The organism is Dysgonomonas sp. GY75 (assembly GCF_015234155.1).
Taxonomy (GTDB): domain Bacteria; phylum Bacteroidota; class Bacteroidia; order Bacteroidales; family Dysgonomonadaceae; genus Dysgonomonas; species Dysgonomonas gadei.
This window is the reverse complement of the sequence record NZ_JADCLQ010000009.1, coordinates 57672-98861: the sequence shown is the minus strand read 5'-3', so window position 1 is coordinate 98861 and position 41190 is coordinate 57672. Positions and strand designations below refer to the sequence as shown.

26 protein-coding genes and 2 riboswitches (1 of these 28 cut by a window edge) are annotated in these 41190 nt (G+C 40.0%); of the genes, 14 read left to right on the top strand and 12 right to left on the bottom strand.

Going from position 1 to position 41190, the window contains the following annotated elements; translation table 11 throughout:
- Nucleotides 1-463: 463 nt before the first annotated feature.
- On the bottom strand, nt 464-2962 hold the full coding sequence (locus IR083_RS04720) for a hypothetical protein (protein ID WP_194223446.1): 2499 nt from the start codon (nt 2960-2962) through the stop codon (nt 464-466).
- A gap of 505 nt (nt 2963-3467) precedes the next feature.
- Here IR083_RS04720 and IR083_RS04715 point away from each other — a divergent pair.
- Both IR083_RS04715 and IR083_RS04710 read left to right on the top strand, forming a co-directional pair.
- Nucleotides 3468-5759 carry a cation:proton antiporter gene (locus IR083_RS04715; protein ID WP_194223445.1) on the top strand — a complete coding sequence of 764 codons (2292 nt, stop codon included), beginning with the start codon at nt 3468-3470 and terminating at the stop codon, nt 5757-5759.
- A gap of 47 nt (nt 5760-5806) precedes the next feature.
- Nucleotides 5807-8023, top strand: coding sequence for a tetratricopeptide repeat protein (locus IR083_RS04710; protein WP_194223444.1), 2217 nt, complete (start codon nt 5807-5809; stop codon nt 8021-8023).
- Between the two features lie 117 nt (nt 8024-8140).
- Here the strand turns inward: IR083_RS04710 and IR083_RS04705 are convergent, their stop codons facing one another.
- From IR083_RS04705 to IR083_RS04695, 3 genes are all read right to left on the bottom strand, one after another.
- A complete protein-coding gene (locus IR083_RS04705; RefSeq protein ID WP_194223443.1) occupies nt 8141-10540 on the bottom strand; it encodes a family 20 glycosylhydrolase in 2400 nt (799 codons plus the stop codon).
- A 148-nt stretch (nt 10541-10688) separates the two neighbouring features.
- Entirely contained in the window at nt 10689-11183 is a 495-nt protein-coding gene (locus IR083_RS04700) for a DUF456 domain-containing protein (RefSeq protein WP_194223442.1), read from the bottom strand.
- Nucleotides 11184-11242: 59 nt separating this feature from the next.
- Nucleotides 11243-12541, bottom strand: coding sequence for a cobyrinate a,c-diamide synthase (locus IR083_RS04695; RefSeq protein WP_194223441.1), 1299 nt, complete (start codon nt 12539-12541; stop codon nt 11243-11245).
- A 121-nt stretch (nt 12542-12662) separates the two neighbouring features.
- A riboswitch (cobalamin riboswitch) is annotated at nt 12663-12980 on the top strand.
- Nucleotides 12981-13030: 50 nt separating this feature from the next.
- Between IR083_RS04695 and IR083_RS04690 the strand changes: the two genes are divergently transcribed.
- The 7 genes from IR083_RS04690 (at nt 13031) to cobM (ending at nt 24591) form a co-directional block, all read left to right on the top strand.
- Nucleotides 13031-15208, top strand: coding sequence for a TonB-dependent receptor (locus IR083_RS04690; protein WP_242052365.1), 2178 nt, complete (start codon nt 13031-13033; stop codon nt 15206-15208).
- 9 nt (nt 15209-15217) lie between these two features.
- Nucleotides 15218-16144 carry a sirohydrochlorin cobaltochelatase gene (locus tag IR083_RS04685; protein WP_194223440.1) on the top strand — a complete coding sequence of 309 codons (927 nt, stop codon included), beginning with the start codon at nt 15218-15220 and terminating at the stop codon, nt 16142-16144.
- Nucleotides 16145-16161: 17 nt separating this feature from the next.
- The gene (locus tag IR083_RS04680; protein ID WP_194223439.1) at nt 16162-18525 is read left to right on the top strand and encodes a TonB-dependent receptor; all 2364 of its coding nucleotides are present in this window, start codon (nt 16162-16164) and stop codon (nt 18523-18525) included.
- 3 nt (nt 18526-18528) lie between these two features.
- Nucleotides 18529-20031: a PepSY domain-containing protein gene (locus tag IR083_RS04675; RefSeq protein ID WP_194223438.1), complete on the top strand. Its 1503-nt coding sequence runs from the start codon at nt 18529-18531 to the stop codon at nt 20029-20031.
- Nucleotides 20022-21431 carry a precorrin-3B C(17)-methyltransferase gene (gene cobJ, locus IR083_RS04670; RefSeq protein ID WP_194223437.1) on the top strand — a complete coding sequence of 470 codons (1410 nt, stop codon included), beginning with the start codon at nt 20022-20024 and terminating at the stop codon, nt 21429-21431. Before IR083_RS04675 ends, cobJ begins: the two co-directional genes overlap by 10 nt.
- A 74-nt stretch (nt 21432-21505) precedes the next feature.
- Nucleotides 21506-22696 carry a precorrin-6y C5,15-methyltransferase (decarboxylating) subunit CbiE gene (gene cbiE / locus IR083_RS04665; RefSeq protein ID WP_194223436.1) on the top strand — a complete coding sequence of 397 codons (1191 nt, stop codon included), beginning with the start codon at nt 21506-21508 and terminating at the stop codon, nt 22694-22696.
- 77 nt (nt 22697-22773) lie between these two features.
- Nucleotides 22774-24591: a precorrin-4 C(11)-methyltransferase gene (cobM, locus tag IR083_RS04660; protein WP_194223435.1), complete on the top strand. Its 1818-nt coding sequence runs from the start codon at nt 22774-22776 to the stop codon at nt 24589-24591.
- On the opposite strand, the gene cbiD is transcribed toward cobM, so the two are convergent.
- Genes cbiD through IR083_RS04635 form a run of 5 tightly spaced genes read right to left on the bottom strand, consistent with a single transcriptional unit; the run spans nt 24581 to nt 30279 of the window.
- A complete protein-coding gene (gene cbiD, locus IR083_RS04655; RefSeq protein ID WP_194223434.1) occupies nt 24581-26404 on the bottom strand; it encodes a cobalt-precorrin-5B (C(1))-methyltransferase CbiD in 1824 nt (607 codons plus the stop codon). The two genes, cobM and cbiD, sit on opposite strands and share 11 nt — an antisense overlap.
- Nucleotides 26401-27399, bottom strand: coding sequence for an ABC transporter ATP-binding protein (locus IR083_RS04650; protein WP_194223433.1), 999 nt, complete (start codon nt 27397-27399; stop codon nt 26401-26403). The genes cbiD and IR083_RS04650 overlap by 4 nt, the downstream gene beginning before the upstream one ends.
- Nucleotides 27400-27403: 4 nt before the next feature.
- On the bottom strand, nt 27404-28438 hold the full coding sequence (locus tag IR083_RS04645) for an iron ABC transporter permease (protein WP_194223432.1): 1035 nt from the start codon (nt 28436-28438) through the stop codon (nt 27404-27406).
- On the bottom strand, nt 28438-29568 hold the full coding sequence (locus tag IR083_RS04640) for an ABC transporter substrate-binding protein (protein ID WP_194223431.1): 1131 nt from the start codon (nt 29566-29568) through the stop codon (nt 28438-28440). Before IR083_RS04640 ends, IR083_RS04645 begins: the two co-directional genes overlap by 1 nt.
- A gap of 6 nt (nt 29569-29574) precedes the next feature.
- Nucleotides 29575-30279: a precorrin-2 C(20)-methyltransferase gene (locus tag IR083_RS04635; RefSeq protein WP_194223430.1), complete on the bottom strand. Its 705-nt coding sequence runs from the start codon at nt 30277-30279 to the stop codon at nt 29575-29577.
- A gap of 114 nt (nt 30280-30393) precedes the next feature.
- A riboswitch (cobalamin riboswitch) is annotated at nt 30394-30703 on the bottom strand.
- A gap of 862 nt (nt 30704-31565) precedes the next feature.
- On the opposite strand from IR083_RS04635, the gene IR083_RS04630 reads away from it, so the two are divergent.
- Entirely contained in the window at nt 31566-32033 is a 468-nt protein-coding gene (locus tag IR083_RS04630) for a MaoC family dehydratase (RefSeq protein WP_006799418.1), read from the top strand.
- Between the two features lie 101 nt (nt 32034-32134).
- Here IR083_RS04630 and IR083_RS04625 read toward each other — a convergent pair whose 3' ends face one another.
- On the bottom strand, nt 32135-32848 hold the full coding sequence (locus tag IR083_RS04625; protein WP_194223429.1) for a helix-turn-helix transcriptional regulator: 714 nt from the start codon (nt 32846-32848) through the stop codon (nt 32135-32137).
- 367 nt (nt 32849-33215) lie between these two features.
- Between IR083_RS04625 and IR083_RS04620 the strand changes: the two genes are divergently transcribed.
- The gene (locus IR083_RS04620) at nt 33216-34673 is read left to right on the top strand and encodes a hypothetical protein (protein WP_194223428.1); all 1458 of its coding nucleotides are present in this window, start codon (nt 33216-33218) and stop codon (nt 34671-34673) included.
- 395 nt (nt 34674-35068) lie between these two features.
- Here the strand turns inward: IR083_RS04620 and IR083_RS04615 are convergent, their stop codons facing one another.
- Both IR083_RS04615 and IR083_RS04610 read right to left on the bottom strand, forming a co-directional pair.
- Nucleotides 35069-36031, bottom strand: coding sequence for a helix-turn-helix domain-containing protein (locus tag IR083_RS04615; protein WP_194223427.1), 963 nt, complete (start codon nt 36029-36031; stop codon nt 35069-35071).
- A gap of 357 nt (nt 36032-36388) precedes the next feature.
- Nucleotides 36389-38485 (bottom strand): alpha/beta hydrolase family protein, encoded by a 2097-nt coding sequence (locus IR083_RS04610; RefSeq protein WP_199343187.1) that lies wholly within the window; start codon nt 38483-38485, stop codon nt 36389-36391.
- A gap of 566 nt (nt 38486-39051) precedes the next feature.
- Between IR083_RS04610 and IR083_RS04605 the strand changes: the two genes are divergently transcribed.
- From IR083_RS04605 to IR083_RS04595, 3 genes are all read left to right on the top strand, one after another.
- On the top strand, nt 39052-39657 hold the full coding sequence (locus IR083_RS04605) for a TetR/AcrR family transcriptional regulator (RefSeq protein ID WP_194223426.1): 606 nt from the start codon (nt 39052-39054) through the stop codon (nt 39655-39657).
- 74 nt (nt 39658-39731) lie between these two features.
- Nucleotides 39732-40058, top strand: a complete 327-nt coding sequence (locus tag IR083_RS04600; RefSeq protein ID WP_194223425.1) for a DMT family transporter — start codon at nt 39732-39734, stop codon at nt 40056-40058.
- Nucleotides 40059-40322: 264 nt separating this feature from the next.
- On the top strand, nt 40323-41190 hold the 5' portion of the coding sequence (locus IR083_RS04595; RefSeq protein ID WP_194223424.1) for a DUF3943 domain-containing protein. Its footprint extends 611 nt past the window's final position; the window shows 868 of its 1479 coding nt (coding positions 1-868); its start codon is at nt 40323-40325; its stop codon lies off the right edge, out of view.

Genomic DNA, 41190 nt, shown 5'->3' with positions numbered 1-41190 from the left:
AAATGCCGTCAAAATTCAAATATTTTCTGCTATAATAACCTATTGTCTTGTTACAATCATGAAACATGAATTAAAAATAAAAGTGTCCACTTATGAAATATTACGAATACTTAGTTTATCATTATTTGAAAGAATGCCAATAGAAAATCTTTTTAATAATAATGATACGCAGATAAACTATCAAAATGATACTCAATTATGTCTTAATTTTTTTTAGTGGACACTAGTGTATGCAATACGCCCCTACATGAGGCTGAAAAACAGCTTTATGAATTTTGATGCGTTTGCCCTAAATATAAAGTAGTTATAGATATATTCCGGTAGGTTGGGGGAAGGGTAGATTGGTATGGCTATTGGGGGAGGTATATACTTGCATATTAAAGCGTATTTCAATATTCAGCACAAAAAAGCCTCAGCTATCTATTTAGCTGAGGCTTTTTCAATTTTCTTTATCTCGATTACGTTATTCCTGATCGGGTAAACTTACAGGAGTATTGGCACTGCTGTTCAACCGGTCTTGCAGATTATATTTGCGTACCAATCCTGCAATTTCCGGATCGAGTGGTGCACGATATGCTTTTGTAGGATCTAATTCGCAGGCCTTTATTAAATGTTCGATAGCTTCATTATCATTACCGGCACGGATAGAGAGTATTGCTCTCAGGTATTCCGTATTTCCTGTCTGCTTCAAATCATTTAATAAATCTAAAGCCTTCGCATTGTAGCCCATGCATACGAGGCATAGTGCTGTATTATAATCCGGATAAGCCTGTAATATATCCAATGCCTTCCAGTATTCCCTGTCTTGTAAGAAACGGAGTGCCTGTGCATAATCCGGGCGTACTTCGGTATTCACTGAAATTTCTTCTGCCATACCCGGACGAGTCATATTGAAGATAATGTCAGCTTTGTTTAACAATGGATATATTGAATCCTGAATAATTTTGAAATCAGCCGGATAGTTTTTCTTTATTTCCTGCTCACATTGATCAGGATTTACCGCTTGTGTCAACATATCCAATATTTCAGACTTGTTAGGCATGTCGGTTCTCTTGACAATCAAACGGGCCATTGTATTCCAGTCTTCTCCACTATAACGTGTTTTGAATATCATTGCCATATCGGCTTTATTACCTCCTAACGACTTGATAAAGTAATCCTTCAGTGCATTTGCACGCTTCATTGACAATTCGATATTATCATCATACGAACCATCCAGGGCTGTGGATACCCGTATGATCACACTGTCCATCAATAATTTGCCTTCTCCGCTAAATGTGCGGTAAGTGTTTAATACTTTATCAGCCTGTTCTTTGTTATCCCTGTAATTTATATTGAAGGTGGATTTACCTGTTGCAAATTTGGGATAAATAACCATTGTATTATATACATCCCTGTGAATTGTAGTAGTCTTGGATATGAGTGTAGAATCTACCAGCTGAGACAAGGATGAAATAAAATAAGACAATGTATCGGACAGAGGGGTAACAAAACTACTGCGGTCTATCGCATCTATTTTAGTATTCATCGCCAAGCGAAGTCTTCTCATCCCCGGTGTTACAGGATAATCCTGTTTGTATACAAAGAAGAAATCACGATCGGTTTGAATAACGGTATCGAGGCGGGTATTTTCTTCATAAGGAAAAACGATTAATTCACGCCTTTTTTCTTCACGCCTTTCTTTCTTCATCTCGTTAAGCGCTATATCTTCAAACTTATAGCGGCTTTGAGCGATTTCTATAGAGTCCTGATTGGTCAGATATTGGTTCTTGATCTGGTTCATAGCCCGACCCTCCCTGTATATATCACGGAACCTCTCAGGAATACGGGTAAGATCTTCTCCTTCCAGCATTAAAGTTTTCAGGTTCTTGTCGAAGTTTTTCATATAACGGGCGTAAGCTCCGATTGTATCCTTACCTGTTGCCCAATCGCGTAAAACCTGTTCTTTGGCACGATTCGAATATTCTTTATAAAAATCGAGACGATAATCATTTTTCTGCTCCACAACGGTTCTGCCTTTTTTCAGATCATCCGGCTTAGGAACATTTTTCATATATTTTGCGAAAAAGCCTGTGGTATCTTTACCTTTTGCTACCTCTTTCATTGCTTTCTCTCTTGCTTTACGCACATTCTCATAATAGAGCTTTTTGTCGAAGCCGGTCTGTTTAGCGGCCATTAACGCTTCAGCATCTTCCTTGCTGGTTTTCCATTCTTCGAAATCAGCCTGCCTGCTCCATTCTTTATGGTACTGGTTGTAATAGAAGTTTTGCTGGAAAGCGATATCTTCCTCTACTCCTTTATAGTCCACAAACACGCTGTCGTATTGCGACTCATCTACTATGGAATTTACATAATCCTCATAATCTTTATAGGATTGTTTCTGTTTGTTTGAAAACTCCTGTCCTTTTAGCACAATTGTTTTAAGAGGTACCACAGAGTCATTATGCAACAACTTAGGTGACATTGTTACCCGGAAGTTAGTAGAAAGTAGTTCTTTAGGCACTCTTACTACAAAGTCCACGTTTACCCGTCCGTTTTGCTCCGGTGTAAAACGGGATTTAGCTATAACTACCACCTCGCTCAGATGCTGTACTTGGCTAAGATCGAGTACTTTATTTGCATCAGGCTTAGGTTCGTTTATTGTCTCTGCATTGGTATATGTGACCTGCTCGGCAACTACAACCTGTCCTTTATCTTGTCCTTCTATATAGGGTAACTCTATATTAGGTCGTTTAGATTGGGATTGCATAAATAAATCTTTTGTCAAAGCATCATCCTTTGTAACAGGGACTTTGACTTTTATAGGCGGTACGTAATTTGCGTATGGGTCGCGGGAAGCCCGTATCTCACGTACTGAATTGGATGTGGAACACGACAACATCAAAGTCAGTGTTACAATAGGGATGGACAACATACTAGTAAACGATAACCCGGATAATAGTTTGTAAGTTTTTTTCTCCATAAAGTTTATTTTTGGCTCGAAAAATCGAAATCGTAAAGTTTTGTAATATTTATAGTTATAGAAAAACGCTGCAAAGATAATTATATATAATAAATATCTGATAACTTCGGGTTTAAATTTTGGATTAATACATACTTTTAAAGCTATTTTTTAACAAATATGCAGCTATTTAACACTTTGTCAAGTGTTTTAAATACTAGGTAAAGTATCTCTTATATCACTTCTTAATTATCACTTGTTTAAGACTCTACAGGTTTCTCAGCTAATCTTCTCTATTAACTGTTAAGCATATACACACATCTTCTATAGTATAGAAACGAAATAACCATACGAATATTGTATGAATAGGCTATCAGATCACAAATTATTTATATAGAGATAAATATAGTGCAGAAACAATATTTGCCGATTTTTCGTTCCGGATTGAAATACCGGATTATCATTTAAAAATTGTATCTTTGCATCTGAAAGAAAAAAGTAAGCTCATAAACAGCATATTAAGTTTATGAAAAAATATAGAAACCTTGTATTTTACACATCTATCATAGGCCTGTTTTCGGCACTGATATATTTTATCGTCAGGGTTGGAAGACATAATCTCGAAGCTAAACAAAATGTATACGGGTTGGCATCAACCACCTCCGCATGGAACGATTTTATACATCATCTGACCGAGGATTTCGGCGCGCCTGTAGCTATATTATTATTACAAATAGTTGTTATTTTGCTGGCTGTAAGAATATTCGGGTGGATTTGCCAAAAGATAGGACAGCCTACCGTCGTGGGCGAGATTTTTGCAGGAGTAGTACTCGGTCCCTCCCTACTTGGACATTATTTCCCTCAGGTATCCGAATTCCTTTTTCCGGTATCCTCCTTGGAAAATATACGGTTTCTCAGTCAGATAGGTCTTATCCTGTTTATGTTTATCGTGGGTATGGAACTGAATTTGAAAACCTTGAAAAATAGGGCTAATAATGCTCTTATTATCAGCCATACCAGTATTGCGGTTTGCTTTACATTAGGTGTTCTTGTTGCCTATTATTTGTTTGGAAATTTTACACACCAGAGCACAATTTTTCTGCCGTTTGCTTTATTTATGGGAATTGCTATGAGCATTGCAGCATTTCCGGTCATGGCACGTATTATACATGAAAGAGGGATTAATAAAACACCCTTGGGTGCTACCATAATTACATGTGCTGCAATAGACGATATTACTGCCTGGTGCTTGTTGGCTGCCGTTATTGCCGTTGTTAAGGCAGGCTCATTTGCCAGTTCATTATTTATCATCCTTTTGGCGCTACTATATGTACTAGCCATGTTCAAGATTGTGCGTCCTTTTCTGAAACGGATAGCTGATTTGCAATCTTCTAATAGAACTATAAGCAAGTCGGTTATAGGAGTGTTTTTCTTGATATTGTTTCTCTCGGCTTACGCTACCGAAGTAATAGGAATACACGCGCTGTTCGGGGCATTTTTGGCGGGTGTGATTATGCCTCCCAATCTTAACTTCAGGAATCTGTTTACCGAAAAAATAGAAGACGTATCACTGGTACTATTACTGCCTTTATTCTTTGTCTTTACCGGTTTACGCACTGAAATAGGACTGCTCAACGAACCGGGTTTATGGATGATCTGCGGAGGGATTGTTTTCCTTGCCATTTTTGGAAAGACAATGGGTAGCGCAATTGCCGCACGATTTGTCGGGAATAACTGGAAAGACAGCCTTACCATCGGCGCATTGATGAATACAAGGGGACTGATGGAATTGGTTGTGCTTAATATAGGACTTGACCTTGGTATTCTTACGCCCGAAGTCTTTGCAATGATGGTTGTGATGGCACTTACCACTACTTTTATGACATCTCCTTTACTAAGTATTATAGATAAAGTATTCAAGAAAAAGCAAGCGGATACCGATCTCGTTCAGGAGGATAAATACAAAATATTAGTTTGGTTTCAGAGCCCTGAAATGGGGCGTAAACTGATGTTTGTCGCTAATAGTTTCATAAGGAAGAAACAGGCGGGTTCTGAACTGACAATGCTTCATCTTTCAGAAGGAAACCTACTGTATCAATACGGTATAGAGGAAGAAGAAGAGGAGATGTTCAAGCCGGTAGAAGAGGAAGCGCACAGTCTGCAACAAAGTTTCATTCCGGTATTCAAGGTGGTGGGTGATACCAATAATAGTGTTGCCAAGATAGCAAATAAAGGGGATTATGACTTCCTGCTGATAGGCTATCAGGGCTCTGTTTTATCAGATAATGTTCTGGGACGCTTCCTTGGCTTCTCTAACAGGATACTTCATTTACCTAATTATTTACTTACAAAATTAGGAAATCAGAAAAAATGGAGCCGCATGCTGCTGGCCCCCCTCGACGAAGGGCAACGTACCATTGTTTCCAAGAGCGATATGCCGGTTGGCATATTTGTTGATAGAGGTATAGATAAAGGACTGGTAAGTATGAGGAATATTTTTGTTCCTATACTGGACGAGGACGACATCTTTGTAGGGGATTTCATGGAACGACTGGCCGAAAATTCGTATGTGCGGATTACCCTTTGGGATGCTATCGGACTGATGGATACCTCGATGGATTTCATAAAATCCGTTCGCGCGATTAAGGCGATAAACCCTTATCTGTTCCAGCTTTGGAATAATAATATCCCTATCGATAGTGATATTCTGAAAAAGCAGGATTTGATAATGATAAGCCTCAATAGCTGGAAGGAACTGGATAGCAGAAATCCTAAACTGATGAAAGATGCACCCTCTACTTTAGTCCTTACTAATTAATTGCCGGGACTCTGGTAAATTTGTAACTTATAACTCGTAACTAAAGTATGAACAGCCGCGACATAATTTCATTAAAGAAAGATATTCTTCAAAACCTGTCAAAAAGACAGTTGAAAGATGCCTTTGAGTCATTAATGAAACTGACAATAAATACACAGGACTGGAAAATTTCTGAAACTCTTAGCGAACTGGAAACAAATTATAAATTCATGCTCCATTATCTCTTCGAAGGGGTTGAAGACCCGGAGCGGGAGAGTGTGTACAATAATCTATTACGTTCATTATATGAATTGGCAGATGACTCGGCTGATGAGTTGCTAAGAATAGAGTCATCGAATGTCTTTTATGAAAAGTATCGTATTAATTCACTGAAAAACGGGACAATATCCGGCTATGCTTCGCAACTAAAAGATGTGGCAGACTCTATTGCACTGATCGATTTACTCGAGGATGGCGAAGAAAAAACAAATAAGAAGCGGGAACTAGCAGTAAAACGTGAGCGTATAGCTTCCGATATCTTCAATATGGTATTTGTTTCACCACGTGCCGATGAGAATGATTTTAACGATTATATTTCGTTTGTTACCAATTTTAGTTTGCCTGTTCGCGAAAAAAGCCTGTTCTTGTCAGCTATCACTTTGAGCCTGTTTCATCGTTTCGATTTTCGAAAAATACAGGTGTTGATGCAGGCATCAGCCTTAGATAATATACAGCTGAGGGCCAGGGCAATTGTGGGATTGGTTGTCGTGATGCAAATGTATGACGTCCGTTGGGCATTATATCCTGAATTACAAAATCAACTGGATACACTTTCCGAAAAACCGGAGTTTCGCAAAGCTATATTAAGAACTATCATACAGCTTATTCGTTCCCGCGAAACGGAACAGATAACTAAAAAGATCAAGGAAGAGATACTGCCCGAGATGATGAAGTTCAATAATCTGGCAGGAAGAAAACTCAATATGGATGAACTAATGGGTGGTGATTCCGATTTTTCGGAGAAGAATCCTGAATGGCAAAAAGAACTGGAAGAATCCGGCCTGGGTAAGAAGTTACAGGAGTATTCCAATTTGCAAATGGAAGGAGCGGATGTATTCCATTCTACTTTCTCCGGATTAAAGAACTTTTCATTTTTCTCCGATATGGGTAACTGGTTCTTACCGTTCGATCCTTCATATTCCGAATTTTCGACTCTGTTCCCCGAAGAGAAGAAGAGTGCTTTGCTGCAGGCTGCAGTTGTAGATTCAGGACATATGTGTAACTCCGATAAATATTCATTCTGCCTGAGTCTTTTGCAGATCCCCGCTACCCAGCGCGAAATGATGCTCGGACGTATGGGCGCTGAATCGGAAGAGATTAAACAGCTGCAAAAGGAGGCTAAAGAAATGAATCCGGCTATAGATGAAGAGGTGGTGTCGAATCAGTATATTCAGGATTTGTACCGCTTCTTCAAACTGAATCCTTACCGAAACAGTTTCTATGATATATTCAGGCTAAGCCTCAATTTCTATGACAAGAAATCGATAGCTCCGCTTATCTCAAACATAGAAGATATGAAGAAAATAGCACTGTATTGTTTTGATAAAAATAATTTCGGTGAAGCCCTGAATATCTTCAACAGGCTTATAGCTATAGATGATCAAAGCGACGATATATGGCAGAAGGTTGGTTATTGCAGGCAGATGATTAATGATCTGGAGGGTGCTCTCAATGCCTATTTGCAAGCAGATTTACTGAAGCCTAACGACTCGTGGATAATTAAGCGTATCGCACAATTGTACCGTTCGCAGAAACAACCTGAATTATCTTTGGAATATTATAAGAAAGCAGCCAAACTGACTCCTGATAATATAAATATAGAATTGAATATAGGTCATTGCTATCTGGAACTGAATGATTATGAACAAGCATTGAACACTTATTTCAAAGTAGAATTGCTCGACAGCAAAGGGGCGAAGGCTCTGCGGCCGATTGCATGGACCGCTTTCTTACAAAAGAAATACGATCTTGCTCAAAAATATTACAGCCGGATACTGACGGGCAAGCCAACTGTGCATGATTATCTGAATGCCGGTCATGTGGAGCTATGCATGGGAAACAAAAAGGAAGCTGTCGAATATTATAAACAAGCATTGTATCAGGACAATGATTTTGAATTATTTCAAATGCTTTTCGATGCCGATAGAGTTACTCTCATTAACCATGGTGTAGATGAGAGGATATTTCCTTACTTATTCGATCAGATAAAATACAAAATGGGATAAGGCCGATATTGAATTGGTTAAGCGGTCTTTCAGCCGGTTACTTTTAATATTGAAAGAAAAGAAAAGCCCTTGAAGAAATATTTCTTCAAGGGCTTTCAAAAATCTAACCAAAAGCTTTTATTTAAAATAAGAAGCATCCATAAGAGTAAACTCCGCTTGATCGGCTTTGCGTATCGATAGCATTACCGGGTCCCATTGTGTAGGCCAGCCTCCGAATATAGCACCTAGCCTTACTATTTTAATAGCATGAGGGCCTTTTGCCAGAGCGATGGACTTGTCGCTGCGGGAGAATCGTCGGGCTGTGCCGCTATTATCTTTTTCATTAGAGATTAAGTATGTGCCGTCCAACCATAATTCACTATCCGTATTGAAATAATATATTCCATCTTCAGGAATATTTATATATCCCGTCAGAATATAAGAATAGAAATCGTCGGCATATACTTCCATATAGTCTTTGACTCTGTATTTGGTATCCTGAGGTGTTGCTACCTGTTCGGTTTCAGTTGGATTCTTACCATTCAGTTCGGCAACTGTTCTTACATAACCTTTGTAATACTCCGCTGTTAGTCCGGGTTTAGCATTTTTTTCTTTTTCTACAGCCGGCGCATATGTTTGTTTTTCTATTGTAATTGTGCGTACAGGACTCATTTTATCAGAAAGCAGTACCGAGCGTATTTTCAGTGTTGTGTTTTCTGTAAATGTCAATGGTTTTGTAAATACCTCCGATTTCAGTGTAGGTTCGCTTCCGTCTGTTGTATAAACCATTCTGGCAGGCTCGGTTGTTTTGAAATCAAGTGTTGCCTGATCTGTAAACACTACAAAATTACAGGAGAATGGTGCGCTGACAGAATCACCCCAATATTTTATCATATGAGGTCCCTTATCTTCAGGCATAGGGATATAGTAATTGATACCGTGCATATCGAGACGTACACGTTGGTTATCGATACGTCGTTCGAAATCTTCATAACTCTTGTTTTCTTTTGCAGACCAGGTTAATTCAGATAAGGCTATTATGCGTGGATATATATCATACTCCATTTCTTCTCCTGTATAATTATATTCATTCCACATATTCGCCTGAGCTCCCAGTATGTGGTGCTTCTTATCGTCATCTATTAGTCCGGGAACAGGTTCGTAATTATAGACTTTGCTTAATGTCAGATATCCGCCTATGGTTACTGTCTGGAGATTGGGATCTCCTTGGTATTTGTCCACATACAGCCATGCTCCCGGGGTCATAATTACATCATGTCCCATATTTGCAGAGGCAATGCCGCCTTCTTCTCCCCGCCAACTCATAACGGTTGCAGATGGCGCTAGTCCACCTTCGAGTATTTCGTCCCAGCCGATCATTTTCTTGTTATGCTTCAGCAGTACTTTTTCTATCCGCTGAACGAAGTAACTTTGGAGCTTCTCCTCTGCGCTGTGCTCTTTATTGCCTTTCAGCCCCAGTTCTTTGATACGCGCCTGACATTTCGGGCATTTCTCCCAACGTAGTTTAGGACACTCGTCCCCGCCTATGTGAAAATATTCGCTCTCGAACAGAGGGACTACTTCAGCGATCACATCTTCAAGAAACAGAAATACAGAATCGTTCCCCGCACAGAAAACATCCGTTGCAACACCCCAGATATTACGTACTTCGATTGGTTTTCCTGTGCATGATAATTCCGGATAGGCATGCAGTGCCGCCACAGCATGGCCCGGAAGTTCAATTTCGGGTATCACCTCTATGAATCGTTCTTTGGCATAGGCTACTACTTCTTTCACCTGTTCCTGTGTATAGAAGAATGGCCCATAGGTGTTTCCTTCACCTTCGGTGCGTACAGCACCCATCTCTGTCAGTTTAGGGTATTTCTTTATCTCGATGCGCCAGGCCTGATCTTCTGTCAGATGCCAGTGGAACTTATTGATTTTGAACATGGCTAATACATCCAGTTGCTTCTTGATAAAGTCCACATCAACAAAATGGCGGCATACATCGAGATGCAATCCACGGTATTTGAAACGAGGTTCATCTTTGACTGTTACTGCCGGAATATTCCATGCTATATTTTTAATAAGGGTAGGACTTTCTATTTCGGCAGGCAGTAACTGCATAACTGTTTGCATACCATAGAATAATCCTTGGGCCGTTTTCGCCTGTATATCTATACCTTGATGTGTTATGTCTAATGTATATCCTTCATCATTGAGAGTGAGGTCGGGTACAATATTCAGGCTTATGTAATCAGAAGCCGGTTTGTCTTTTACTGTTTTAAGGTCATATCCGGTTGAGGCCTTTATCTTTGCGGAAAAATAAGCAGCAACCTTTTCTATATCTGTATTGCCTGCGACGAAAACAATCCTCTTAGAAAGCTTGAAAGTGTCTTGCTTTTGTATCAGTTCGAGCGGGATAGGAGTAATGTTTATACTTTGGTTGTAAGGCTTCTCTACAGTTGGTTCCGGACCGTTGCACGACGTTATCAGTACCATAGCTGTCAGAGAAAACAAAGGAACTAGTTTTTTCATTAGCATAACGATTTAATTTTAATTAAGGGCTCTCTATAATATACAAATATAGGGATCGTTTAGCTTAGTTGTATTTTAAATCTGTTAATTAACATTTAGGTGATATGTGGATGTAAATGTTAAAAAGAGAGTGCCGTCTATAAAAGCTTCAGAAAAAGATACCAATTACCTCTTTGAAGAAGTAAAAAGCAAGAATGAAAGCTACAGCCAGTTTCATTACAGTTCCGGTCATAAATCCGATAAAAGCTCCAAACCCGGCCTTAAGAGCGGGCTTTGGTTCTTTGCCGTCTATCAGTTCTCCAATAAAGGCTCCTAGAAACGGGAAAAGGATAATACCGAAGGGTTGAAGAAAGAACAGACCGAAGATAATCCCTACCGCACTACCCCAAATACCCTTCTTCCCTCCGCCGAATTTCTGGGTACCCCATACCGGGATATAGAAATCGAGTATTTGTACAATGATGACAACAATGGCCCATATGATTAAGAACTGAGTGGAAAATTCAACTTTCGACGTCAGATGTAAAAGAAAGATACCTGCATAGCTGAGAGGAATACCCGGTAGTACGGGCATGATACAACCCACTATGCCCGTGATAATGAGAATTGCTCCTATTATGGTAAGAATGATATCGATAGCCATTTGTTATATATTTCTACAAATATAATAACTAAATAATAGATGCATAGGAGTTTCTTTTCTTAAAATAGATCCATCAGATCATCCATATCTGCCCAGTAAAGATGTGTATAGCCTGCGATAACATTCTTGTAACGCAACAGTTTGGTATCTGTAACTTGCCCTTTGGCTGTGTATTGTTGTACAACGCTTTGTTGTTCGCTTTTTATGGAGGAATAGTGGAATTCGTGTCCTTTCAGCGACAGACCATTATACTTGAATTGTCTGTAACCCAGTTTGAGCTTCATATTCTCCATTGTGGCTTTTTGGTCGAAAATGTTTACCATCGGGTATTCAGTACCATTTTCATCGGAGATAGATGAAGACAGGTACATCATGCCTCCACATTCGGCGAGGACTTTTCCTTCGGCTTCAATGTAATGACGGATACTGTCCTGCATTGTCCGGTTATTACTTAATTCGCTAAGATATAACTCCGGGTATCCTCCGGGGAGATAGACAAAATCAGATTCAGGCAGATGCTTGTCGTGCAGCGGGCTGAAATAAGACACTGTGCCTAATCTTTTCAGGTATTCGATATTTTCATGGTACATGAAATTGAATGCCGCATCTTTCGCAACACTGATTCTTAAATCCTGTGAGGATACGCGCTCCTCTTTTGCAGCCTCTATATCCGATTGATTTCTGCGAGTAATGACCAAGAGCTTATCTATATCTATATGCTTTTCTATCAGGTCAGCAGCCTTGTCCGCGAAATCATCGAAGCGGTATTGTTCGTCGATATTCAATCCCAGATGGCGGGATGGAATTTCTATATCAGTATTCTTGGGCAGATAGCCTAATGGTTCAAGTCCTACATCGTGACAGGCATCTTTTAGGAAATTATAGTGGCTTTCGGAAGCTACAAAATTGAAAATGACACCTGCGATATTCACCCTATCAGAGAAATTCTTGAAACCATAAAGCAGGGCCGCCGCCGAATAAGCCATCGACTTCGCATTCAGGACTAAAATGACAGGGATATCCAGTTTCTCCGCTATTTGCGCACTGCTTCCATTCATGCGGTCGTATCCGTCGAATAGTCCCATGACACCTTCGGTAATGCAAACATCTTTACCCGATGAATATTTACGATACAAATACTTCATATGGCTTTCTGACGATAAGAACAGGTCGAGATTGACTGATTCGGTTCCTGCTGCCAGGACATGATATTTGGTGTCTATATAGTCCGGTCCACATTTAAAAGGTTGTACACTCAGACCTCTGTTTCGGAGTGCCCTCAATAAACCTAAAGTAATTGTAGTTTTACCGGAGCCGGATGCTATTGCCGAGATAAGGAGATGGGATGTATATGCCATGATTTTTCTTTTTCTTCAGCAAAAGTATAAAATATGGGATATGAAACTCGTATCGGTGTATAGAAAATAATATACTTGCAAATTATTTCCTTAAATACTTTTTTCTGATATTTAAAAAAATTAACTTTGCCGCCGCTAAGGTGATGTAAAAAGGCATCCGTCTTTTTACATGAAAAGGGAATCCGGTTAAAGTCCGGAACAGTGCCCGCTACTGTAAGCTCTATTCAGTTAACAGTTAACAGTCATCAGTTAACAATGTTTCTGAAAAAAGTCTTTGAACAAGACCAAATACCACTGTTTCACAGTAATCAGTGATACAGTAATCAGTTAACAGTTTTTTTTGACTGTTTACTGATAACTGCTAACTGTTTACTGAAAATGGGAAGGCCGTTCAAAGATGGAGTAAGTCAGGAAACCTGCCTAGCATACAATAAATTAAATATTCTCGGGGCCAAGAATATAATTACTAACATTATACTTCGCATTTTAATGAGAAAAAAAGTATTGGTTACAGCCATCTTGTGCTGTATTGTAAACATGGCATTTGCTCAAATGACCTTAAAGGGAAAAGTCGTGGATGAAAATGAGAAACCTGTTGCGGGTGCCAGTGTATGGATCGAATATACCACACTGGGAACTTCGACGGACGAGAACGGAGAGTTTAGTTTGCAGAGAGTACCCGAAGGCAAACACAGATTAAGAGCATCGACACTCGACTACAATGGAGCTAAGATTGATATTGCATCTTCCCGCGAGGATATCTTATTTGTCTTAAAAAAATCCCCGCTGAAACTTAATGAAGTAGTAGTTACAGGTACAGGTACGCACAACAGATTAAAGAATACCCCTGTAGCAATGGATATGATAACCAAAAAGGAACTGGAGAATATAAATGTCCCTACATTCGAAAATGCCATGATGTCCATCAGTCCATCCTTCTCTTTCATGACTAACGCTATGGGTTCGTATATGCAGATGAACGGATTAAGCAATCGTTACATCCTTGTATTGGTAGATGGAAAGAAACTGGCAGGAGATGTATCGGGTAATACAGACTTGTCGCGGATAAATATGAAGAATGTAAAGCGTATAGAGGTGTTGAAAGGTGCTGCATCTGCATTATATGGATCGGAGGCAATGGGAGGGGTTATCAATATTATCACTGAGAATCCTAAAGAATCCATCTATATAACATCCGATACCCGCTATGCCGAATATGGCCAATTTTCGCAGGCTATAAACGCTGATATAAATTACAAATGGCTGTCCTCATCAACTTCTTTTCAGCGTAACCAGAGCGATGGCTGGCAGTTGAACACACAGGAAACATCGGGAGATAAGTTGATAGATACTGATAAAATGGCTGTGAACACGAATTATTCTGATGTGGTGAGTCAGAAATTCACAGTAAAGCCGGCTAAATCTCTAAGCATATACGCAGAAGGAAGCCTCTATGACAAGAAGCTGAAAAGACCAGTATCGTCATATGCGTATAATATGAAATATGAAGATTACAATATAGGAGCGGGAGCAAGGTATATGCTTAAAGATCTGGCTGTAATTACATTGGACTTATATACTGACAATTTTGAATATTACCGTGAATACATCAAGGATGATGGAAATTATAAAAACGGAGATGAATCGAAAGAAAGAAGACAAAAATACTATGATGCCAATCTGAAAGGTATATTCAACTTAGGAAAATATAACCGTATTTCGGTAGGAACGCAATACCAGTTGGACTATATCGAAAGCCAGTCGGATACAAAAGACGGTTCGAGAGATGTATATACATATTCGGTATATGCGCAGGATGAGATAAAGCTGCTGGATAGCAAACTGCAATTCGTGCCGGGATTCCGCTATGTTTATAATGAAGCTTTCGGTAACAGGCTTACGCCAAAGTTGTCGGGAATGTATTCACTCGACCATTTCAATTTCAGGGCATCTTATTCAGCCGGATTCCGCGCTCCTGATATGAAAGAACTATATACAAGGACTATAACACGTTCTACTTTAAGCCTTGGTAATTCTGACCTGAAGCCGGAATCATCCAACTATTACTCACTCAATACTGAATACCACAACGATTTTCTGACAGTTTCTGTTACAGGGTATATTAACCGGATAAAGAATATTATCCAGACAAGGGATGTTACAGAAACGATAACCGAAGACGAAAAGAATGAAGGGATAAAGAAAAAACAGGTATACACCAATTCATCCAGAGCTCGTGTAAACGGATTCGAAACCTCCGTGAATTCATATCTCGGAGCAGGACTGAGTATAGGGTTGGGCTACAGTTATGTAAATTCCAAGGATTACGATACAGGTAAGCCGTTGGTACGTTCCAGCAAGCATATTGGTACAGGAAATGTAAACTGGAATAAAAAATGGTGGATTGTAGATTCGAACATAAACTTTAACGGACGGATACAGAGCAGCCGTTATATGGGAGATAAAGATCCTGCGCGCGCATATAATCAATGGAACCTGGCGACCCGCCATCGTTTGAAGAATTTCAACGGTTTTGTTGTAGAACCGGGCTTCGGTATCGAAAATATTTTTGATTTTGTGGACGACAAGCCTTTCGGCGCAAATTATGCTACACTGTCTCCCGGACGGGTTTTCTATGTGAGTTTGTCTTTAAAGTTTAGCAAATAATCAGGATATATGAAAAAGATTTTAGCAACTATATTACTATATATTACAGTCTTACCGTTTTTTGCTCATGGTGGTGGAAATTATGAGCATTCCGATTTCTTCAAAACGATGAAGCCGGGAGATAAGGCTGCTATTCTGATGGTGCATTTTGGAACTACACATGCCGATACCCGTGAGCTGACCATAGATGCACTGAATGATAAAGTGAGGAAAGAATTTCCTGAAGTGGAATTGCGTGAAGCTTATACCTCGCGCATAATTATCAAACGCTTGGGCGAACGGGGGATAAATAAACAGAATCCGTTAGAGGCTTTGAAACAATTACATGCAGATGGATATACCCATGTTTTGATACAGGCATCTACGATTATCGACGGAGTGGAAATGGAATCACTGGAAAAGAATGTAGACGAAGTGGAGCCCTTGTTTAAAGATATACGCATCGGTAATCCCTTGCTTTACACTCCTGAAGATTATGAAAAGGTAACAGAAATACTGACAGACGATACTGACAGTCAGATAGCTTATGTCTGGGTAGGACACGGAACATACGATGCTACTACGGCTCAATATGCAATGCTCGATTACATGCTGAAAGCAAAGGGGCATAAAAATCATTTTGTGGGTACGATAGAAGGCTATCCCGCTTTTGAAGACATGCTGGCGCAGCTGAAAGCTTCGGGTCTGAAGAAAGTTGTGCTGACTCCTTTTATGTTTGTGGCTGGTGAACATGCAAAAAACGATATTGCCGAAGACTGGAAGAATGATTTGGAAGAAGAAGGATTCACAGTGGAACTTCAGTTGAAAGGCTTGGGGGAAAATCCAGCGATACAGGACTTGTATATTTCCCATCTCAAATTTAAAGCCGGACACCGTAAAATCGGAATAATGAAGAAAAAAGCCATCTATGAAGTTACGGGGGAAGTAATGCATTAATAAAAGACAAAAAACAAATGAAAAAATATCTATATATAATCATCGGTACCATGATGATAGGCAATGTATTTGCCCAAAATAAAAATATGACAGACACAATCTTCTCTATTCGGGAAGTAGAGGTTGTGGGTACTAATCTGAAAAAGAACGAAGTAGGCAAACTCAACGTGCCTCTCCAATATTTGCCGCTTTCTGTAACTACAGTATCGGCAAATACCCTGGATATGAGAGGTATTGTGAATATGCAGGATGCTGTAAAGTTCTTGCCTAACACCCGTATGCGTACTACCTATGGTGCATATCAGCAATTTGAAGTTCGGGGATTCGATTTTACACCGATAATGATAGATGGGGTGAGAGATGAACGTACTTCTATTACTAATTCTGCTCCTTTACCCGATTTGTCTTCGGTAGAGTCTATCGAATTGCTCAAAGGGCCGGCTTCTGTTCTGTACGGGCATTCTACAGTCGGTGGTGTTCTGAACGTGATTAGAAAAGCACCGACATCAAAGAACACATTAAATGCACTGATGAGCTACGGGTCATGGGATAATAAGAGGGCTATGATTGATTTCGGTGGAAAATTTTTCGGTCCGTTCAATTACCGGGCTGTCGTTAACTGGTCGGATAATGAAGGTTACAGATATACCAACGACAAACGCTTCTCCGGCTATTTCGCTTTGGGCGGACAATTGGATGCCAAGCAGGAACTGGATATACGCGCCGGCTTTAACCGTGACTGGTATGGCACGGAGATTGGCCTGCCCCAGCTTATGGCGAATGATGTTTATAATACGGATGGCAGTAAATATTTGTCGAAAGGGGATATGCTTCCCGGCCTGAACAGGAGGTGGCGGTACAACAATGAATCTGATTTTATGATAAATAACGGCTCGAATGTCTCTGTCCGCTATAGTAATAAGGTATCGGAATCATTAAAGATTGAAAACAGATTGGCCTATAATTACGATAATATAGACTATTTCAGTACCGAAACATTGTCCTATATGGAAAGTGCCGATCCTATATACAGTCATTATTATATGAAGGTCGATGCCAAAACAAAGGAACAAACAAAGCAATATATTTCTTTGGATACTGTACAACTCACATATCCATTACGTTTTGCTTATACAGTGCATGTGATAAACGAACAGCTAGAAGCATCGGGGAAAATTGAGTTCGACAACGGTATGAAATATAATTATTTGGGAGGATACAATTTCGTTTATTTTTATCGCAATACTTATCGTGGTTATGGAGGTACAAATCCTCAAACAAACAAAACTTATCAACTTTCCGATTTAATTGACGGACCTGGCTTGAACTCTAAAGTCCCTGTTTATAATCCTCACAGTATGGGATATATGGACCCTCTTTTTAGTGCGGGAACCGCGACACGTAATATTACAAATGGTGTTTATCTACAGAACTTGCTGGAATTATCAGATCAGTTTAAAGTGATGGCTTCCGGCCGTTTCGATCATTTTTTGTTTAAAACAGCCACAGCCACAATAAATCCAATATCAAAAGAACGGAAATATTCAGATCAACCTGAATTCGACAAAACTACAACTTCCGCTTTTACATATAGGCTTGGCGCAGTTTATTTACCTGCTACAAATCTTTCTGTATATGGATCTTTTGCCAACTTCTTTATGCCGTACCGGGATATAGTAAGTTCTAACATTATCTATATCAATGGCGAAGGTAACAGGTTCGAACCCAAAGACGGAGATCAGGCATTCAAACCTCAGACGGGATATCAGGGGGAAATCGGTGTACGATATTCTCACAATAACATCTTACAGGCGACAGCAAGCGCATTCTATATCCGTAAAAACAATGAAAAGAAAACGTTGAAGACAGGAGTGGTCGAAGACGGAGTAACAAAAAGTGTAGTAGGCGTTGTCGGATCATCGGAATCGAAAGGCTTTGAGTTGGAACTGACGCTTACCCCTGTAGACAATGCGGCCCTGTCTTTCGGTTATGGTTATACCGACGCTACTATCCGCGATATAAAGAAAAATGAATACATGGAAGAAGAGATACAAAAAGGAATGCGTCTGGCAGGAATTCCCAAGAATACATTTTTTGCGGCGGGAAACTACCGGATATCTAAGGGGGTGTTCAGCAATCTGGGTTTCAATCTGACAGTTTCATACACAGATAATGTATACAGAACAGTCGACAAAGGCGTTGTATATCCCGCATATTGGCTGACCGATCTGGGTATTTCATATAAGCTGAAAAATGGAATACAGCTAAGGGCGAATGTCAATAATGTATTTGATGAGAAATATTATAATCAGTCATTGGGTACTCAGATGGTGCCGAGTATGCCTCGCAACTACCTGTTTACGCTGGCATACAGCCTGTAGAATATGCTGAAAAATATACTATATTCTATTCACAGGATACTGGGGACACTCCTCAGTATCCTGTTCCTCGTTTGGTTCCTGTCCGGATTTGTAATGATATACCATACGTTTCCAAAAGCGACCGAACGGGATAAAAACAAGCATATGGATATATTGCCGGGAGATATGCCTGCTCTCGATTCCTTACTGGCTAATAATATCCCAAACGGTAAAGAAATATCCGCGCTTACGTTGAAATCCTATGCCGGAACTCCTTTTTTTGAAGTAAAAACATCCGATAGTATTTATAAGATTCCGGTAAATCCGAATACGAAACTAAAAACCTCACTGGATTATAAAGAGATAGAAAACTACGCTCAACGTTGGTGCCAGGCGGAAATTGTCAAGGTAGATACTTTGCGGGAATTGGAACAATGGATTCCTTTCGGACATTTGAGAAAAGATTTTCCTATCTATAAATTCTACTTCGGAGATGAAGGCAAGTCGCAGCTATATATTTCGTCCGTATCGGGAAATGCTTTGCAGTTTACAGACAAAGACAGCCGCTTCTGGGCGTGGCTGGGCGCGATACCTCATTGGGTATATTTTACATCGCTCCGCCAGAATTCGCAGCAATGGATGGATGTTGTCATATGGCTTTCGGGGATAGGTTCTGTTATGTGTGTTGCCGGGCTGATACTGGGCATCCGTTCGTATATAAAAGAATATCGCCGGAAGAAAAAGATAAAGAGTCCTTATCGGAAATTTGCATATAAATGGCATCATATATTGGGCTTCCTGTTCGGTATATTTGTCTTTACCTTTGTTTTCAGCGGCATGATGTCTCTGGCCAAAGTGCCCGGATGGATGGTAAAAGTACATAATCCATCGGCTGAGAAAAAGCTGTATTCGAAACAAAAGATTGAGACCAATACCTATACCTTTGATTACAGGCATCTTTTCGAGAAATATCCCGATCAGATAAAATCCGTAGAATGGAGTTCTTTCGGCCAAAAGCCTGTATACAAGGTTGTAATTAATGACCGTTTGCAAACAATCGATGCTTCCGACACATCAGTAATTAACATGCAGTTGGATGAAGCAACTATAAAAAGCCGCATCTCATTGCTCCATAAAGAACCGGCGGTTATATCCTTAATGGACGAATACGACAACTATTATGTAGGGTTGACAGATCACCTGCCTCTCCCTGTATATAAAGTACAGGTCGAAGATGCCGACAACAGTACATATTACATTAACCCGAAGAATGGTAATACTCGTTATTTTAATAATAATACCAAAGTAAGACGCTGGTCTTATCAGGCTTTACATAGTTTTAAATTTAAATTTCTGGCAGAACGCCCTGTCCTATGGAATATAGTGATGTGGACAACTATGATTGGCGGAACATTGGTTTCCCTGACAGGTGTATGGTTAGGATTCAGGTATATAAAGAGGAAAATAAAGAGATTAAAAAAGTATATTTGTTCAAAGAAAAAAAACAATACGAATATATGTCAGTAGGAAGAATTATTGTTGCGGGGATAGGCCCGGGTTCGCAGGAGGATATTACTCCTGCCGTACTGGATGCGCTGAAGATATCGGACGTAGTTGTAGGTTATAAATATTATTTCCGGTTTGTAGAAGATATTCTCCGTCCCGGGACGCTTTGTATCGACACGGGAATGAAGAAAGAACGCGAACGGGCAGAAGAAGCCTTTCGCCATGCCGAAGACGGGCGTACCGTTTGTGTTATCAGTTCGGGTGATTCCGGAATTTACGGAATGGCTCCTTTGGTGTACGAAATGAAAAAGGAAAAGCAGAGTGATATAGCCGTCGAAGTCTTGCCGGGTATCAGCGCTTTCCAGAAGGCGGCGGCATTATTAGGGGCACCTGTCGGACACGATTTCTGCATTATTTCCTTATCCGATCTGATGACACCGTGGGACAGGATAGAAAAGCGCATTATAGCCGCGGCCTCCGCCGATTTTGTAACGGCAGTTTATAATCCGAGGAGTAATGGCCGTTACTGGCAGCTATACAGGTTGATAGAAATTTTTCTCAAGGAACGCTCACCCGAAACCCCCGTCGGCTATGTACGTCAGGCGGGACGGGAGGAACAGGAGGTGGTCGTAACCACTTTAGGAGAGTTCGATTCCGAAGAAATAGATATGTTTACCGTAATTATTATCGGGAATTCTCAATCCTACATTTTCGACAATCATAACATTGTGACACCAAGAGGATATTATCGGGAGTCTAAAACAGATGATGTCGGTATCGGGCAGGATATAATGATCCGTAGTTTCAGAACCATAGAAAGCGAATTGAAAAAGAAAGATATTCCATTGGATAAGAAATGGGCTTTGCTACATGCGATACATACGACTGCCGATTTTGATATGGAGAATATATTATATACGGATGAAGGGGCTGTAGAGAAACTCCATAATCAATTTATATCGGGAAAGGTAAAAACGATTGTTACGGATGTCACTATGGTTGCCTCGGGTATTCGCAAAGGGGCATTGGAGCGTCTTGGCGTTGAGGTGAAATGTTATCTGCATGATGAGCGTGTAGCCCAACTGGCAAAAGATAAGGAGATTACCCGTACTCAGGCAGGTATCCGTCTGGTGGCGGAAGAACATCCCGATGCCTTGTATGTGTTTGGTAATGCCCCTACGGCATTGATGGAATTGTGCGAACTCATACGCAAGAAGAAAGCGCATCCGGCAGGTATTATCGCTGCTCCGGTCGGCTTCGTAAATGTCAGGGAATCCAAGCATATGGCCAAACCCTTTAAAGATGTGCCTAAACTGATCGTCGAAGGACGAAAAGGTGGCAGTAATTTGGCGGCGACACTGGTTAATTCCATTCTGACGTTCGATGACGCGGTGCAATTGAAACCGGGCAGGGATGTTTAACTTGGCCCCCTAATCCCCCGGAGGGGGACTTGCAAATAGGGTAATAGATAATACATTATTAGAAAATACGACGAATGAAATTCTATGTTATAGGTATTGACGATAACCAGTCGCAACATTTCTCTCCTGAAATAACAGATGTAATTAACTCACATACTGTTTTTTCGGGTGGAATACGCCATCACGAAATAGTGAAGCCTTTCCTTCCGGAAGATTATTCATGGATAGAGATAACTGTTCCCCTGAACAAGATTTTCGGGCAATACCGGACTTATGACGAAATCGTGGTGTTTGCTTCGGGAGATCCTCTTTTTTATGGTTTTGCCAACACCATTCGGCGGGAGTTACCGGAGGCTGAAATACTGTTGTATCCATACTTCAATTCCTTGCAACTACTGGCTCACCGCCTGTTGATGCTATATCACGATATGCATATCGTTTCGCTTACCGGACGCCCGTGGCTTCGTTTCGATGAGGCGTTAATTTGCGGATATAATAAGATAGGGGTGCTTACCGACAATAAGGAACATACACCTGCGGCTATTGCCGAACGAATGCTGTATTATGGGTATGATAATTACAAGATGTATATAGGTGAATTGTTGGGGAATAAAGAAAAGGAGAATGTAACTGCATTGGAATTATCCGATGTTACGGGAAAAACATTTGCTTTTCCCAATAATCTTATTTTGCAAAAGACATATGAACGTCCACGCCCTTTCGGTATCCCCGAAAGCGAGTTCGATTTGCTGAATGGCAGGGCCAGGATGATAACAAAAATGCCGGTGCGCCTGCTTTCACTGAGTTTGCTGGATTTGAGAAGTAAGTCGGTATTCTGGGATATAGGTTTCTGTACAGGTTCGGTATCTATTGAAGCCAAGATGCAATTTCCTCATTTAGAGGTTTTCTCTTTCGAAAAACGGGAAGAAGGACAAGTGCTTATGGAAAATAATTCCCGGAAATTCGGTACACCGGGGATAAATACCATCATCGGTGACTTTGTGGAAACGGATATTTCCGGTTTTCCCCGCCCCGATGCTGTTTTTATCGGCGGGCATGGCGGACGCATGAAGGATATAATGTCGAAAGTATGTTCGGTATTAGTCCAGGGAGGAACAATAGTATTCAATTCTGTATCAGCCGAAAGCAAAGAAATGTTTCTGGCGGCGGCAAAGGATAATGATTTGGTAATAAAGGAAAGCATCACTGTTACTGTGGATGATTTTAATGCTATTGAGGTGATGAAGGTAATTAAGAATGAATAATTAATAATTAAGAATGGTGCAGGTGGCTCGTAGTTAGTAACTGCACAGAGGGCTAAGTAACTTGTAACTGAAAAAATATGAAATACGCAATAATACTAACATCTGAAACTAGCTATCCTTTAGCTGAAACCATCAGGAAAGAATTAGGTGAAACTAATATATACACAAAAGCCGGCATAAAAGGAACGAATCGGATTTCTTCTATAAACGACTGTGTAAAAGACTTATTCGGCCAATCGGAGGCAATCATATTTATAGGGGCTATGGGTATTTGCATTCGCAGTATCGCCTCTTATATCAAAGACAAGCATACCGACCCTGCCATTGTAAATGTGGACAGTACCGGGCGTTATGCGGTGTCCGTGCTTTCGGGACATGTGGGAGGTGCTAACGAGCTGACAAAGAGGATCGCCAACATTACAGGTGCTGAAGCGGTTATCACTACCCAAAGCGATAATACTAACCTTTGGGCGCTGGATACAATCGGTGAAAAATATAATTGGGTAACGACTACCAACGCAGATAATTTCAATGAACCGCTTACGGCTTATGTAAACAGAAAGCCCACCGCGCTATTGCTCGATGTTGTGGACGAAGGGACTCAATTTATGGAGCGTACAGTTGCCGGGCATGTGAAGATATATTACAGGTATGAAGATATTGATTTACACGAATATGAATTGCTGATAACAGTTTCTCCATACCTTTATCCTGATGCGGGCATAGCTGTTATCAGCTATCATCCGAAAGTATTGCATCTGGGTATCGGATGCCGTAAAGACTGTAATCCTGAGGGTATAAGCGGATATATTGCCGGTACTCTGTTGCAACAGCATATTGCTATCGCTTCCATAAGCAGTATTTCGACTATAGATATTAAAAAGGATGAGCCTCTGCTTCGTGAGTTACAATCGTATCTCGGAAATATCCCTGTACATATATATAACGCGGAGGAACTGAAAGACATCGAAGTCCCTAATCCATCGGATAAGGTGAAAGAAGTAACAACAGTTGCCGGAGTTTCCGAGTCCACAGCCATTAAAAGTTCTGACGGAGGACCTCTTATATTGGAAAAACAGAAAGGAGTATTGAGTCAGGGCAATGATTTTACTTTTGCTATTGCCGTTGAACGTCCGGCAGTCCGGCAAGGACATATCGAGATAGTAGGCGCAGGGCCGGGTGACCCGGATTTGATTTCGGTGAAAGGCCGTTATTTTCTTGAAGCCGCCGATCTGATTTTATATGCAGGAAGCCTTGTTCCGGTGGAGCTTACTTATTGTGCAAAACAAGGAGCGGTTGTGCGTAGTTCCGCTTCGATGGATCTGGAAGAGCAATTTGATTTGATGAAAGAGTTTTACGATAAGGGTAAGCTGGTAGTACGTTTGCACACGGGCGACCCGTGTATTTACGGGGCTATTCAGGAGCAGATGGCTTTTTTCGATAAACATAATATGTCTTATCATATCACTCCGGGCATATCCTCGTTTCTGGCTGCCGCAGCTGCTTTGGAATCGCAGTTTACGATACCCGAAAAGGTGCAGACTATCATACTGACAAGAGGGGAAGGGAGGACTCCGATGCCCGAAAAAGAAAAGCTTCATTTACTGGCACGCTCACAAAGCACGATGTGTATCTTCCTGAGTGCAACTGTCGTGGAGCAGGTACAAAAGGAACTGATGGAACATTACCCGCCCGAAACCCCGGTAGCAGCCTGTTATAAGCTCACATGGAAAGATGAGAAAATATACCGTGGGCAGTTAAAGGATCTGGTTAAGATTGTCAAAGAAAATAACCTGACGCTGACTACCATGATTGTAGTAGGTGACGCGATCGGCAACAGGGAAGGATTGTCGAAATTATATTCTCACCAGTTCAAGCATCTGTTCAGAGGATAATATTCCCATCTTCGTCTATGAGCATAATTGTCAGCTTTCCATTTGGCAAAAGCGGGACGCATGCATCATAGCATCGTTTGATAAGAAGTGTAAAAAAAACTTCCTCTTGGGTAGTAATAATATCCCATAACTGCCGGGCCAGAGTCATTTCCTGTATCGCTGCAATTGTTCTTTCGGAACAATTACTTTCGTAAGCTAAGCCGGTAAGGAACTCTTTGTTCATCACCGTTTTTTTACTGTGTGTATCCAGAGAGCCTTCGGCAAGTTTCACGGCCTTTCCGAGCATGATGCCCAACGTCAGGCTTTTGAAACCGAGGTCAGACGCTATCTTTATCGTTTCGCCGATGAAATTCCCGTAATGGATAAATGCCTGTGCAGGCAGATCAGGATATCTTTGTTTTACGAAACGTTCGCTCTTTGCTCCCGAGTTAATCACTACCCGCTCGCATCCCAGGGCTTTGGCTACCAGCATTTCGCGGCGGATGGAGTTGATGAATGCTTCCGAAGAAAAGGGCTTTACTATTCCCGAAGTGCCGATAATAGATATTCCGCCTGTGATACCCAGTTTGGGATTGAATGTTTTCAGTGCGATTTCTTCTCCGTTGGTAACGGAAATAGTGACATTTACACCTGTCTTTAAATTCCCGTCCGGCAATTTGTCCTGATTGTGGCGCAAGACTTTGAAGATTTCCCGCTTTATCATCATACGGGGTGTTTTGTTGATGGCCGGTTCACCAATTTCTATATCCAGTCCGGGAAGTGTTACTGTACCCACGCCTTTTCCCTGTAAAAAACGGACGCCTTTGTGAGTGTCGCAGAGTTGTACCGTAGATACTATTTCGCATCCGTTGGTAATATCCGGGTCATCTCCGGAGTCTTTTATGACTGAACAACTGACTGTATTTTCTGAAAACCGTGTGGTAGCAACAGGAATGTGTATCCATTCGCCGTTTGGCAGTGTCAGGCCGGTTTCTTCCTGTATCTCATTGGTGAGCAGGGTTGTGAGTGCCGCCTTAGTAGCAGCAGTGGCACATGTTCCTGTAGTATATCCTGTCCTTAAATCGAAGAACCCGGGTACATATTTTTCTATCTCTTTGCATAGTCCGTTTTCGCCATAAACGGAAATGAAAGAAGGGGATAGGGGAGGCCGTTTGACGACTAAAAAGGGTATGTTCAGTTTGCGGGCTGCATCTGCTTTTTCATTAAATCCACCGGAGTCGCCACTTTCTTTTGTTATAATCGCCTGTGGCTTTATTCTTTCGAATAAGGGAATTTCATCCTCTCCCTGCCTGTAATATAATATTCTGTCGCATGGAAAATTGTTTGCCTGAGCAATAGCGCGAGATTCTTCCCTGTCCAGAATCCTGAACCAGCAATTGTGCCGTTCCCAGTACGGTTTAAGTTTTGCAATCGTATTTACTCCTGTCAGCGCAAGCAGGTTATCTATCTTATTACTTTCGAGATAATGGATTGCATTGTTGTAAGAATCGAACCAGAGCAAATCGTCAGTATGCTCCGGATAACTGCGTTCATACCTGACTACGGGTATTTCCAACTTTGCGGATGCAGAAGCTATATTCCCGTGCAGGTTCCCGGCAAAGGGATGCGCCGCGTCTATAATAAGCTTAATGTTATTCTCCTTACAGCATGTAATCATAGACTCTTCATCGAGGGCTCCGGAGAGAAGAATAGCATACACACTCTCCACTTTCTGCAAATCGCCTTTCGTGGAATAATAATATGGTTTGGCAGCCCCGTCGCACACCGATAGGGTTTTGCGTCCTTCTGTTGTTCCGCCGAATATAAGTATCATAGCCTATGTATATTGTCCAGTAGTTCTTCAATGCTGGAAATTAATAAGTCCGGTTGCTCCGGCATACAGATTTTTATCCCGTTATCTGTAATATTAATGTAAGAATCGGTGTTAAACTGCCGCGAAGCCAGTATTCCATTCCGTTGCAGCGCTTTTCTTACCATTGTATATTTCTGTCCGTGCCCAAGTAGTTTTATCTGTCTGTCCGATTCATTTTCTATTCTAAACAGTCCGGTGTTCTGATCGAAAATAATCCCTTTCCGTGCAAAGAAACTGCTCAGGCTGCCATCCAGGGACAGATCTTCGGGTGTCCCTGTCTTTATTCCGCTCTGCTTGTCCATCAGCCATATTTTATCAGCTATCTGGAGCGCCAGTTCCAAATCGTGAGTGGAAAGGAAAATAGTCTTATTCGTCTTGCGGGATAGTTGGTGCAGCAATTGCATGATCTCTACTTTGCTCGGGAAATCGAGAAAAGCAGTAGGCTCATCCAGAAGGATTATCGGTGTTTCCTGCGCCAGCGCTTTCGCGATCATCACTTTCTGCCGTTCCCCGTCACTCAGTGTATGAACCATCCTGTGCGACAGATTTTCTATTTTCACCATCGCGATGGCCTTATCTACGATCTCTTTATCTTCTTTATTCAGTTTTCCCCAGAATCCTGTATATGGGCTGCGTCCCAAGCCGATAAGTTCGCGGGCGCTCATGTTTTTTATATCAAACTTTTCGGTCAGGACTACACTGGCGAGGGTAGCAAATTCCTTTTCGCTATATTCTTTTATCTCTTTTCCACGTATATAGATACTGCCTGACAATTTGGGCTGGAAAGCCGAAAGTGTCCGCAGCAAAGTAGACTTGCCTATCCCGTTGGCTCCGAGCAAGCAGGTAAGCTCCCCGCTGAAAATGGATGATGTTATATTTTCGGCGACAGTAATGCTATTCTTTTTTGAAGAATATCCTATCGAAAGATGCTGTATATCGATTGTCTTTTGTTTCATTTTCCTATTCCGTTATCTCATTTTTACGTTTTCCGAATAATACCGATATAACTATCGGCGCACCTATGAGTGCCGTCACCGAGTTGATGGGTAATGCCCCTTCAAAACCCGGCATGCGTGCTATCAGGTTGCACAGCAGGGCAAGGGATGCCCCGGTGAGTGTGACGGCAGGCATCAGTATCCGGTGGTCGGATGAGACAAATATTGTACGGCACAGATGAGGTACGGCCAGTCCCAGAAAGACGATAGGTCCGCAATAAGCCGTGATGATAGCCGTGATAACACACGAACAGCAAATCACGTACAGGCGGGCACGTTTTATATTCAGCCCTAAATTACGGGCATAACCATCCCCGAGCAGCATAAGGTTCAGGGTTTTGATAAGCAGGAATGAAAGCGGGATAAGTACGGCCATTATAAAGACGAAAGTATAGACCTGATTACCCGATACTTTCGCGAAACTGCCCAGTCCCCATATTACATATGCCCTGACATCTTCATCGTTGCTGAAAAATTTAAGGACGCCGATAATGGCGGTCGCTATATAGCCTATCATGACTCCGATGATAAGGAGTATGACATTTCCCCTTACCCGTTGCGAAATGGCTATTATGATTGCCATCACAGTCATTGCCCCGGCAATAGCCGCCACAGATACAGCCACTTCCCCGAAAAAGCCTAAAGTACTCAACGCCGTTCCGGCAATGCTCCCCGACAGAAGGATAATGAAAGCTACACCAAGGCTTGCTCCAGAACTGATACCCAGTTCGGAAGGACCGGCCAGGGGATTACGGAATACGGTTTGCATCTGCAACCCGCTTATAGATAAGCCTGCTCCCGCAACCAAAGCCGTCAGTGTCTGTGGAAAACGGGATTTCCAGATTATATTCTGCCATATCAGCGGTTCATCTCCTGTTCCGGATAATATATTCCAGATAGAACCTACAGGTATGGAGATGGTTCCCAATACAAGATTAAGTATGAAAAACAGCAGGATAGATGCAAAAATAAGTGCGAGTAAAAGTATATGACGTTTCATTATTTCAATAGTTCATAATATACAGGTGTGTGTTCGGGTAACAACTCGGGGTGGAATATCTTTATCAGGTCGGCCAGTACGACTTCCGGCTCTACAGGCGTATTTTCATAGAAGGGCTTTTCCCTGAGATTGCAATAGATAAGCTTTTTATCTTTGTATGCTTTGAAGTCGGCGTAACGTGCGTCGCTTTGTTTCAGCGCTTCATAGCTGAACGTTCCGTTGTGGCTGTTTACCATACGCCAGTATTCGGCATTCGCGCCCTGAGAATATACAGTTTCGAAATCCACATAAAATCCGCCCGATTCGTCATCGTTTTTCATAAAATAGGATGCTCCCGCATCGCGGAAGAGTTGCGCCAGATAACTGTTCCCTCCTACGACATACCAATTGCCCGAATGCAGTTCCCCGCTAAGTACTACCGGCTTATGGGCCACCGGTCCGGTCAGTGATTTCAACTGATTATATTTTTCTTCTATTTCATCGAATTGTTTACCGGCCTGCTCTTCCATTCCCAATAAAAGCCCTGTAAATTTTATCCATTCGGCCTGCCCCAGAGGGGACGATTCTTTATATCCTAAAAAGCTGATCAGAGGAATATCCAGATTGCGGATAGCATCATAACCACCGCGCTTGAAGGGCGAAACAAGGATAATATCGGGATCAAGAGCCATAACCACTTCGTTGTCAAACTCGCCTTCGATACCGATTTTTCTTGTTTTCCCGGTTTTCAATTGTTCGTTTAGCTGAGGATTGAACAGGAAACGGGTGCTGGTTATCCCTGCTATTTTGTCTACAGCATCTAATTTGATAAAATTGGAAATTTGCAGGGTGGTCATACATACCACACTTCTTACGGGGACTTCTATAATCTGGTACCCGGCAGGTATTCCCGTTTTATCTTCTCCTCGTTTCAACAATGCATATTGATATTTGGTGTCGCTTTCGCCGGAAGGATCGTGTATATCTACCAGTTTGTAATTTCCATGTTCGGATACGGTAAAGCCTTTTGCATATTTGATATTTAATGTATCGTGCGAGCCTGAAATATTGTTGCTATCTTTTTTATTCGAGTTGCATGCTATGAAGCAGCCAAAAGCAAGCAGGATTATTGAACGGGCAAGAAATTTCATATTTGTTTATTTGCGGATTATTATTAGTGAAAAGTAAGGGAATTTCCGGCTTACAATGACTTGCTTGTCTTGTGTATAGAATTCTTTCTCAGCTATTCCCACATTTTCAAAATAGTGGAAAGTGGCGTCCTGAATATTTTCTAATGCTTCCATTATAACCTCTTCACATTGCGAAGCTTTCATCAGTACAATGGCTTTACCTTTCTCCAGTTTTTCTTTCAGGTTGTTTAATGTTATGATACCCGGAATAACTTCGAGTTCTTCCTCTTGTTTCACAATGTGAATGTTGGCCAGAGTGCCACAGGCTATAAACGCAGGCACGCCCGCGATGCGGCTGACAGGTATATTCTCCTGTGTAAGATATTCGCTTATGTAATAGATGGTAGAGTAGAATCCGGCATCGCCTTCGGCTGTAACAGCTATTTTATGTCCGGATTTATACCTGTCCGATATTTCTTTCGCCACAGCCTTGTAGCTCTCAATGGCCAGAGAACGGTCTTTGTTCATAGGCACATTGAATGTGTTCAGTTTTGATTCATCGAAGCCCAATTGCAATAGGACATCTTTTGCCCGTGAGGAGCTTTTTCCTTGGGGAAGGGCGGTTGACGGACAAAATATCAAATCTGCTTCTTGCAGTGTTTTCAAACCTTTCAAGGTTATCAGTTCCGGGTCTCCGGGACCGAGAGATACGAATGTAACGGAATCAAACATCTATACAATCCATTTTATTGGAGTTAAAAATCAGATGCCTTTAGTATAGGACTATAATAGACGAACAGGTACGTGTGTTGTCTGTAAATAGTATTTAAGCCTAAACCGCGAGCTTTCAACTAATAATGTTCCGGCAGGTTTTCTGACTTACTCCATCTTTGAACGGCCTTCCCAATCTTCAGTTAACAGTGAGCAGTTAACAGTTAACAAAAATTATTAACTGATAGCTGATGACTGATGACTGTCAATCAGTGGTTTGAGTATTGTCCAAAAACTTTTTTCAGAAACATTGTTAACTGATGACTGTTAACTGTTCTCTGAATAGAGCTTACAGCAGCGGGTCTGTTCAGGATTTGCACCTGATTCCCTTTTAATCACTCATCCGGCAATGCGGATTTGTAACACCAAAACTTAGTGCAAAGATATGGAATTAAATTTATAAAGATTTATATAATGTATATGAAATAACTTTATCTATGTGTATAGCCGATAGCCTTTAGCTGTTAGCTTATAGCTCTTTGAATTGAAAATCGGCGGAGCCAAATTTTGATTAGGAGATTAGCAGATTTGTAAATTAGCATATTAGCAAATGAGTGATAAGTGTTACATGTGTTACATGTGTTACCTTTTAACAAGTAATGAGTTTTAAGTAATAAGTTGAAAGTTATATGAGACACGAGATACAGGTTGCTAACTGATGACTGTTCACTGACGAGATGCTTTGTTCTGCTCCGTATGACAAGCTAATTATTAATTTTTCATTCTTAATTATTAATTGTTTTCTGTGTCACCTTTGTTACTTTTTTATTCAGTGTTCTTCTGTCCATGCCTAGTGATATTCAGTGTAACAAAAAAGGGTTGTGAAGAAAACGGACAAATAAAAAAGAAGAAAATAGTGTCAGGTTTGTCAGGTTTTAACTCCCTGGCTTCCTTACGGGGCTGGTTGTAAAGCCTTATATAAATGACTCATTGAAACAGACTTTAGCCGATAAGTATTTGGTCAAAGCCTGCTAAAATAATCAACTCTTTCCTCAACTTAAAAGTGGAGGAAGCTTAAGACTGAAACCTGAAGATAAGAAATATACCAAAAAGCTGACAGGTGAGAAAATGAGAAAAACTGTCAGGTTTGTCAGGTTTTAGATTTGATAATGTTGTCTGAAGCCGATTTTAATAAGATAGCATGTCCATCGATTAAAATATAGTTAATTTTATAATCCTTATTGTGTTTATTTGGTAATATCGTTTAATATAGATATTTTTATGCTGTATTTGTTAATTAACTTTTTATGGCTAAACTTATTATTAATTCCTATGCCGATTTTGAGCAGTATGTAGGAAAAGAACTGGGGACTTCTGATTGGCTGAAAATATCTCAAGACCGCATCAACAAATTTGCAGAAGCTACGCTTGATTATCAATGGATTCATGTGGATGAAGAAAGAGCGAAGGTTGAGAGTCCTTTCAAAAGTACAATTGCACATGGTTATCTCATGGTGTCTATCTTGCCCTATCTTTGGGATCAGATAATAGAGGTAAACAATATAAAGATGCTGATAAATTACGGTATCGAAAAGTTGAAATTTAATCAGGCAGTAATTGTCGATAGTGAAGTACGTTTACGGGTTACCCTGGCATCGCTTGTTAACCTGAGAGGTATAGCCAAAGCCGAATTGAAGGTTGTCCTGGAAATAAAAGACTGCCCGAAGAATGCATTGGAAGAAACCGTAATATTTCTATATCACTTCAATAGTTAAGAGAAATATTGCAGATACTATAAGAGAGGGATACTTTAATGATTTAGAGTATCCCTTTTTATCTGTTAGAGAAGATAGAGTGATAGGCTGTTTATCCGGTATTATATCACCGAATTGTAATTGATGCAGGCCTTTACTATTGCTTTCCATTGTATACGATTTATCGGCACATCTTTTGGGTGATATTTCTGATTGTATCCGGAAAGCCTTATAAAGTCATCACCTATATCAGATTTGTCTAAATTTTTAATGGTGAGAAATTCTTCTCCATCGATGGTGAGATATATGATATACATTTCACCCCAATAAATGTCGTTGGTGTGATTTGCTGTTTTATAACATACAATATCTCCCGGTTTTATCAAGGGATACATGCTGTCTGTCTTCACAAATCCGGCCCCATCACATGAACTTAAATTTGGTATAGATAGATATCCATGGCACTTGTGTGATCCTTTATAGGAGAATATCGGTATAAACTCCAGAGGAGATTCTGCTTTGAGCAGATTTTTGTCAGAAACAGTTGCCGGGTCTATATTCATTACAGCGGCGTACTGTTCCCGTACCGACTGTAAGTTGTCGTATGACCAGAATAGCGATGATTTTATCATTTCACCTTCACCCGAAATAAGCCATTCCAGATTTATTTCAGGGTATGCTGTATATATTTTAGCTATTGTCTCGCCTGTTATACCGCTTTTCTTGTCCAGAGTACCGTTAGAGACTCCAGTCTGATTATAAAATTTATTTTTACTAATCCCCTGTTTGTCTATGAACTGTATAATCCTGTCCTTTTGAGTTAAGTTTTTGTTCATTGTGTGTAATCGATAACGAATTATAACTATACCTATTGAGGTATAATTGCAATATAGTTTGTAAGATTTCTAACAAAAATAACTTTAATTCTTGAAATACCAAAAAAGTTAATTTTTCGCCTGTAAAATAAAGATAAAGTAAAAAATGGTTAATGTAGAATTATTTCATATTATTTGTTTTTAATTGAGAAATATTTCTTTAATTTTGCGGAAATTTTAATAGGAAATCACAAAATATACAAATGCGCTTCTTGGTTACTATGCAAAACAATAACTTGTATTTTAAAGGGTTATCCCAAGAATAGGAATATTTCTATATGGAAGAGCTACATACATATGATGCAAACGAAAATAATTTTATTCATATATGAAAACTTGCACAAAAACACTCAAATTTACTTTATTAGGGTTTGTTACATTAGCTCTTCACACAATTGATCTTCAAGCACAGGTTACAATAGGATTAGGATCGGCACCAGCTAAAGCAGGATTATTGCAGTTAAAAGAACAGGAGCCGGACGCCGATAATGTAACATGTAAAACGGGAGGTTTTATCTTGCCTCGGGTGGCATTAGTAAATTTGAAAACCTTAGAACCTTTTGTTAATCCGACAGAGACCGGGTATGATAGCGAGAAATCGAAAAATATAGGTCTGCTGGTTTATAATATGACTAAAACAAGCCCTTTCGTTCCAGGGCTATATTTATGGGATGGGGACAAGTGGGCTGTGCTAAGAACACTATCTGACAGTATACCTACCAGAGATAATCCGGGGAGCGTGCCGGTGGAACCAAATGCACCATCCAGTATGACAGATCCTGCGGCGCTGAAACTGTCAAATTCATTTATTGTCGGCTATAATAAAACAATAGATATCCCTGTTATAAAGGCATATGCAGTTTGGAATCAGTTGTTGAATCTAAATGAAGTGGGATTGCAGGGGACTGTTAGTGTAGAATTATTATGGCAAGATAAAAAAGACCTGATAAAGGAGGTTACCCTTGCCTCAGGTGATAAAGGCACGGCTTCAATGCTGAGGGTTACAACTAATAGTAATAATTTACAAGGTAATGCGGTTGTAGCTGTGAGAATAAATAATGTGATACGGTGGAGTTGGCATATATGGGTGACGAATTATGATCCTGATGTATTGGCTGGAGAGAAAGTATATAATAATACGATATTTATGGATCGCAACTTAGGTGCGATAAATACGACACCGGGTAATATCGGTTCATTGGGCTTGCTTTATCAATGGGGAAGAAAAGATCCATTTCCTGGTTCTTCTGCTGCAGATGATAATTTGGAAATCTTACTCTATACTTTGCCCGGAGGTAATGTCGCTATAGGAAAGAGCAAAGTGAATAATAGTCTTAATATGCCGACTTCTATTATTAATCCATATACATTTTATTATAGTACTGAGGGTAATCAGGATTGGTATAGCAACTCTGGCACAACGAATAACTATTTGTGGAATGATACGGATAATACAAAAGGTACTTATGATCCTTGCCCGAAAGGATGGCGTGTGCCCCGGAGTGGATCAGGCAGCAATTCTCCTTGGAATGGCTTAGGCGGAGGTGGACCTGCTTTTGATAAAGGTAAGGGAGAGGAATGGACTGTGGCAGGATATTATCCGGCAGCGGGGTATCGTGATCCAGCGACAGGGAATCTGACAATGGTAGGATTGGAAGGGTATAACTGGTCGGCAACGGCTTTTTATAGTACTGTATATCGGCTGTTTTTTAAATCCTATTATATTCAGGTAGATGCAACCGATAATAGGGCCAAGGGGAGTTCGATACGTTGTATAAAAGAATAATTCAGTATAAAATAAGATTTATCTACTCTGTGTAGTTTTTTTAATTTGTCTTAAGGTTGGGATGGCATATGCGTGAGCATGTGCCTTTCTGTTTTAGATATAGTTCTTAGCTAGAAAAATAATGAGTCCCGCGAATCTCTCGACTCACAGGACCCAACCTTAACACAAACTTTACAAAACTACATATATATTATATTGTTTATTCTTATTTATTCTTATTTATTCTTATTTATTCTTATTTATTCTTATTTATTCTTATTTATTCTTATTTATTCTTATTTATTCTTATTTATTCTTATTTATTCTTATTTATTCTTATTTATTCTTATTTATTCTTATTTATTCTTATTTATTCTTATTTATTCTTATTTATTCTTATTTATTCTTATTTATTCTTATTTATCCATCCTGTATTGTGTAGGAGACAGACCTGTATGCTTCTTGAAAAATCTACTTAAAGAAGCCTGATTAGAAAAGTTGGTCTTCACAGTTATCTCCTGTATATTCAATGCCGGATTCTTTAATAGAGACTTTATCTCCATGATGCTGTATTCTACAATCCAATCCTTTGCCGGCCTGCCACTGACATCTTTTACTACTGAAGTCAGATATTTAGGCGTAATATGGAGCTTTTCTGCATAGAAAGCAATCTCTCTGTTTTCTCTGAAATATTGCATTATCAGGAGAAAGAAATCGTATGTGATCTTTTCTTTACGGCTATCAATATCCCTAATGGCATTCTTGGATAGCAGATTGTTCCTGTAATTATTATAAAGATCAAGATAGAAAAGCCTCAGCAGATTGACTATGTATTCCCTCTGGAATAAATTGTCGGCCGGTTTCACCCAGCTATGTATGAGATTGTAGTAACCGGAGAATCGATATACTTCATCTTTCGATAGCTTGTAGTGATACTTCCTTCTCATATGTATAAAGAATAAAGGAGAAAGGCGTGCGACTCCACTGAGAACATCGTTTATTAACAAATGTGATACCGTAAAATAATTGATCGAAAAATCAGGACTCTTACTTTTCAACGAAACTATCTGTCCCGGAAGAATTACCATTAATTCACCTTTCGACAAATGATGTTCTTGCATGTATACATCTATTATAGCGGAGCCTTCAGTGCAAAGGCCTAAGATTCCTATGGGAAGATATGTCTGGGTATATGTAACGGGAAGAGCACTCTCTCCCATACAAATATTAAAGTCATACCCAAAAGAATATACAGAGTTTTTCTTGTCCTTTGACAGAGCTTTTTTTTCTCCGTACATTTTTGTCTTGTCTTCCATCTCAGTCTTGTCTCTCCTCAATATCGGGTGCAAATATATAACATCATTCTTTATAATTTTCATCTAGTGGAAATATGGTATAACATTTAGGAAGTATGGTATCCTTTTTATTTAAATTCTCCACAAAAGATATCCTTATTGACTCGAAATCGGCCAATCGCACTGTGATTATATCTATTTTCCATCTCTATTCTTAGTGTAAGTCTCGAGTGCAAATTTAGCAAAAACAAGAAGAATGATATATAAATAATAAGATATATTATGAAAATAATATAGATTTTATTTAATATGAAAAACGAATGGAAGAAACTCCTATATCTATATCCTTTATATTGTAGTTCAAGCCTGTGTTTATCTAAATATAAAAGCTTATCAGATAACCTATCTGATAAGCTTTTGTATATAACGAATCTTAATCTTCTATTTCAGATAAGTGTCGAACCAGCGGAAGAACTCTCTTTGAAATAATATTCCGTTTTGAGGCTGTGCTATCCAGTGGTTTTCGTTAGGATATATAAGCATTCGAGCAGGGATGCCTCTCAGCTTGGCTGCATTAAATGCCATCATGCCTTGAGACGCCAGTATGCGGTAATCCAGCTCCCCGTGTGAAATCATTATTGGAGTATCCCATTTCTCCACAAATTTGTGCGGAGAGTTAGCATACGACCGTTGTGCAATAGAATTACTTCTGTCCCAGAACGAACCACCCAGATCCCAGTTGGCGAACCACATCTCTTCTGTTTCAAGATATTGTGCTTCCACATTGAAGATACCGGCATGCGCAAGGAATGCTTTGAATCGTTTATTATGGTTACCTGCCAGCCAGTATACGGAAAAACCGCCATAGCTTGCACCTGTACATCCAAGTTTGTCTGCATTCACAAAAGGTTCTTTAGCCATAGCATCTATAGCCGAAAGGTAATCCTTCATATTCTGTCCACCATAATCTTTGCTGATTTGCTCCAGCCATTCCTGACCAAAGCCCGGAAGACCTCTGCGGTTAGGTGCAACAATGATATATCCGTTTGCTGCCATCATCTGTAAATTCCAGCGATATGACCAAAACTGGCTCACAGTGCTTTGAGGACCACCCTGACAATATAGAAGGGCAGGATATTTTTTATTCGGGTCGAAGTTTGGCGGGTATACGATCCATGTCAACATTTTCTTTCCATCAGTAGTGGCTATCCAACGCTCTTCGACTTTACCCATTTTTAACTGCCCCATTATTTCTTTGTTCTCGAAACTCAATTCGGTAGCTTCGCCATTAGTTGTATTTACAGAATATATTTCATTTGGCGCTGACAAAGAATGACGTGTTGCGATGAGCTTGTCTCCGGCTATACCAAAAGATTCATAATCGTAGTCGCCTTTTGTTATCCGGTTTATTTCTTTAGTGTGTACAAAAGCTTTGAATATGTGAGTCTTGGCTTCTACGCATGATACGAAATAAATACTTTCGTTATCGTTCCATGCCAGATAATCAGTATTATAATCAAACTTTTCGGTTACATAAATTTTGTCATTAGTAGCCAGATTCACTACAAACATCCGGTTCTTGTCGGATTCGTATCCGTCGCGCTCCATGCTTTGCCAGGCAATATATTTGCCATCGGGAGAGAAAACGGGATTGATGTCATATCCCATCATCCCTTCGGTAAGATTCTTAGTTTCCTTAGTATCTATGTTATAAAGGTAGATGTCGGAATTAGTAGATAAAGCATATTCCATCCCTTTTTTCTTGCGGCATGTATATGCTATTGATTTGCTATCGGGACTCCATGCCAATTGCTCTGTTCCTCCGAATGGAAGCATTGGGCATTCGTAAGGTTCATCTCCTAATATATCTATGCCTTCTGTTATTTTTGTGCCATCATAATCGGCAACAAAGCTATGAGGGATTTCTTCCACCCATTCCGACCAATGTTTATACATCAGGTCATCTATAATACGTCCTGACGCCTTAGGCAGGTCGGGATATTTATCGGCTGTGCGCTCTCCGAACTTTATGTTTTTAATATATAGTATCTTCTTTTCATCGGGTGAATAAGAAAAACCATTTACGCCCCCTTCTATCTCGCTGATCTGCATGCGTTCGGTTCCATCCGGATTCATTTCCCATATCTGCGAAGAACCACTCTCGCTACTAAGGAATGCTATTTTAGAGCCTCCTTTTATCCATATGGCATTATTCTCACTTTTGGCAGTTTGAGTTATCTGCTTTTTGTCCGAGCCATCGATATTCATAGTGAATAACTCCCGGTTGGTCTTATTTTGTTCGATGCTTACATAAGTGACTCCATAGAGTACTTTTGATTTATCAGGCGAAACCTGTACATCCGAAACACGCCCAAAGCTGTAAAGTACCTCAGGTGTCATAATGCCATTTTCAACTTTTACAGTGGCTTTGCCGATCAGAGGTGCATCTTTTTCCGTATTTTCTATTTTTGCGGAAAACTTACCGCCACACGAAACCACTGATGCGCCGAGTAATAATGCCATAATTGATTTATTCATATAGTTTAATTAATTTTATATGTAAAGATATTTGTTTTTTGTAATACACACAACTTATAAGATTACAGACCTAGGGTAAGCCTACGAAAATTGACAACTATAATTGCTTACGCCATTTTTGTATTAATTAACCATATAATGTTAAAACCTGACACATCTGACATATATTCATTGTTTTTATCTTGTCTATTTTTATTTATTAACTGTATGTCGTTAAAAAGTAACAGAAGTAACGGAAAATAATTAAGTATGAATAATTAATAATTATTTGTCATGCAAAACGGTGCGAAGCATCTCCTTCACTAAAAGGTAACAAAGGTAACACATATACCAGTTATCAGTTAACAACTTGTATCTCGTATTTTGTCTACTCGTATCTCATGTACTCAGTACTTAAAACTTACCACTTATTCCAATATTTCAAAGAGCTGTAAACTAAGAGCTAAAAAGCTATCAGCTATAATTATATAGATAAAGTTTTCCTCCTATGATAAATATTATAATTAAAGTTTGGCCATTCATTCTAAATATTATACTTTTGTTGAACGATTGTTCAATATAAATGTATGAATACAGAAGAGCTTATATTAAAAAAAACGTTTGGACTCCTGTTGTTAAAGGGTTTTGATGCTACTTCCATAACTGATATTCAGGTGGCTACCGGCTTGTCGAGAGGGCTTCTTTATCATTATTTTAAGAATAAGGAGGAGTTGTTTATACAGGTAACTGAGAAGTTTTTCATTCAGATATTTGATTTTGATATCCGTAAGGCTAAGGATTATAGCGTAACTGAGTTTGTTGAATTTATGTGCGATCGCTTCCGCTATATCAGTAAAGTTATATCCGGAATAGTAGAGGAAACCGGAAGTGTAAAAGAAGTTTCAATGCTTAATTATCACTTTTTGTTTTATCAGGTGATGCAACGGGACGCCATCTTCAGAAATAATTACAGGGCAACGACCGAAAAAGAGCGTACAGGGTGGGAATATGCATTGAAGAATAGTATTGGCAGAAATGAAATATGTGTAGATATAGATGTAAATATTTCGGCAAACCAGTTGTTTACACTTACGGATGGTGTATGGTTTCAAAGTATTTTTTCATCAGACGGACAAAGTGTGATCCGCAATCTGGAGAACGCTTTATGCCATTATATTGCATTATTAAAATAAAGGTTATATATTTTTTATAACCATATTGAACATTTGTTCAATATGGTCGAGATGTTTTTTAAAATAGATTTTATATGAGTTGGGTTTATTTATTATTGGCAAGTGTTTTCGAAGTCGGTTTTACTTTTTGTATATCAAAAGCAAAAATCGTAGCCGCACCTCAATCCACATATTGGTATATCGCATTCGGAGTATGTTTGGTATTGGGAATGGGATTGTTGGTAAAGGCTACTCAAACGATACCGATGGGTACTGCATATGCCATATTTACAGGTATAGGTGCTGCCGGGACTGTGCTTTTGGGGATCATTGTGTTTAAAGAGCCAGCCAATCTGATGCGGATATTTTTTATCGTTACCTTGATCGCATCGGTAGTTGGTTTAAAAGCAGTATCGCATTGATAATATGGATATGCAATGAATCGTTCTCGGAAAGACACTAAGGTGTAGAGGATTTTTAATTTGAATATAGAGCAGGTAACATTTTGATATATGATATTTTTAATTACTTATTTTGCGTCTTTAAATATCGGTGTTGTGTGAAATTTTATTAAAAAGACAGGGTTCACCTCTGTCTTTTTTTACATAGCACCTCTTTATTTATGTTTTCTTCTATTTTTGTAAAAATCATATCTTACACACTAAAGATTAACCTCATATATAATAATGCAGAATTGCCGTTTTTCCCTTATATTATTTTTCTTTATTTCTTTGAGTGGGTATTCGCAAATTACCATGCGGCACCAGACAGCTAAACCCAAACTTGCCGATTCGCTCGATATTGCATATTATTCGAAAAAGAACTGGTATCGTGCCGGGGGAACCACTGTGGGTTTCAATATCGGATTATGGGCATTCGACAGGTATGTAAAGAAAGGGGATTATGCTTATATCAGCATGAAGTCTGTAAGGCGAAACTTTAAGAAAGGCTTCATTTGGGACAATGATAATTTGGAAACAAATATGTTTGCACACCCTTATCATGGCAATCTTCACTTCAATGCAGGACGGGCCAACGGCCTTACTTATTGGGAATCGGGAGGCTTGGCTTTAGCCGGGAGTGCCATGTGGGAAATGTTTATGGAAAATGAATTTCCCTCTACCAATGATATAATAGCTACACCTATAGGCGGTATGGCTATAGGCGAAGTATTTTACCGTACCTCCGATCTGATTCTTGACGACAGGCGTACAGGTTCTTCCCGTTTCGGACTCGAAGCTGCGGCATTTCTTATATCACCTATGCGTGGACTCACACGTATCATGTCGGGAGATGCCTGGCGGAAAAGATCTACTTCGGGCAAACAGTTTGGAGTACCTGATGTAAGCGTCGAAGTTTCGATGGGGGTGAGGGTCTTGGAATTTGAAGACCCCGTGATAGATAAAGGTCTTGGATTCGCTACGAATATCAATGTGGAATATGGCGACAGATTCGAGGCTGAAACAAATAAGCCATACGATTATTTTACATTCAAAGCTAATATTAACGGGCAAGGCTCGCAACCCATGCTTAGTCAACTTAATATTACCGGAA

Coding starts and splice junctions, on each gene's coding strand:
- IR083_RS04700 (WP_194223442.1), bottom strand. CDS start 11,183: ATGGCTATCGATATCATTCTTACCATAATAGGAGCAATTCTCATTATC.
- IR083_RS04630 (WP_006799418.1), top strand. CDS start 31,566: ATGGCTAAACTTATTATTAATTCCTATGCCGATTTTGAGCAGTATGTA.
- IR083_RS04690 (WP_242052365.1), top strand. CDS start 13,031: ATGAGAAAAAAAGTATTGGTTACAGCCATCTTGTGCTGTATTGTAAAC.
- IR083_RS04695 (WP_194223441.1), bottom strand. CDS start 12,541: ATGGCATATACATCCCATCTCCTTATCTCGGCAATAGCATCCGGCTCC.
- IR083_RS04675 (WP_194223438.1), top strand. CDS start 18,529: ATGCTGAAAAATATACTATATTCTATTCACAGGATACTGGGGACACTC.
- cobM (WP_194223435.1), top strand. CDS start 22,774: ATGAAATACGCAATAATACTAACATCTGAAACTAGCTATCCTTTAGCT.
- cbiE (WP_194223436.1), top strand. CDS start 21,506: ATGAAATTCTATGTTATAGGTATTGACGATAACCAGTCGCAACATTTC.
- IR083_RS04620 (WP_194223428.1), top strand. CDS start 33,216: ATGAAAACTTGCACAAAAACACTCAAATTTACTTTATTAGGGTTTGTT.
- IR083_RS04615 (WP_194223427.1), bottom strand. CDS start 36,031: ATGAAAATTATAAAGAATGATGTTATATATTTGCACCCGATATTGAGG.
- IR083_RS04610 (WP_199343187.1), bottom strand. CDS start 38,485: ATGAATAAATCAATTATGGCATTATTACTCGGCGCATCAGTGGTTTCG.
- cobJ (WP_194223437.1), top strand. CDS start 20,022: ATGTCAGTAGGAAGAATTATTGTTGCGGGGATAGGCCCGGGTTCGCAG.
- IR083_RS04710 (WP_194223444.1), top strand. CDS start 5,807: ATGAACAGCCGCGACATAATTTCATTAAAGAAAGATATTCTTCAAAAC.
- IR083_RS04600 (WP_194223425.1), top strand. CDS start 39,732: ATGAGTTGGGTTTATTTATTATTGGCAAGTGTTTTCGAAGTCGGTTTT.
- IR083_RS04635 (WP_194223430.1), bottom strand. CDS start 30,279: ATGTTTGATTCCGTTACATTCGTATCTCTCGGTCCCGGAGACCCGGAA.
- IR083_RS04705 (WP_194223443.1), bottom strand. CDS start 10,540: ATGAAAAAACTAGTTCCTTTGTTTTCTCTGACAGCTATGGTACTGATA.
- IR083_RS04715 (WP_194223445.1), top strand. CDS start 3,468: ATGAAAAAATATAGAAACCTTGTATTTTACACATCTATCATAGGCCTG.
- cbiD (WP_194223434.1), bottom strand. CDS start 26,404: ATGATACTTATATTCGGCGGAACAACAGAAGGACGCAAAACCCTATCG.
- IR083_RS04640 (WP_194223431.1), bottom strand. CDS start 29,568: ATGAAATTTCTTGCCCGTTCAATAATCCTGCTTGCTTTTGGCTGCTTC.
- IR083_RS04625 (WP_194223429.1), bottom strand. CDS start 32,848: ATGAACAAAAACTTAACTCAAAAGGACAGGATTATACAGTTCATAGAC.
- IR083_RS04650 (WP_194223433.1), bottom strand. CDS start 27,399: ATGAAACAAAAGACAATCGATATACAGCATCTTTCGATAGGATATTCT.
- IR083_RS04685 (WP_194223440.1), top strand. CDS start 15,218: ATGAAAAAGATTTTAGCAACTATATTACTATATATTACAGTCTTACCG.
- IR083_RS04680 (WP_194223439.1), top strand. CDS start 16,162: ATGAAAAAATATCTATATATAATCATCGGTACCATGATGATAGGCAAT.
- IR083_RS04645 (WP_194223432.1), bottom strand. CDS start 28,438: ATGAAACGTCATATACTTTTACTCGCACTTATTTTTGCATCTATCCTG.
- IR083_RS04605 (WP_194223426.1), top strand. CDS start 39,052: ATGAATACAGAAGAGCTTATATTAAAAAAAACGTTTGGACTCCTGTTG.
- IR083_RS04720 (WP_194223446.1), bottom strand. CDS start 2,962: ATGGAGAAAAAAACTTACAAACTATTATCCGGGTTATCGTTTACTAGT.